Annotated in this window: 50 protein-coding genes, 1 tRNA gene, 4 pseudogenes and 1 riboswitch (1 of these 56 cut by a window edge); of the genes and pseudogenes, 24 read left to right on the forward strand and 31 right to left on the reverse strand. The window is 60.0% G+C overall.

Annotated elements, in window-relative coordinates:
* Positions 1-275 precede the first annotated feature (275 nt).
* Positions 276-2168: a penicillin-binding protein 2 gene (mrdA, locus tag Q7C20_RS18075; protein ID WP_348060118.1), complete on the forward strand. Its 1893-nt coding sequence runs from the start codon at positions 276-278 to the stop codon at positions 2166-2168.
* Between the two features lies 1 nt (position 2169).
* Here the strand turns inward: mrdA and Q7C20_RS18080 are convergent, their stop codons facing one another.
* Positions 2170-2571, reverse strand: a complete 402-nt coding sequence (locus tag Q7C20_RS18080) for a GFA family protein (RefSeq protein WP_375069200.1) — start codon at positions 2569-2571, stop codon at positions 2170-2172.
* 98 nt (positions 2572-2669) lie between these two features.
* On the opposite strand from Q7C20_RS18080, the gene Q7C20_RS18085 reads away from it, so the two are divergent.
* Entirely contained in the window at positions 2670-3137 is a 468-nt protein-coding gene (locus Q7C20_RS18085; protein ID WP_375069201.1) for an SRPBCC family protein, read from the forward strand.
* A 99-nt stretch (positions 3138-3236) separates the two neighbouring features.
* Here Q7C20_RS18085 and Q7C20_RS18090 read toward each other — a convergent pair whose 3' ends face one another.
* Positions 3237-5465: a TonB-dependent receptor gene (locus Q7C20_RS18090; RefSeq protein WP_375069203.1), complete on the reverse strand. Its 2229-nt coding sequence runs from the start codon at positions 5463-5465 to the stop codon at positions 3237-3239.
* Between the two features lie 219 nt (positions 5466-5684).
* On the opposite strand from Q7C20_RS18090, the gene Q7C20_RS18095 reads away from it, so the two are divergent.
* From Q7C20_RS18095 to Q7C20_RS18125, 7 genes are all read left to right on the forward strand, one after another.
* On the forward strand, positions 5685-8042 hold the full coding sequence (locus Q7C20_RS18095; RefSeq protein WP_375069205.1) for a DNA polymerase II: 2358 nt from the start codon (positions 5685-5687) through the stop codon (positions 8040-8042).
* A 68-nt stretch (positions 8043-8110) separates the two neighbouring features.
* On the forward strand, positions 8111-8743 hold the full coding sequence (locus Q7C20_RS18100) for a glutathione S-transferase N-terminal domain-containing protein (protein WP_375069207.1): 633 nt from the start codon (positions 8111-8113) through the stop codon (positions 8741-8743).
* A gap of 165 nt (positions 8744-8908) precedes the next feature.
* Positions 8909-9493 carry a DUF4174 domain-containing protein gene (locus tag Q7C20_RS18105; protein WP_375069208.1) on the forward strand — a complete coding sequence of 195 codons (585 nt, stop codon included), beginning with the start codon at positions 8909-8911 and terminating at the stop codon, positions 9491-9493.
* A 177-nt stretch (positions 9494-9670) separates the two neighbouring features.
* Positions 9671-10753 (forward strand): serine hydrolase domain-containing protein, encoded by a 1083-nt coding sequence (locus tag Q7C20_RS18110; protein ID WP_375069210.1) that lies wholly within the window; start codon positions 9671-9673, stop codon positions 10751-10753.
* On the forward strand, positions 10750-11064 hold the full coding sequence (locus Q7C20_RS18115) for an amidase (RefSeq protein WP_375069212.1): 315 nt from the start codon (positions 10750-10752) through the stop codon (positions 11062-11064). Before Q7C20_RS18110 ends, Q7C20_RS18115 begins: the two co-directional genes overlap by 4 nt.
* A gap of 282 nt (positions 11065-11346) precedes the next feature.
* Positions 11347-11937 carry a YceI family protein gene (locus Q7C20_RS18120; RefSeq protein WP_375069213.1) on the forward strand — a complete coding sequence of 197 codons (591 nt, stop codon included), beginning with the start codon at positions 11347-11349 and terminating at the stop codon, positions 11935-11937.
* A gap of 1 nt (position 11938) precedes the next feature.
* A complete protein-coding gene (locus Q7C20_RS18125) occupies positions 11939-13096 on the forward strand; it encodes a phosphatidylserine/phosphatidylglycerophosphate/cardiolipin synthase family protein (RefSeq protein WP_375069214.1) in 1158 nt (385 codons plus the stop codon).
* A gap of 27 nt (positions 13097-13123) precedes the next feature.
* Here Q7C20_RS18125 and Q7C20_RS18130 read toward each other — a convergent pair whose 3' ends face one another.
* Together Q7C20_RS18130 and bglX are read right to left on the reverse strand one after the other, a co-directional pair.
* Complete coding sequence (locus Q7C20_RS18130) at positions 13124-16060, reverse strand: autotransporter domain-containing protein (protein WP_375069215.1); 2937 nt, start codon at positions 16058-16060, stop codon at positions 13124-13126.
* A 267-nt stretch (positions 16061-16327) separates the two neighbouring features.
* A complete protein-coding gene (bglX, locus tag Q7C20_RS18135; protein WP_348060139.1) occupies positions 16328-18619 on the reverse strand; it encodes a beta-glucosidase BglX in 2292 nt (763 codons plus the stop codon).
* Positions 18620-18858: 239 nt separating this feature from the next.
* On the opposite strand from bglX, the gene Q7C20_RS18140 reads away from it, so the two are divergent.
* The 4 genes from Q7C20_RS18140 (at position 18859) to Q7C20_RS18155 (ending at position 22348) form a co-directional block, all read left to right on the forward strand.
* A complete protein-coding gene (locus Q7C20_RS18140; protein WP_375069216.1) occupies positions 18859-19470 on the forward strand; it encodes a LemA family protein in 612 nt (203 codons plus the stop codon).
* Between the two features lie 18 nt (positions 19471-19488).
* Positions 19489-20220, forward strand: coding sequence for a TPM domain-containing protein (locus tag Q7C20_RS18145; RefSeq protein ID WP_375069218.1), 732 nt, complete (start codon positions 19489-19491; stop codon positions 20218-20220).
* Between the two features lie 31 nt (positions 20221-20251).
* Positions 20252-20869, forward strand: a complete 618-nt coding sequence (locus Q7C20_RS18150; RefSeq protein WP_348060145.1) for a TPM domain-containing protein — start codon at positions 20252-20254, stop codon at positions 20867-20869.
* A 261-nt stretch (positions 20870-21130) separates the two neighbouring features.
* Positions 21131-22348 (forward strand): SAM-dependent methyltransferase, encoded by a 1218-nt coding sequence (locus tag Q7C20_RS18155; RefSeq protein ID WP_375069220.1) that lies wholly within the window; start codon positions 21131-21133, stop codon positions 22346-22348.
* A gap of 83 nt (positions 22349-22431) precedes the next feature.
* Here the strand turns inward: Q7C20_RS18155 and Q7C20_RS18160 are convergent, their stop codons facing one another.
* Entirely contained in the window at positions 22432-23331 is a 900-nt protein-coding gene (locus Q7C20_RS18160) for a DMT family transporter (protein ID WP_375069222.1), read from the reverse strand.
* Between the two features lie 121 nt (positions 23332-23452).
* The gene (locus Q7C20_RS18165) at positions 23453-24469 is read right to left on the reverse strand and encodes a DUF4917 family protein (protein WP_375069224.1); all 1017 of its coding nucleotides are present in this window, start codon (positions 24467-24469) and stop codon (positions 23453-23455) included.
* Between the two features lie 123 nt (positions 24470-24592).
* Here Q7C20_RS18165 and yiaY point away from each other — a divergent pair, with 123 nt between their 5' ends.
* The 5 genes and pseudogenes from yiaY to Q7C20_RS18190 form a co-directional block, all read left to right on the forward strand.
* Complete coding sequence (yiaY, locus tag Q7C20_RS18170; protein WP_375069226.1) at positions 24593-25741, forward strand: L-threonine dehydrogenase; 1149 nt, start codon at positions 24593-24595, stop codon at positions 25739-25741.
* A 92-nt stretch (positions 25742-25833) separates the two neighbouring features.
* Entirely contained in the window at positions 25834-26508 is a 675-nt protein-coding gene (locus Q7C20_RS18175; RefSeq protein ID WP_348057870.1) for an NAD(P)H-binding protein, read from the forward strand.
* Positions 26508-26606 (forward strand): annotated as a pseudogene (locus tag Q7C20_RS18180) (LysR family transcriptional regulator); the annotation flags it as partial. The gene Q7C20_RS18175 and the pseudogene Q7C20_RS18180, both read left to right, overlap by 1 nt.
* Before the next feature lie 125 nt (positions 26607-26731).
* On the forward strand, positions 26732-27670 hold the full coding sequence (locus Q7C20_RS18185) for a hydroxymethylglutaryl-CoA lyase (RefSeq protein ID WP_375069228.1): 939 nt from the start codon (positions 26732-26734) through the stop codon (positions 27668-27670).
* A pseudogene (locus Q7C20_RS18190) lies at positions 27652-27804 on the forward strand (MFS transporter); the annotation flags it as partial. The gene Q7C20_RS18185 and the pseudogene Q7C20_RS18190, both read left to right, overlap by 19 nt.
* On the opposite strand, the gene Q7C20_RS18195 reads toward Q7C20_RS18190, so the two are convergent.
* Entirely contained in the window at positions 27805-28293 is a 489-nt protein-coding gene (locus Q7C20_RS18195; RefSeq protein ID WP_375069229.1) for a DMT family transporter, read from the reverse strand.
* A 77-nt stretch (positions 28294-28370) separates the two neighbouring features.
* Between Q7C20_RS18195 and Q7C20_RS18200 the strand changes: the two genes are divergently transcribed.
* A complete protein-coding gene (locus tag Q7C20_RS18200) occupies positions 28371-29279 on the forward strand; it encodes a LysR family transcriptional regulator (protein WP_375069300.1) in 909 nt (302 codons plus the stop codon).
* Positions 29280-29286: 7 nt separating this feature from the next.
* Here the strand turns inward: Q7C20_RS18200 and Q7C20_RS18205 are convergent, their stop codons facing one another.
* Positions 29287-29571: a type II toxin-antitoxin system RelE/ParE family toxin gene (locus tag Q7C20_RS18205; protein WP_375069302.1), complete on the reverse strand. Its 285-nt coding sequence runs from the start codon at positions 29569-29571 to the stop codon at positions 29287-29289.
* Positions 29561-29800 (reverse strand): ribbon-helix-helix protein, CopG family, encoded by a 240-nt coding sequence (locus tag Q7C20_RS18210; RefSeq protein ID WP_348057878.1) that lies wholly within the window; start codon positions 29798-29800, stop codon positions 29561-29563. Before Q7C20_RS18210 ends, Q7C20_RS18205 begins: the two co-directional genes overlap by 11 nt.
* A 102-nt stretch (positions 29801-29902) precedes the next feature.
* Between Q7C20_RS18210 and fos the strand changes: the two genes are divergently transcribed.
* From fos to Q7C20_RS18225, 3 genes are all read left to right on the forward strand, one after another.
* Positions 29903-30313: a fosfomycin resistance glutathione transferase gene (fos, locus tag Q7C20_RS18215; RefSeq protein ID WP_375069231.1), complete on the forward strand. Its 411-nt coding sequence runs from the start codon at positions 29903-29905 to the stop codon at positions 30311-30313.
* A 55-nt stretch (positions 30314-30368) separates the two neighbouring features.
* Positions 30369-31010, forward strand: a complete 642-nt coding sequence (locus Q7C20_RS18220; RefSeq protein WP_375069233.1) for a LysE family translocator — start codon at positions 30369-30371, stop codon at positions 31008-31010.
* A gap of 119 nt (positions 31011-31129) precedes the next feature.
* Complete coding sequence (locus Q7C20_RS18225; RefSeq protein ID WP_375069234.1) at positions 31130-31657, forward strand: DUF4142 domain-containing protein; 528 nt, start codon at positions 31130-31132, stop codon at positions 31655-31657.
* Positions 31658-31711: 54 nt separating this feature from the next.
* Here the strand turns inward: Q7C20_RS18225 and Q7C20_RS18230 are convergent, their stop codons facing one another.
* The 6 genes from Q7C20_RS18230 to Q7C20_RS18255 all read right to left on the reverse strand — a co-directional run bounded on the left by Q7C20_RS18230 (position 31712) and on the right by Q7C20_RS18255 (position 34698).
* Positions 31712-32137, reverse strand: a complete 426-nt coding sequence (locus Q7C20_RS18230) for a low affinity iron permease family protein (RefSeq protein ID WP_348057886.1) — start codon at positions 32135-32137, stop codon at positions 31712-31714.
* A 114-nt stretch (positions 32138-32251) separates the two neighbouring features.
* Positions 32252-32752, reverse strand: coding sequence for a methylated-DNA--[protein]-cysteine S-methyltransferase (locus tag Q7C20_RS18235; protein WP_348057888.1), 501 nt, complete (start codon positions 32750-32752; stop codon positions 32252-32254).
* Positions 32753-32836: 84 nt separating this feature from the next.
* The gene (locus Q7C20_RS18240) at positions 32837-33247 is read right to left on the reverse strand and encodes a type II toxin-antitoxin system HicB family antitoxin (RefSeq protein WP_375069237.1); all 411 of its coding nucleotides are present in this window, start codon (positions 33245-33247) and stop codon (positions 32837-32839) included.
* A gap of 22 nt (positions 33248-33269) precedes the next feature.
* Positions 33270-33452 (reverse strand): type II toxin-antitoxin system HicA family toxin, encoded by a 183-nt coding sequence (locus Q7C20_RS18245; protein WP_348057892.1) that lies wholly within the window; start codon positions 33450-33452, stop codon positions 33270-33272.
* Between the two features lie 392 nt (positions 33453-33844).
* The gene (locus Q7C20_RS18250) at positions 33845-34150 is read right to left on the reverse strand and encodes a DUF6482 family protein (RefSeq protein WP_348057894.1); all 306 of its coding nucleotides are present in this window, start codon (positions 34148-34150) and stop codon (positions 33845-33847) included.
* 23 nt (positions 34151-34173) lie between these two features.
* Positions 34174-34698, reverse strand: coding sequence for a DUF3833 domain-containing protein (locus tag Q7C20_RS18255; RefSeq protein WP_375069239.1), 525 nt, complete (start codon positions 34696-34698; stop codon positions 34174-34176).
* 224 nt (positions 34699-34922) lie between these two features.
* Here Q7C20_RS18255 and Q7C20_RS18260 point away from each other — a divergent pair, with 224 nt between their 5' ends.
* Positions 34923-35726, forward strand: coding sequence for a DUF1206 domain-containing protein (locus tag Q7C20_RS18260; protein WP_375069241.1), 804 nt, complete (start codon positions 34923-34925; stop codon positions 35724-35726).
* 51 nt (positions 35727-35777) lie between these two features.
* On the opposite strand, the gene Q7C20_RS18265 is transcribed toward Q7C20_RS18260, so the two are convergent.
* Positions 35778-36449, reverse strand: coding sequence for a glutathione S-transferase family protein (locus tag Q7C20_RS18265; protein ID WP_375069242.1), 672 nt, complete (start codon positions 36447-36449; stop codon positions 35778-35780).
* A gap of 294 nt (positions 36450-36743) precedes the next feature.
* Between Q7C20_RS18265 and Q7C20_RS18270 the strand changes: the two genes are divergently transcribed.
* Positions 36744-37766, forward strand: coding sequence for an AraC family transcriptional regulator ligand-binding domain-containing protein (locus Q7C20_RS18270; RefSeq protein ID WP_375069244.1), 1023 nt, complete (start codon positions 36744-36746; stop codon positions 37764-37766).
* 168 nt (positions 37767-37934) lie between these two features.
* On the opposite strand, the gene Q7C20_RS18275 is transcribed toward Q7C20_RS18270, so the two are convergent.
* From Q7C20_RS18275 to Q7C20_RS18345, 15 genes and pseudogenes are all read right to left on the reverse strand, one after another.
* A complete protein-coding gene (locus tag Q7C20_RS18275; RefSeq protein WP_348057904.1) occupies positions 37935-38183 on the reverse strand; it encodes a CsbD family protein in 249 nt (82 codons plus the stop codon).
* Positions 38184-38346: 163 nt separating this feature from the next.
* Positions 38347-40631 (reverse strand): annotated as a pseudogene (locus Q7C20_RS18280) (Orn/Lys/Arg decarboxylase N-terminal domain-containing protein).
* Positions 40628-42052, reverse strand: a complete 1425-nt coding sequence (gene potE, locus Q7C20_RS18285; RefSeq protein ID WP_375069246.1) for a putrescine-ornithine antiporter — start codon at positions 42050-42052, stop codon at positions 40628-40630. The pseudogene Q7C20_RS18280 and the gene potE overlap by 4 nt, the downstream one beginning before the upstream one ends.
* A 248-nt stretch (positions 42053-42300) precedes the next feature.
* Positions 42301-42374: transfer RNA gene (locus tag Q7C20_RS18290), tRNA-Gly, on the reverse strand.
* A 221-nt stretch (positions 42375-42595) separates the two neighbouring features.
* Positions 42596-43453, reverse strand: a pseudogene (locus Q7C20_RS18295) (alpha/beta fold hydrolase); the annotation flags it as partial.
* 305 nt (positions 43454-43758) lie between these two features.
* Positions 43759-44451, reverse strand: a complete 693-nt coding sequence (locus Q7C20_RS18300) for a 16S rRNA pseudouridine(516) synthase (RefSeq protein WP_375069248.1) — start codon at positions 44449-44451, stop codon at positions 43759-43761.
* A complete protein-coding gene (locus Q7C20_RS18305) occupies positions 44451-44663 on the reverse strand; it encodes a cysteine-rich CWC family protein (protein WP_375069250.1) in 213 nt (70 codons plus the stop codon). The genes Q7C20_RS18300 and Q7C20_RS18305 overlap by 1 nt, the downstream gene beginning before the upstream one ends.
* 64 nt (positions 44664-44727) lie before the next feature.
* Positions 44728-46500 (reverse strand): allophanate hydrolase, encoded by a 1773-nt coding sequence (gene atzF / locus Q7C20_RS18310; RefSeq protein WP_375069252.1) that lies wholly within the window; start codon positions 46498-46500, stop codon positions 44728-44730.
* A 28-nt stretch (positions 46501-46528) separates the two neighbouring features.
* Positions 46529-50167: an urea carboxylase gene (uca, locus tag Q7C20_RS18315; protein WP_375069253.1), complete on the reverse strand. Its 3639-nt coding sequence runs from the start codon at positions 50165-50167 to the stop codon at positions 46529-46531.
* A 259-nt stretch (positions 50168-50426) separates the two neighbouring features.
* Positions 50427-51056 carry an urea amidolyase associated protein UAAP2 gene (locus Q7C20_RS18320; RefSeq protein WP_375069255.1) on the reverse strand — a complete coding sequence of 210 codons (630 nt, stop codon included), beginning with the start codon at positions 51054-51056 and terminating at the stop codon, positions 50427-50429.
* 9 nt (positions 51057-51065) lie between these two features.
* Complete coding sequence (locus tag Q7C20_RS18325) at positions 51066-51791, reverse strand: urea amidolyase associated protein UAAP1 (protein ID WP_375069256.1); 726 nt, start codon at positions 51789-51791, stop codon at positions 51066-51068.
* Positions 51788-52552, reverse strand: coding sequence for an ABC transporter ATP-binding protein (locus tag Q7C20_RS18330; protein WP_375069257.1), 765 nt, complete (start codon positions 52550-52552; stop codon positions 51788-51790). The genes Q7C20_RS18325 and Q7C20_RS18330 overlap by 4 nt, the downstream gene beginning before the upstream one ends.
* Positions 52549-53364, reverse strand: coding sequence for an ABC transporter permease (locus Q7C20_RS18335; RefSeq protein WP_348061400.1), 816 nt, complete (start codon positions 53362-53364; stop codon positions 52549-52551). The genes Q7C20_RS18330 and Q7C20_RS18335 overlap by 4 nt, the downstream gene beginning before the upstream one ends.
* A gap of 12 nt (positions 53365-53376) precedes the next feature.
* Positions 53377-54444 (reverse strand): putative urea ABC transporter substrate-binding protein, encoded by a 1068-nt coding sequence (locus tag Q7C20_RS18340; protein ID WP_375069259.1) that lies wholly within the window; start codon positions 54442-54444, stop codon positions 53377-53379.
* 60 nt (positions 54445-54504) lie between these two features.
* A riboswitch (guanidine-I (ykkC/yxkD leader) is annotated at positions 54505-54606 on the reverse strand.
* A 168-nt stretch (positions 54607-54774) separates the two neighbouring features.
* A protein-coding gene (locus tag Q7C20_RS18345) for a methyl-accepting chemotaxis protein (protein WP_348061404.1) crosses the window boundary here: on the reverse strand, positions 54775-55768 show its 3' portion. The gene runs 629 nt beyond the window's last position; only the last 994 of its 1623 coding nucleotides appear in the window; its start codon lies off the right edge, out of view — the gene reads right to left on this strand; the stop codon is at positions 54775-54777.

Here is a 55768-nt window from a genome sequence, read left to right on the forward strand (position 1 = left end):
TAGGTCATCGTCAAGATTAAATTCCGAAACCCCTGTTTGCTAACGCAAACAGGGGTTTTGTTTTGGGCGGTCGGAAAGTACTACGAGGAAAGTTTTGTCACAGTTCCCCTTGCCGCAGTCCGACCATCCATGAAAAATCCCCCGTCCAACATACCGTTGAGGAAATCTATACAAAGTGTTTCTACATTTTTGGTATGGTGCAGCACATTTTCACAGGGATTGATCTTTCATCCGCAGGACGCGGCGTCGACCTTCTTCAACGAGATGCTGTAGAAATGCCTGAACCAATACCTATCAAGGATCACGAAAAAGAAAACCGCCTGGTCAATAAGCGCCTGCTCGCCTGCGCGTTATTGGTGATCGGCATTACCTGCGCCCTAGTGGGCCGTATGTATTTCCTGCAGGTGGTGCAGTACGACTATCACTCCACTATTTCTGAAAACAACCGTGTCCACGTGTTGCCGATTACGCCGACGCGGGGGCTGATCTACGATCGCAACGGTGTGGTGCTGGCCGACAACCGTCCCAGCTACAACTTGACTATTACCCGCGAGCGCACCACCGACCTCAAGGGTGAGCTGGACGCGATCGTTAACCTGCTGCACCTGCCTGCCGAAGACCGCGCGGTGTTCGACAAGGCGCTGAAGCAGGCCCGCCATCCGTTTGTGCCTGTCACGCTGTTCTATGAATTGACCGAAGAACAAATCGCACTGCTGGCCGTCAACGAGTTCCGGCTGCCAGGCGTAGATGTCGAACCACAGTTCGTCCGCCATTACCCGCTTGGCGCGCACTTCGCTCACTCGATTGGCTACGTGGGGCGCATCAACGAAAAAGAGTCCAAGGCCCTCGACTCCGTGGAATATCGCGGTACCCAGTCCATCGGTAAAACCGGTATAGAACGTTTCTACGAATCCGAGTTGCATGGTCACGTCGGGTATGAAGAGGTCGAGACCAATGCCCAGGGCCGCGTATTGCGCGTGCTCAAGCACACCGACCCGATCCCCGGCAAAAACATCGTACTGAGCCTCGACGTGAAGCTTCAGGAAGCGGCAGAGGAAGCTCTGGGCGATCGTCGAGGCTCCGTGGTTGCGCTCGACCCGCAAACCGGTGAAGTACTGGCGATGGTCAGCAAGCCGAGTTTCGATCCGAACCTGTTCGTTACCGGCATCAGCTTCAAGGAATACGCGGCGCTGCATGATTCCATCGACCGGCCGCTGTTCAACCGCGTATTGCGCGGGCTCTACGCGCCCGGTTCGACTATCAAGCCGGAAGTGGCCATTGCTGGCCTCGACAGTGGCGTCGTCACTCCACAAACCCGGGTGTTCGACCCCGGCTATTACCAGTTGCCCGACTTTGATCACAAATACCGCAACTGGAACCACAGCGGTGACGGCTGGGTGGACATGGACGCGGCCATCATGCGTTCTAACGACACCTACTTTTACGACCTGGCCCACAAGCTCGGTATCGACCGCCTGCACGACTACCTCACCGAATTCGGCCTCGGCCAAAAAGTCTCTCTCGACATGTTCGAAGAGTCAGCTGGCCTGATGCCTTCTCAAGCCTGGAAGCGCGCGACGCGGCGCCAACCGTGGTTCCCGGGTGAAACCGTGATCCTCGGCATCGGCCAGGGCTATATGCAGGTCACACCGCTGCAATTGGCCCAGGCCACTGCGTTGATTGCCAATAAGGGCGTGTGGAACCGGCCGCACCTGGCCAAGACCATCAACGGCGTGCCGCCGGTGGATGAAAACCCGATGCCCAACGTGGTCTTGAAGGACCCGCGTGATTGGGAGCAGGTCAACCACGGTATGCAGTTGGTGATGCACGACCCGCGCGGTATTGCCCGGGCGGCGGCGGTCGGCGCGCAGTACCGGATCGCCGGCAAGAGTGGTACGGCGCAAGTGGTCGCGATCAAGCAGGGTGAACGTTACAACCGTAACAAGACCCTGGAGCGCCACCGCGACAACGCCTTGTTTGTTGGCTTCGCGCCCGCCGAACATCCGAAAATCGTGATCTCGGTGATGATTGAAAACGGTGAGGCCGGTGGTCGCGTGGCGGGCCCGGTAGTGCGGCAAATCATGGACGCTTGGTTACTCGACCAGGAAGGCCACTTGAAGCCGCAGTACGCGACGCCGGCCAAAGCGCCCGGCGATCCGCACGTTTAACTCAAGCCTTCCACTCGTCCCACTGCTCAACGCCCTCATGTGCCAGCCATGGCACATCATGGGCGGTCCAGATGTGCGAGTTAGGCCGCACGCCGGGGTCATCATCCAGCGTTGCCACCCGCACAATCACATGGGGTTGATGCTCGCGCTGCGCCATCAGGTGTGAGCCGCAACGCGAGCAGAAATGCCTGAACTTACCCGGCGATGATTCAAATGACGACAACAGCGCCTCGCCTTGCGTCCAGCGAAAGTGTTCGCGCATCACGCCCGCAGTCGCAACGAACGCCGCTGCGTGGACCTTGCGGCAGCTTTCGCAATGGCAATGGCTGATCGGCATGTCCAGGCTGTCCACCTGATAGCGCACGGCTTTACAGAAGCAACTTCCATTCAACGGGTCAGTCATAACGTATTGCCAGTTCAAGGATGGGCTCATCATCATCGCGCACACGCCGAGTTTGCGCATTGATCGATGTCGCCTACTGTCAATGGAGGAGGTGACTTATGCACGTATTAGATCGCATCGAACGGAAAGTCCTGCTCAATGCTTCACGTAAACAAGTCTGGGAAGCACTGACCGACGCCGAGCAATTTGGCAGTTGGTTTGGTATTGCCCTTAAGGGTAAAACCTTCACCGTCGGGGAAAACATCGAAGCGCAGATTACCTACCCCGGCTACGAGCACGTCGTGTGGAAGGCCAAAATCGAGCGGATCCTGCCGCAAACGCTGTTTTCATTCTGGTGGCACCCCTTTGCGGTTGAGAGAGGCGTCGACTACGAAAAGGAAACCCCCACCCTGGTGGAATTCACCCTCGAAGATCGCGCGCCGGGTATCTTGCTGCGGGTGGTTGAGTCCGGCTTTGACGCAATCCCTGTGGCTCGTCGGCAGAAAGCCTTCAAGATGAACTCCCGCGGCTGGGATGAGCAAATGGGCAACATCGAAAGCTATCTGAACCAGCCTCGTCGCGCCTGACCCGAATGGGCATCAGTGCTGATGCCCATCCTCACTGCCTTAAGCCTTTGTGAACCGTGGTGATTTCCACGGGCACCTGGTTTTTCTTCAGTAACGCGGTTAGAAATCCACCGTCGCCGACAACTTCGCCACACGCGGGTCGCCTTGGGTCAGATAACCGCCCAGCGCCGACTCCCAGTACTTGGTATTGCCCACGTTCTCCACGGTCGCGCCCAACGTCACATCACGCTGATCGACCTTGAAGTTGTACCGCGCGCCCACATCGAAACGGTTCCATGTTGGCAGGCTCAGGTTGTTCGCGGCATCGGCGTACTGGCCGCCGGTGCGCAACATACGCCCGTTGACGCTCACGCCTTGCAGGCCGGGTACATCCCAGTCCACACCAGCATTGAGCTGAAACGACGGCACACCAATGGCGCGGTTGCCATCATTGGCGCCATTTTGGGTGCCATTGACCTCGGTATGAATAATCGTCGCGCCGCCCAACAAGCGCAGGCCGCTGATCGGTTCACCGAAGACGTTCAGTTCTACGCCCTTGTTGACTTGCTCACCCTGAAACACAAAGGTCGCGCCACCGTCTGCATTGAGTTGGGAATAGCCTTGGGTCGGTTGCTCGATCCGGTACACGCCCAGCGTCGCTCCGTAGGTGCCCATATCGACCTTGACGCCGGCCTCGGTTTGTTTCGAACGCGCAGGTGCGAAGGTCTGGTTGCCGTTGGTCACTACGGCGCCGCTGAATGTTGTTGGCGCTGTCGGCCCTGAAGCCAGTCCCTCGATATGGTTGGCGTAGAACGACACATGGTCCCACGGCTTGAACACCAGGCCATACACCGGCGTGGTAATGCCCTTGGCGTAGTTGGCGGTGCGCTCACCGGTGCCGTACGCGTAGCCTTGCACCACCAGTTCCTGGCGACGCAGGCCGGCGGTGAACAGCAAACGGTCATCCATAAAGCCGAACGTGTCCGACACCGCTGCGCTGCGGGCGAAGGTTTTGGCAGTGATGCCTGGGTCGTTGAGGTCGCTGCCCGAGGTGAAGCCGCCCTTGGCCGGTGCGCTCACGTCGGCCGGGTTGTAAATATTGGTCGGCTGGGTGCCGGAAGCGAAGTCAAAGGCATTTCGCGTCTGAGCCCAGATTCCGGTCAGCCCGAAATTCAATTTATGGCTGACAGCGCCGGTCTGGAACTTGCCGTTCAAGCCCGCCATCAAGCTGGTGTTGTCTTCCTGGTGAGCGATGTGCGAGCCGCTGACCGTGGCGTTGCCCAGTGCGTCGTTGAGAGTGACCGACGAATACCGCCCGATCTCGTTGGTGTGCTTGGCGCCGCCAGCGACATAGGCGGTCCAGTTATCGTTGAGGTCATACTCGGCACGCAGCATGCCGAAGGTGTCTTCCAGGCTAGTGGTGCCCCAGCTAGGCGCGTAGTTGGTATCGGCTGACGGCGCTTTTGGAATGCTCGTCAGCCCACTGCCCAGCAGCACCGAATTGCGTCCGCCATTAACCTGTTGCTTCTGATAAACAAAGTCACCCGACACGCGCAGCGCATCCCCGCGATAGTCCAAACCGACTGAAAACAGCTTCGCGCGCTGGCTCTCATCGTCCACGCCGGTATCGCCTTCGCGCTGAGAAATATTCACCCGTGCGCCAAAGCGGTTGTCCTCTCCAAAGCGCTGACCGATGTCCAGGTGTTCGCCAACCCGGCCATCGTTGCTGATGTCGGTCGTGAAGCGGCGCAACGGTACGTCATCGGCCCGCTTGAGCTGCAGGTTCACACCGCCGCCGATGCCGGAGCCGCCCGGCGTGACGCCGTTGATAAACGCGTTGGGGCCCTTGAACACTTCCACGCGCTCCAGCGCGTCGGTGGACATGATCTGGCGCGGCAAGATGCCGTACAAACCGTTGAGCGAAATGTCATCACCATTAAGCGGCAAGCCACGAATCACGAAAGCCTGTGCCTGGTTGGCATACCCCGATGCCTGGCGCACCGACGAGTCATTGAGCAACACATCGCCGACGGTCTCGGCCTGCTGGTCGCGAATCAACTTCTCGGTGTAGGAGGCCATGCTGAACGGCGCGTCCATGATGTCCTGGTTGCCCAGCACACCCAATTGACCGCCGCGCGCAACCTGGCCGCCAGCATAGGCCGGGGGCAGGGCATTTGGCGCGGGGGCATAGGCGTTGATGTTGGTGGCGCCCAGTTCCACGGTGTTGCCGCTCTGACCGTTGTTCGCATCCTGCGCGGTGGCGGGGGTTGCAGCATGCGCGGCGACGCTCAGTGAGCAGCAAAGGGCGAGCAGGGTAGGGCGAAAGGGCACGGAGAGTCGGGTGGGCATGATCGATCCTGACGGCGAACCGTCAATGGTGAGGAAAGGGGGCAACAGCGTTGCGCGTCCTCACTGCGCGGATACGACTCCGATGCAAATGATAGTAATTGTTATTAGTGTTTTGCAACAGAATTGTGAGATTGCGGTCTGCGCGCGCGTTAACCTGCCGCGTCTGCGCCGATGCCGAGTAGAATCACGCCCTGAAAGCAATTCCTGAGGTGCGGTACGGTGGATTTACAGCAGGGTTTTGTCCTGACCCGGCATTGGCGTGACACGCCGGCGGGCACGGAGGTCAGTTTCTGGCTGGCCACCGACATGGGCCCCAGGTTTATCCGTCTACCTGTGCAGACCTCGGTGATGTTCATCCCCGAGGCTCATCGCAAGCCACTCGATTGGCTGCTCAAGGGCGAGCGCGATATCGAATTGCGCCCGCTGGAGCTGCTCGACTTCCATCACCGCAAGGTGCTGGGCCTCTACACGCGGCAACACCGTCAGGCGATGGACGTGGAAAAACGCCTGCGCGCAGCCGGTGTCGACGTCTACGAAGGCGATGTGCGCCCGCCTGAGCGCTACATGATGGAGCGCTTCATCACCGCCCCGGTGTTGTTCGGCGGCACGCCGGACGCCAGCGGCGTGCTGTGCGACGCGCAGATGAAACCCGACCCCGACTACCGTCCGCCGCTGAAACTGGTGTCCCTGGACATCGAAACCACCGCCCAAGGCGATCTCTATTCCATCGCTCTCGAGGGCTGCGGCGAGCGCCAGGTGTACATGCTCGGCCCGCCGAACAAACCCGACGCGGTGAACTTCAAGCTCGAGTACTGCGACACCCGCGCGCAACTGCTCGAACGCCTCAATGAATGGCTCGCCACCTTTGATCCCGATGCGATCATCGGCTGGAACGTGGTGCAGTTCGACCTGCGTGTGCTCCATGAACACGCCCAACGCCTCAACGTGCCGCTGATGCTGGGGCGCGGTAACGAGCCCATGGCCTGGCGCGAGCACGGCAGCCGCAATCACTACTTCGCGGCGGCGGCCGGGCGGCTGATCATCGACGGCATCGAGGCCTTGCGTTCAGCCACCTGGAGCTTCGAATCCTTCAGCCTGGAAAACGTTGCGCAAACCCTGCTCGGCGAAGGCAAGGATATCTCCACGCCGTACCAGCGCATGGACGAAATCAACCGCATGTTCGCCGAGGACAAGCCCGCGCTGGCGCGCTACAACCTCAAGGACTGCGAGCTGGTCACGCGGATTTTCGAGAAGACCGAACTGCTCAAGTTCCTGCTGGAACGGGCCAGCGTCACCGGGCTGCCGGCCGACCGCAACGGCGGTTCTGTCGCCGCGTTCACTCACTTGTATATGCCGTTGATGCACCGCCAGGGCTTCGTCGCGCCGAACCTGGGCGACAAGCCGCCCGAGGCCAGCCCCGGCGGATTTGTCATGGACTCCCGCCCCGGTCTCTATGAATCGGTGCTGGTGCTGGATTACAAAAGCCTTTACCCATCAATCATCCGCAGTTTCCTGATCGACCCCGTGGGCCTGATCGAAGGCCTCAAATACCCCGACGACAGCGACTCGGTGGAAGGCTTTCGCGGCGCGCGGTTCTCGCGTACCCGCCACTGCCTGCCGTCCATCGTCACCCGCGTCTCCGAGGGCCGTGAAGCGGCCAAGCGCGAACGCAATGCGCCGCTGTCCCAAGCCCTGAAAATCATCATGAACGCCTTCTACGGCGTACTCGGGTCCAGTGGCTGCCGGTTCTTCGACACCCGGCTGGCGTCCTCCATCACGATGCGCGGCCATCAGATCATGCGCCAGACCCGCGAACTGGTAGAGGCCAAGGGCTACGAAGTGATCTACGGCGACACCGACTCCACGTTCGTCTGGCTCGGCAGCGCCCATTCCGGAGAAGACGCCAGCCGCATCGGCCAGGCGCTGGTGCAACACGTCAACGCGTGGTGGCGCGAGCATTTGCTCAACGAATTCGGCCTGCAAAGCGCCCTCGAACTGCAATACGAAACCCACTTCAGCCGCTTCCTCATGCCGACCATTCGTGGCGCGGAGGAGGGCAGCAAGAAGCGTTATGCCGGGTTGGTGGTGCACAGCGATGGCCGCGAAGACATGGTCTACAAAGGCCTGGAAACCGTGCGCAGCGACTGGTCGCCGCTAGCGCGGCAATTCCAGCAGGAACTCTACCAGCGCATCTTTCACCGCCAGCCCCATCAGGATTACGTCCGCGACTACGTGCGCCGCACCTTGAGTGGCGAACTCGACGACTTGCTGATCTACCGCAAACGCCTGCGTCGCCGGTTGGACGATTACGAACGCAACGTGCCGCCCCATGTGCGCGCCGCGCGTTTGGCCGATGAATACAACGACCGCCTGGGGCGCCCGCGCCAGTACCAGCGCGGCGGCTGGATCAGCTACGTGATCAGCGTCAACGGCCCCGAGCCGCTGGAAGTGCGCCAGGCGCCTATCGACTACGACCACTACGTCACCAAGCAATTACAGCCGGTGGCCGACGCGATCCTGCCGTTCGTCAATGATGATTTCGGCACCCTGGTCGGTGGGCAAATGGGCCTGTTTTAAAACGCTTGCCCAAGGGCCGTGGGAGCCTGCACTCTTTGTCACCGACGACCACTCCAGACGGCGCAACCATGTACACACTCTATGGCATCGACGAATCCGGCGCCTGCATGATCGAAATCGCCCTGCAGCGTTGCGCGGTGCAGTGGCGTCGAATCGACGCAAGCTCCTGGGAAGACAGCGAGGGCAGCGAGGCTCTGGCGCGTATCAACCCGCTCAAGCAAATCCCCACCCTGGTGACGCCCGATGGCCAGGTGCTGACCGAAAGCGCCGCCATCCTGATCCACCTCGGCCTGGAATTTCCCGCCTCCGAGCTACTGGCCGGCAACCGCGCGCAGATCATCCGAGGCCTGGTGTACATCGCCGCCAATTGCTACTCGGCGATCGGCATCATCGACTACCCGCAGCGCTGGCTGGGGGAGGCGGACCAAACCGTGCAGGCACAATTGACCACCGGCACCCGCCGCTACCTGCATCAGGCTTGGGTGGTGTTTGCCGATCAGTTCTCCGACCAACTGTTTGCCCCCGGCGCTGCGCCGAATGCACTGGGCATCATGGCGGCGGCAGTGTCGCGTTGGGATGGCGCGCGCGAGGTGTTAAGCGCTCTGGCTCCAGGGTTTGCCCAGACGCTGGCGCAGGTGGATGCCGACCCGGTCGTGGCGCCCGTGTTTGCGCGGCATTGGCCGCAGTGGAGCGTCTCATGATGTGTCCGCAATCAGCGGAAACAATGACCCATGAACTCCGTTGCGCCCTTGCGTAGCGGGCGTCCTGACCTACCCTTTCTCAAAGCAGTGTAGGAATCATCCTTGAATTTGACTGTCGCAGACATGAAACTCAAGAACCCTGCATGGAATTCAAAGGAGGTGCGCATGCTCATCCGGTCGCTGACCCTGGCTACCTTGATGGCTATTACGGGGCCGCTGTTGGCCGCTGATGATATCAACCCGCTCAAGCAAGACCTGGGAAAGTCCCGCCCACTGGTGGTCGTGGAACTTGATTCCGGCAACTCCACGTTGTCCACGCTCCAGAAGCAGTTGGACGAGCCAGCCATCAGGCAATCCTTTGAAGAACGCAGCATGGTGTTCTACACCGTGAAGTTCGGCAGCATTGGCGCGGAAGGGGAAAAGTTCGCCAAGGACGCCAAAGACAACAAGAAGCTCACGCCACCTGAAACCAATGCGTTGATTCGTGCGCTCAAGCTGGGTGCCGGCAGCGGCACCAAGGTGATTCTGGTGGGCAAGGATGGCGAGAAGAAACTCGAGAAGAATGTGCCGCCGGATACGCTCGACGTGAAAGAGTTTTTCAGTGCCATCGACCAGATGCCCATGGCCGAAAAAGAACTCGCTGCACCTGCTGAACCTGAGCCTGCTGCAGCGGCGCCAGCCAAAGGCAGCAAGCCTGCCAAACCGGCCAAGGCCGGCAGCAAGCCAGCCCCCGCACAGCTCGATGATTGAGCCCGTATAACCTCTGTGGCGCGGGCTTGCCCGCGATGGCCGTTGAAGCTGAAGTCAGGCCAAGTGCCTGTCCGTTAACCCACTAACGGACAAGCACCCCTGACACTTCCCGTAACAAAATCGTCATCCACCTCGTCTAGCCTCGCAATCACGAATGCCACCCTTGAGTTTGCGTCCATGTTCAGAGGCCTGCTGTACATTGCCCTAGTGTTAGTCTCCCTTACCGCCCACGCCGAAACCTGGCCTGACAAGGAATGGTCCGAAGGCAAAGCGCTCGAAGGCCCGGCCGTCGATGCCTTGACCACCTATGCGTTCCCCGCGCGCGACGACAGCACCCGCACAGGTATCCGCACCGATGCCTTGTTGATTATCCGCGACGGCCAAATCATCTACGAACATTACGCCGCCCCGACCACCGCCAACACTGCGCACCTCACCTGGTCCATCAGCAAAAGCTTGATGGCCACCGTGCTCGGCGTGGCCTACGGCGAAAACCGCTTCAAACTCACCGACCCCGCCGCACGCTTCTACCCGCCGATGAAACAACACCCCGCTGTGACCATAGCCGACCTGCTGCACTGGGCCTCAGGCCTCGATTGGCAGGAAGACTACGAATACGCGCCGCTGAAATCCTCGGTGGTGGCGATGCTCTACACCCGTGGCCGCAGCGACATGGCGCAGTTCGCGGCCGACACCGCAACCGCCACCGCACCGGGCCAGGCATTCCGCTACTCCAGCGGCGACAGCAACATCCTGTCCGCCACCCTCAAAGGCATGCTCGGCCACAAGGCCTACATCACCTACCCGTGGGACGCGCTTTTCAAACCGCTGGGCATCCGCAACGCCATCTGGGAAACCGACACCGACGAAACCTTCATCGCCTCGTCCTACGCCTACCTTACCGCCCGCGATTTGGCGCGCGTCGGCCTGTTAATGGCGCGGGATGGGCGCTGGGGCGACCAACAATTGCTGCCCAAAGACTGGGTCGACTTCAATCGCCAACCCTTCGTCCATTACAAAGCCGGCCAGGACGAAGCCGTCCCCGGCGGTCAGTGGTGGCTTAACCGCGAAGTGCAAGGCGCCGCCAAACCCTGGCCCGACGCGCCCGCCGACACCTTTGCCGCCCTCGGCCACTGGGGTCAGGCACTGTTCGTGATGCCCGATGAACACCTGGTCATCGTGCGCTACGCCGACGACCGCGACGACACTTACCACCACAACGAACTACTCAAGCGCGTACTCGCGGCGGTGCAACCATGATCCGGCGTCGTCCATTTACCAGCGTTTTCCTGTTGCTGCTGTTGGCCCTGTTCGCCTGGGTGTGGCACGAACGCGTCAACCTGCAAGCCTTCCCCGACATCATCGCGGCGTACACCGCCAAGGAGTACTGCTCGTGCCGGTATGTGGAGAACAATCCCGCCGAGTATTGCCGCGGGTATGTAAAGCAATACGTGCCGACCAGCGCATTCAGCGACAACCCGGAACGCAGTGAAGTCACCGCCAGCGGGCTCGGCCGAACCCACAGCGCCAGATGGCTCGGCGACCGCCAAGGCTGCCGCCTGAACCCCTGACACAGCGCACGTCCCTTGTAGATAAGGCCGTTGTGGCGAGCGGGCTTGTCGATTCGTCGCACCGCCCGCGTTGGGCTGCGTAGCGGCCCTAGTGAAGAAGCATGCGATGTTTCAGACACACCGTGGAGGCTGGTTTTGGGCTACTTCGCAGCCCACGCGGGCGCTGCGACGATTCGACAAGCCCGCTCGCCACGGGGAGTTTCGGCAGCTCCCACATTGGATTTGCGCCGTTCATCACATTGCGCTTAAGGTTCGTCCAGGTTTTTTGCCCCACGAGTCTTTATGTTCAACGCCTCTCTCTCCAAACCCCTGGCCTTCGCCTTGCTGGCCGCCGCCGCTATGCCTGCCCATGCCGACTGGTACCTGGATAACGAATCCTCGCGCCTCTCGTTTGTCACCACCAAAAACACCGAGATCGCCGAAGTCCAGCGCTTCCTGGTGCTTCACGGCAAAGTCGACAGCAATGGCGCGGCGCAGTTGGAAGTGGAGCTGGAGTCGATCAACAGCGGCATTCCGCTGCGTGATGAGCGCATGCGCAATGACCTGTTCGAGATCAAGACCTTCCCCAACGCGTTGATAAGCGCGCAGATCAATCTGCAACCGATCAACGACCTGGCCCCCGGCGCACAATTGGAATTGCGCCTGCCGTTGTCCGTGACCCTGCACGGCAAAACCCAAACCTACAGCGCTGAACTCCTGGCCACGCGCCTGGATGATCGGCGTTTCCAGGTCGTGACCCTGGAGCCCGTGGTGCTGCACGCCGAGGACTTCGGCCTGGTACCGGGCGTCGCCGGGTTGCGCAAGGCGGCTGGGCTGAAGTCGATCAGCTTGTCGGTGCCGGTGGGTGCGGTACTGATCTTCACGGCGCGCTGACATGGGCGGCGCGGTTTTTCCGTGGCGCAGCGCCAACCGTTTCGAGTTGTTGATCGACGGGCCTCGTTTTTTTCCGCAGATGCTGATGGGCATCGACCGCGCTGAGCGGCACGTCGACCTGGAGTTGTACCTGGTCGAAGCCGGGGCGTGTGCCGAAGCGATGGTGCAGGCATTGGTACTCGCCGCCGAACGCGGCGTGCGGGTGCGTTGCCTGTTCGATGATTACGGCAGCCTCGCGTTTACCCTGAGTTTGCGTAAGCGGCTGACGGATGCGGGCGTGGAGCTGCGCTTCTACAATCGGCTGAGCTGGCGCCGCTGGATGCGCAACCTGTATCGCGACCATCGCAAGCTGTTGGTCATCGATCAGAGCGTCGCAGTGGTGGGTGGCACTGGCGTGACCGATGAATTCTGGACGCCGGGGCAAGACACCGCCGACTGGCATGAAGTGATGGTGCAAATCAGCGGCCCGTTGGTGCTGGATTGGCAGGCGCTATTCGACCGCCAGTGGCACGCCAATGTCGCGCGCCGGGAATGGAAACCCGCCACCCATTTCGGTCTGCCGCGCCTGCCGAAAGTACCCGCGACCGGGCCAGGCCTTGGCCGCGTGGCTTACGCCGACGCCCGTCAGCACCGCGACATCCTGCAATCACTGATCCGCGCCTTGAACAGCAGCCAGCAGCGTATCTGGCTGGCCACGCCGTATTTTTTGCCAACCTGGAGCGTGCGTCGGGCCTTGCGTCGCGCCGCCGGGCGCGGTGTGGATGTGCGCTTGCTACTGACCGGCCCGCGCACCGATCACCCGTCGGTGCGCTACGCCGGGCACCGCTATTACCCGCGCTTGCTGCGCGCTGGCGTGCAGATTTTTGAATACCAGCCGTGCTTCCTGCACTTGAAAATGGTGCTGGTGGACGATTGGGTGAGTATTGGCTCGTGCAATTTCGACCACTGGAATTTGCGCTTCAACTTGGAAGCCAATCTGGAAGCGCTGGACCCGGAATTGACGCTGGCCGTGGCGGGCAGTTTCGAACGCGATTTTGCTCAGAGCCAGGCGGTGAGCCTGGAAGCCTGGAAGGCCCGGCCATTGTGGCGACGGGTGAAGCAGCGGGTGTGGGGCTGGATAGACCGGTTGGTGGTCAACTTGCTGGATCGGCGGGGGTAGGGCCCCCGCCTTTGCAGACAATCGGGCTTAAAACTGCAGCGAATACTGCGCGGTGATGCTTTGGTCTCGCGTGCGTTCGCCGCGCTGTTGGCTGAAACCGAAGTCCAGTGCGCTGTCGCGTGTCAGGCGTGCGGTGGCGCCCAGTTCCAATCGGGCGCTGAGCCGGTCCAGCGGCGCGCCGCTGACACTCGCCACACGCCCGCCGTCCCAAGCCGCCTGGGTGGTGGGTTGCAGATCGCCGCTGGCATGGGTGTAGGCTAGGCCACCACGCAGGCTCAACCACGACGGGCCGATCTGCGCCTGGCCCAGGTCAACGTTGAACCTTACACCACCGGTGGTCAGGTTGACGTTCTCTTTCGAGCGTTTGCCGCGCAGTGCAGCAATACCGCCGCGTTCGTTGAAGCCGTCGCTGCGCTGTTGCACATTGGCCAGTTGCAAGTAGGGCTGCCAATCCCAGAAGTCATGGCTGAACTTATAGTTAGCCTCGGCAAAGGTCTGCACGGTGCGGCTGGCGTACTTGGTGGACAGACGGTTCTCTATACCGGGGAAGCTGACGCGGCGTTTTGTCTCGATCTCATGTTGCGCATACGCAATGCCGCCATACAGGCCGAAAGCGTCCCAGTTGTGGCCAGCGTGCAGGCCCAATTGGAAACTTTCGACACTGGCTTTGCCGCGTGCTCCGGCCTTCACCTCGGTTTGACTGCTGCCGGCAACCACACCCAGTCGCGTGCCTTGTTCCAGTGTGTGATCAAACCCCATTAGCAGGCCTGTGCTGCTGTGGGCAGTGCGCGCGGTGTTGCTGTCGCCGGCGAGTTGGCCGGATTGGCGGGGCAATTGCACCCAGACACCCTGGTTCAGCGCCTTTGGCTGAGCACCGCGATTGCTTTGCGCGCCAAGCTGACGGTCGAATGCTGCCTGACGCAATACGCGGCTGTTCTCGATGACTACCGCTTGGGTGCTGGCATGCAACTCGCTGCTCAATTGGTCCAGCGCCGAAGGTGCCTGCTCGGGAAACAATGCGGCTAGGCGTTGCAGCAGTGGGGAGGGTAAGTTTTCAGCGTCGGCGGCATCGGCGACGGCGCGCTGGTTGGCAGTGCCTGCTGCCGAGGCCAGTGACCGGCCACGGCCGAATTCCACCTGTAACGCGTTACCTTCCTTGACCTGGGAAACACTCAGGAAAGGCGAAAATTCACGGCGATCAATCGAGGTAAACTCGCCGTTCACCCCGCCTTGGGCCTGGAGGATGCTGTAGCGCTGGCCCAGGTAATAGCGATTGGGTTGCGCGCTCAGGTATAGCGAGCCGCCATTGATGGATGCCTGGTTGCTGACCTGCAGTTTTGCCGGATCTGCCTGAGCGACCAAGCCGGTCATCAGGGTTGAACCGGTGGCTTGCGTGTAGTCGCCCTCGACAGCCAACGAGCCGTTCAGGCGCAGCACGCCGCCGTCGACGTTGACGTCGCCCTTGAGGTGGTTGGTGCCGTCCAGCTCGAGAATGCCCTGCGTGAGTGTGGCGCCGGCGAAGCTGTTATTACCGCTCAGGCGCAGCCAACCGATGCCGGTTTTTTCCAGGCGTCCCGGGCCGCTGATATCGTTGCGCCAATCGTCCCAGGCGCCGCCTTGCCAGACAATCGCGCCACCGGCGGGGCGGTCCATGTTCACCGAAGTGTCGACACGCAGTTGGCCAGGGCCGTCGATGGCTTTTTTCAGGTTTAACAGGCCCCAGCCGTAGACGTCGTCCACACCCGGCTCGCCGAGGTCAGTCGCAGTGGTCAGCAGTACGTCGCGGATTTGTGGGTTGTCGAGGTAGGGGAAGCGTTCCATCAGCAGTGCCAGCGCGCCGGTGACGTGGGGGGCGGCGATGGAGGTGCCCGAGGACGTCAGGTAACCAAATTCGGGCTTGTCGCCGGTGACTCTGAAACCATTGACGTCATCATCGCTGTCTAATTGTGTTTCGGTTTGCACTGGGCCTGTGACCCAGGAAGACGTGATATCTGTTCCAGGTGCGGCCAGGCACCAGTCTTTACTTACGCCGCAACGGTAGGAAAAATCGCTCAACGTCAGGCCTTGATTGAGGTTTACCACGGTCAGCCAATAGGGTTCCAGCTCCTTGATTGCTCTGGGTAGGCTGGGATGAAGCCCGGCGATGGGGGCTGCTTGCGGGGAGGCATTGGCAATTTGTGTATTGCCCGCTGACCATATGTGCAGCATGCCGTATTTGAGAGCACCGTCGGCTATGGCCCCGAGTTCACGATATGTTGTGTTGTTTAAGGCGTTATCCAATTCGGCCACGCTCGCGAATGGCTCGATGTACCCCCAGCTGTGATTGATGGCGCGCACTTTTTGTTCTTGTAACTGGGCGTACGTGGCCTGGATTGCTTCCGGGCTTGCGGAAGAGATGCTCAGTGACGGTCCGAACACAAAGGGCGAGTCTCGATAGCTGTTACTGAACCTGCGTACGGCGCTGAGGCTGGCGGCGTAAGCGACGCCTTGGATACCGCTGCCATCGCGGTTGGCGAGTATTTTTCCCGCAACGAAGGTGCCGTGTGGGTCGTAGTGTGTGCCTGCGACCTGAAGGTACTGTTGGAGTTGCTCTTCGGTGAGATTGCCATCGGCGACAGCTTCGGCTAGCGCTTCCACCGCACCGGGCGGCAAATCATAAAAATTCACCACAGAACGGTCTCCTTCGCTGTAGAAGCAGCCACCGGATAATATCGTGTCACTCGCGCAGCCCGGGTCTGCCAAGCGCACGCCATTACGTTCCTTTCCGGAAAAATCGCCATGGCGCAAGTCGGTTCCAGTGTCGTAAATGCCAAGGCGTATACCTTCGCCGCTCAAACCTCTGGCATAGGCGTAATCAGCACGGATTGCGGCCAGGCCCCAATCTTTATTGAATTCCTCACTGCGCCAACTGGCTGCATCGTGCAGACGGCCTTGCTCGACATAGGTCGCTGCTTCAACGGGCATACCCGAGAGGCACCCAAGCACACAGAGTGCGATGGCATTTCGCTTGAACGATGATTGAGCGGGCAGTTTTTTTGCTGCCACTCGGGCTTTTTTTAGGGGCGACATAGTCCACGCACCTGCACTTAAATTCGGGCTGACAGGGTGTGCGAATGGGCTGGGGAGTGCTGTAGGACTTGGCTTGGAGGAGGGTGGGAAGCTTGACTTTCTGCTGGCTGCAACGGGCTGGTGCGCGAGCCCCCTTTTCAACGAAGAGGGGGCTGCGTGGGGTTACAACAACTCGAACGTCTGTTGCTGTACATCCTGGGAATCAAGCCCGATCTGCACGTTGAATTCGCCCGGCTCAGCGGCGTACTTGAGTTGGGTGTTGTAGAACTTCAAGTCTTCTTCGGTGATGGTGAAGTGCAGCGTGCGCACTTCACCGGCCTTGAGCATGACCTTCTGGAAGTTCTTCAACTCCTTGATCGGGCGGATCATCGAGCCGGCCACGTCCTGGATATACAACTGCACCACGGTTTCGCCATCGACCTTGCCGGTGTTTTTAACCGTGATACTGGCGTCGAGCTTGCCGGTCTTGTTCAGTGTGGTGGACGACAGCGCCATGTCCGACAGGCTGAACGTGGTGTAGCTCAAGCCATAGCCAAACGGAAACAGCGGGCCGGTGACGTCATCGAAGTACTGCGAGGTGTAGTTGCCCGGCTTGCCCGGCGTGAACGGCCGGCCGATGGTCAGGTGGTTGTAGTAAGTCGGAATCTGCCCCACCGAGCGTGGGAAAGTGATTGGCAGCTTGCCCGACGGGTTGTAGTCACCAAACAGCACGTCAGCGATGGCGTTGCCACCTTCGGTACCGGCGAACCAGGTTTCCAGGATCGCGTCGGCTTGTTGGTTCTCATCCAGAATCGACAATGGGCGGCCGTTCATCAGCACCAGCACCAGCGGTTTGCCGGTGGCTTTGAGGGCCTTGATCAGGTCGCGCTGACTTTGCGGGATGTTCAGGTCGGTGCGGCTCGATGATTCGTGGGACATGCCACGCGACTCGCCCACAGCGGCGACCACCACGTCGGCATCCTTGGCGGCCTTGACCGCTTCGTCGATCAACACTTGCGGCGAGCGAGTGTCATCCACCACTTCCGGGGCATCGAAGTTGAGGAAGTTGAGGTAGTCCACCACTCGCTTGTCATTGGTGATGTTGGCGCCGCGGGCGTAGATCACTTTGCCTTTTTCACCGATGACAGCGTTCAAACCGTCCAGCAGGGTCACCGATTGCTCGGGTTTGCCGGCGGCGGCCCAGCTGCCCATCATGTCGATCGGCGCTTTGGCCAACGGGCCGACGAGCGCGATGGTCGCAGACTTTTTCAGCGGCAGGGTGTTGTTCTGGTTTTTCAGCAAGACCAGGCTGCGGCGCGCGATATCACGGGCATCGGCACGGTGCAGGCGGCTTTCGGCGTAGGTGTCAGCCGGGTCATCTTCGGCCTTGCCGATGCGCAGGTACGGGTCCTTGAACAGGCCCATGTCGTACTTGGCGCCGAGCACTTCACGCACAGCGTTGTCGATGTCGCTCTGCTCGATGTCGCCGGATTTGAGCAGCCCAGGCAATTCCTTGCCATACAGCGAGTCGTTCATGCTCATGTCGATGCCGGCCTTGATCGCCAGCTTCGCGGCTTCACGCCCGTCCTTTGCGACGCCGTGCTTGATCAGTTCGAAGATCGCACCGTGGTCGCTGACGGCCAGCCCCTTGAAGCCCCAGTCGCGGCGCAGCAGGTCGTTCATCAGCCAGGTGTTGGCGGTGGCGGGTACGCCGTTGATCGAGTTCAAGGCCACCATCACGCTGCCGGAGCCGGCCTTGATCGCCGCGTGGTAGGGCGGCAGGTAATCCTGGTACATCTTGACCGGGCTCATGTCGACCACGTTGTAGTCGCGACCGCCTTCCACCGCACCGTACAGGGCGAAGTGCTTGACGCTGGCCATGATGCTGTCGGCGTTGGCCGGGCTGGTGCCCTGGAAGGCCTTGACCATCACTTCGGCGATGCGCGAGACCAAATACGTGTCTTCGCCGAAACCTTCGGAGGTACGGCCCCAGCGCGGGTCGCGGGAAATGTCGACCATCGGCGCAAAGGTCAGGTCGAGGCTGTCGGCGGCGGCTTCCTGGGCGGCAATGCGCCCGGAGCGGCCGATGGCCTCCATGTCCCAGCTGGAGGCCAGGGCCAGGCTGATCGGGAAGATGGTGCGATGGCCGTGGATCACGTCGTAGGCGAAGAACATCGGGATCTTCAACCGGCTGCGCATCGCCGCGTCCTGCATCGGACGGTTTTCCGGACGGGTGATCGAGTTGAACGTGCCGCCGATGCGGCCGGCGGCGATTTCCTTGCGGATCAGCTCGCGGGGCATCTCGGGGCCGATGCTGATCAGGCGCAATTGGCCTATCTTTTCATCCAGGGTCATCTGCTTGAGCAGGTCGTTGACGAACGCGTCCTTGTCCTTGAGTGGGGCGGGCGCTGTTTCGGCCCAGACGGGATGGCAGGCCAATGTGGCCACTAGGCCGAGCAAACACAGCTTCTTCATGAATTTCCTTTCGTGGCGTACGGCGCGGTGACAAAGGGCACGCTGCTCGGCCAAAGTGTTTGGAACATATGTTGTTGTTTGGGTGTTAAGTCAGACAAATGCAGCACACAGGTGAACTCTGGTGGGCGCCAGGCATCTTTTAGCTGATTGGCTTCATGCATGCCAGTGGTGGCGGATTATGCATCAGGCGCACGTTTTATAGGGTTATCTAATTTCACAGGAAGGTCGCGGAGAAACATATGTCTATAATTCAAGGATATCGCTGGGGTTTCAAGGCGGCGGCATTGCTGCTGTTGGGTACGGTGCTGAGCGGTTGTGGCATCAATACCATCCCGACGCTGGACGAACAGGCCAAGGCGGCCTGGGGCCAGGTACAGAACCAGTACCAACGACGTGCCGACCTGATCCCCAACCTGGTGGAAGTGGTCAAGGGTTATGCCGCCCATGAGCAAGACACGCTGACCGCCGTCATCGAAGCACGGGCCAAGGCCACTTCGATCCAGGTGGATGCCAGCACCCTCGACAACCCCGAGAAGCTCAAGCAGTTTCAACAAGCCCAGGACGGTTTGAGCGGTGCACTCAGTCGTTTGATGGTGGTGTCCGAGCGCTACCCGGACCTCAAGGCCAACCAAAACTTCCTGGCGCTGCAATCGCAACTGGAAGGCACCGAAAACCGTATTGCCGTCGCACGTCGCGACTTTATCCAGGCGGTGCAGGCCTACAACACCGAAATTCGCACGTTCCCGGGCCGTCTGTGGCACAGCGTGATGTACAGCGACTTGCCGATTCGCGCCACGTTTGAGGCCACCAGCGCCGACGCTGATAAAGCGCCGCAAGTGAAGTTCAAATAAGGCTTCATTGAGGTGTCGATGCGTTTATTACGGATAGGCCTGGCGCTGTGGCTCCTGGCATGCGTTGGCGCGGCCCAGGCGGCGCTGACCTTCCCGGCGTTAACCGGCCGGGTGGTAGACACGGCCCAGATGATCGACCCGGCGGTGCGCGAGCAACTTAGCCAGCAATTGCAGGCGCTGGAACAGACCACCGGCAACCAGATCGTGGTGGTCACGGTGCCGGACCTGCAAGGCGTGCCTATTGAAGACTTCGGTTATCAATTAGGCCGCCAATGGGGCATCGGTCAGAAGGGCAAGGACAACGGCGCGCTGTTGATCGTCGTCCGCGATGAGCGAAAATTGCGCATCGAAGTCGGCTACGGCCTGGAAGGCGTGCTGACGGATGCGCAGTCGTGGGTCATCATCAACCAGGTGATTACGCCCAAGTTCAAGGCCGGTCATTACAGCCAGGGCATCAGCGACGGCGTGGCAGCCATGCTGCAAGTGGTGGGCGGTGAGCCGCTGGCGGTGCCGGCCCATGTGGCGGATACGAATTTCGCCCTGGACAACCCCGGGCTTTCCATCGGCCTGTTTGTTCTGCTGATCGGCGTATTGTGGTTATGCAATCGCCTCGGCCTGCCGGTTGGCGCTATTCTGCTGGCGATTCTCAGCAGCAGCGGACGCGGCGGTGGTGGAGGAGGCGGTGGTGGCGGTGGCTTCAGGGGCGGCGGCGGTGGTTTCGGCGGCGGTGGCGCCTCAGGCGGCTGGTAATGACAATAACGAGAAAAGAGCATCTACAACCATGGCATTACTGACTGAACACGAGCAGCGCCAAGTCGCCGAAGCGATTGCCCGCGTCGAGAAAACCACCGATGCCGAATTGGTGACCGTGCTCGCCGCCCGTGCCGATGACTACGCCTACATCCCGCTGTTGTGGGCCAGTTTGATCGCTTTGGTGGTGCCAGGAGTGGTGCATTACGTGTCGGGCTACCTGACCATGTACACCTTGCTGCTGGCGCAATGGGCGACGTTTATTGTGCTGTGCCTGGTGTTTCGTTTGCCCAGGGTCACCACGCGGTTGATCCCCCGCTCGGTGCGGCATTGGCGTGCGTCGAACCTGGCGCGACGCCAATTTCTGGAGCAGAACCTGCACCACACACTGGGCAGTACGGGTGTGCTGATTTTCGTCAGTGAAGCCGAGCGGTATGTGGAGATTCTGGTGGATGACGGAATTTCCACGCGGCTGGATAACGGCAGTTGGGATGTGATCGTCAAGGCGTTCACCCAGCAGGTGAAACAGGGGCAAACGTTGGCGGGGTTTATTGCCTGCATTGAAGCCTGTGGCAAGTTGCTGGAAGTGCACGTGCCGGTGACGCAGACGCGCAATGAGCTGCCCAATCGCCTGGTTGTGCTCGAGTAGCCGAGTTAACACTGGGTTAAAAATGTGGGAGCGGGCTTGCTGTGGCGAGCAAGCTTGCTTGCGCTGGGGTGCGAAGCGCCCCCGAAAAGCCGGCTCCAGCTTCGCTGTCGTACGGGAGCAAGCTCCCTCGCCACAGCAAGCCCGTTCCCACATTTGGTTTTGTGTTAGCCGATACGATTACCGTTGATCAAATAACCCCGTGCCCTAAACTTCCATCCCCCCTAAAATGCCCGGCATTCCCTGCCCGAGGCGTTTTTGTTCATGTCTGTCACCGCTCAACCTGCCCGCCCTGCGCCGGATCATCACGCCCAGTTCATCGAACTGCTCAGCGACAGCCTCGCGCAGAATGCGTTTATCAAGCTGGTGCTGGCCAAGTACGTCGGTGAAGAAGCCGAGTTGCAGCGGCTGATCATCAAGCCGGTAACGGTCAAGGAGCAGGCCTGCCTGTCTTTTGTTTACCGCTATAAAACCCGCGACATCACCAAAAACTTGCCACTGATTGAAGGCGTGGCGGCGATTGCCGCGCTGCTGCCGGCCCAGTTCAAGAACGCGCACTTGCTCTCGCTGACCGACGAAGCCCAGCTGGAATACAGCAAGAAGAACAAAAGCTCACTGTTCAAAAGCAAACCGCAGCAACTGCGTGAGGCACCATCGGCCGAGCATAACCGTGAGAAGAACCGCTTTCTGGACCTGAGCCGGCCGTTCCTCGCCGACCTGGGCGTGACCGACGCCAAGCAGGCGTTGATCCCGTCGATGTCGCGCAAGTGGAAGCAGATCAACAAGTTCATCGAAGTGTTCAGCCATGCGCTGACCACCTCGCCGTTAAAGCTGGACCAACCGGTGCGCGTCGCCGACTTCGGTTCGGGCAAGGGCTACCTGACCTTCGCCATCCACGATTACCTGCGCAATACCCTCAAGGCCGAGGGTGAAGTGACCGGTGTGGAATTGCGCGAAGACATGGTGACCCTCTGCAACGCCGCCGCCGCGCGCCTGGAACACCCGGGGCTGGTGTTCAAGTGCGGTGACGTACGCAGCGTGGCGCCGAGCGAGCTGGACGTGATGATCGCGCTGCATGCCTGCGACATTGCCACGGACTACGCAATCCACACCGGCATCCGCTCTGGTGCATCGATCATCATGTGCTCGCCGTGCTGCCACAAACAGATTCGCCTGCAGATCCAGAGCCCGGTGCTGCTCAAGCCGATGCTGCAATACGGTTTGCACCTGGGCCAGCAGGCAGAGATGGTGACCGACAGCTTGCGTGCACTGTTCCTGGAAGCCTGTGGTTATGAGACCAAGGTGTTTGAGTTTATTTCGCTGGAACACACCAACAAGAACAAGATGATCCTGGCGGTGAAACGCGCAGAGCCGGTGGACAACGCGCAGTTGCTGGAGAAAATCCAAGAATTAAAAGCGTTCTACCACATCACCGAACACTGCCTGGAAACACTGCTGCGCGGGGATGGTTTCTTGAGCTGAACACTGTCCCCTGTGGGAGCTGGCTTGCCTGCGATAGCGGTGGTGCAGCCACCACCGTCATCGCAGACAAGCCAGCTCCCACATTAGACCAAACTCGGCTTGGGGGCTGGCGCTGACTGCACTGCAGTCTTGCGCCCCAGCATCACCGTCACGATCACCCCGCAGGCAAACACCCACGTAATCGGTTCGATATGTTCACCAAAGAACAGCGCCGAAAACGCGATGGTGAAGAAGATTTGCACCAGCTGTATCTGGCTGACCCGCGCAATGCCGCCCATGGCCAACCCGGCGTACCAGGCAAAGAATCCGAGGAACTGCGAGAACAACGACACATACCCAAACGCCCACCAGGCGCGTGTGGAAATTGCCCCTTGATGCTGCGCCGCCAGGTACCACACCGGGCCAATCAAAATCGGCGTCGACAACACCAGCGCCCAACAGATCACCTGCCAGCCGCCCATCTCCTTGGCCAACCGGCCGCCTTCGGCATAGCCCAGACCGCCCACGGCAATTGCGCCCAGCATCAATAAATCGCCCGCTTGAATGCTGCCGTCGCCGGTGATCAACGCATAACTCAATACCAACGCACTGCCCAGCGCGGCACAGGCCCAGAAGGCTTTTGACGGCCGCTCATGGGATAGCCACGCCGCATACAGCGCCACGCACAGCGGCTGCAGGCCGTTGACCAGCGCGCCATGGGACGCCGGCAAGGTTTGCATGGCCCATGCCGACAGCACCGGAAAACCAAGAATCACTCCGGCAATCACCAGGCACAGCCCGCGCACCTGACGCCAGGTCGGCCAGCGTTCACGGCACCACAGCAAAAGTGCCGCAGCCGGAATCGCCGCGAACAATGCGCGGCCCAGGCCGTTGAGCAGCGGGTGGATTTCCTGCACCACAATGCGGGTGAAGGGCAGGGTCAGGCTAAAAATGACAACGCCCAGCAGGCCGAGGGCCATGCCGGTGTTTTCGCGCGAGCTCATGGTGGGGGACCGGGATCAAAAGGGCTTCAGGGGAAGCCCATCTAGCCACAACCCCGGGAAAAGGCGGGCTTACAGCTGATGGCTGATTTATCCGTACAGTTAAACTCACTTGCTCGGAAGATCAGCGTTCCACAGGCACCGACAGCGCCGAATTACCCAACGGATGGGTGCGCGCCGCAAAGAACTTCAGTGCCACGCCAGTACCGTCAAACAGCTGCGAATACCGCCGCTTCTGCTGACGAATAAACCCGTCACTGCGCCCCGACACCGAAATCGCCAACGTGGTCAGCCTGGCCTGCCGGATCGCATCCACCAGGTGCTGATCCTGCGCTCCCAACTCATGGCCAAAGATGCACAGCGTGCCCTCATGGCTGAGCAACTGCTCATAACAAAACGACAGGTAATCCGAACTGCGGATGGTCTTGAGCTTCTCCTCAACCTTGCCCTCGCTGACAAACAGCGGCACATCGTCCAGGGTTTTGATCGTGTTGTTGATCGCAAAACTGCTGAGCAAGGTGCTGTCGGTGGACGGCAATTTACGCGCCGTGCCGTCGAGGTTGCGCACCAGGTGCAGGCCGCCGTGCAGGTAGAGGATGCGCGTGGCGTCGGTTTGAGTAGTGCGCAGATCGAAGCTGGCGTCGGCACTGCGGAACAGGTCGTCGATGCCCGGTGTATGCAGGATCGCCCAGTAGTTGAGCAAGTCGTAATTGCTGGTGAACACTGTGTCGTAGCTGGACAGTTCCGCGTTGATCGCCGTCAGCGTCGACGGCTGCACCAGGCGCCACGGGATGTGCACGCTGTGGATGGTGTTGATCAGCGCTTCCTTGATCGCGTAGTAGCGATTGCGCGGCGCTGCCGAACTGACGGCCAGCGCCTTGTTGACCCGGCTGGTGGTTTTCAGCGCGCCCAGAGCCTGCTCGAAACTGCGGGTTTGCAAGGCGTCGAACACACTCAACTCGGATTGGCTCAAGGGTTTTTCTTCGACGGTGCGCGCGTTTTCAAACAGCGAGTCGTAGGCGAAGTCTTCCCAAATGGTCCGGCTTGCGCCGTTGCCGATCAGAATCCCGCTGAAGTCGCACGCAGCGCGCACGGCGCTCCAGTCTTCAAGGTGGGCGTCAATATCCTGGAAATCCTTCATTGCGGCGGGTCTACTCAAAATCAGCTGGGCGGTGACTTTATCATGAGCCGGCGTTGATCCTGATCAAGATGCGCCGTGCGGCACCGGTTGATGCTGTGGGTATAACGCCTCTGAGGATTCGCCATGAGCAGCACCTTCTTCATTCCCGCCGTCAACATCATGGGCACCGACTGCCTCGACGAAGCCATGATCGCCATCCGCAATTACGGCTTTCGCAAGGCGCTGATCGTCACCGACGCCGGGCTGGCCAAGGCGGGCGTCGCGAGCATGATCGCCGAAAAACTGGCGATGCAGGACATTGACTCGGTGATCTACGACGGCGCCAAGCCCAACCCCAACGTCGAAAACGTCGAGAAAGGCTTGGTGCTGCTTGAGGCCAATGCCTGCGATTTTGTAGTGTCCCTGGGCGGCGGCTCACCCCATGACTGCGCCAAGGGCATCGCCCTGTGCGCCACCAACGGCGGGCATATCAGCGACTACGAAGGCGTCGATCAATCGAGCAAACCGCAGCTGCCGCTGGTCGCCATCAACACCACCGCCGGCACCGCCAGCGAGATGACCCGCTTCTGCATCATCACCGACGAAAGCCGCCACGTGAAAATGGCCATCGTCGACCGCAACGTCACGCCGTTGCTGTCGGTCAATGACCCGGCGCTGATGGTCGGCATGCCCAAAGGGCTCACCGCTGCCACCGGCATGGACGCGCTGACTCACGCCATCGAAGCCTACGTGTCCACCGCCGCCACACCGATCACCGACGCCTGCGCGATCAAGGCTATCGAGCTGATCAGCGCCAACCTGCGCCTGGCCGTGCGCGATGGCAGCGACAAGGCCGCGCGTGAAAACATGGCCTACGCGCAGTTCCTCGCAGGCATGGCGTTCAACAATGCGTCGCTGGGTTTTGTGCACGCCATGGCGCACCAGCTCGGCGGTCTTTACGACCTGCCCCACGGCGTGTGCAACGCGGTGCTGCTGCCCCATGTGCAAAGCTTCAATGCGAGCGTCAGTGCCAATCGCTTGAGCGACGTGGCGCGTGCGTTGGGCGCCGATATCAAAGGGATCACGCCGGAGGAGGGCGCCCAGGCGGCCATTGCGGCCATTCGTACGCTGTCTCAGGACGTGGAGATTCCCGCGGGCTTGCGTGAGTTGGGCGCCAAGTTGCAGGATATTCCACTGCTGGCCACCAATGCGTTGAAGGATGCATGCGGGCTGACCAACCCACGCCGCGCCGATCAGCGCCAGATCGAGGAGATCTTTCGCAGCGCGTTCTAAAGGGGGCGGTCGTCAGCTGCAAGCGTTAAGCTACAAGCCGAACTGCATCCAACTTGAGCTTGAAGCGTGCGGCTTGCCGCTGAGGTCCCCTGATGAGAGTCCTATTATTCGGCGCCACCGGCATGGTCGGCCAAGGCGTGTTGCGCGAGTGTTTGCTGGCCGCCGACGTGCAGGAAGTGGTCGCCGTCGGCCGCACGCCGCTGACCCAGGAACACGGCAAACTGCACCAAGTGCTGCACAGCGACATGCTCGATTTCCAGCCCCTGGAAAACCTGCTGCAAGGCTTTGATGCCTGCTTCTTCTGCCTCGGCGTTTCGTCGGCGGGCATGAATGAAACCAACTACACCCACCTCACTTATGACCTGACCCTGGTCGCAGCCAGTACCCTCGCGCGGCTCAACCCGCAGATGACGTTTATCTACGTGTCCGGCGCTGGCACCGACAGTTCCGAGGCGGGCAAATCAATGTGGGCGCGGGTCAAGGGCAAGACCGAGAACGCCCTGCTGCGCCTGCCGTTCAAGGCGGTTTATGTGTTCCGGCCAGGAGTGATTCAGCCGCTGCATGGCGCGCGCTCGAAGACGCCGTTGTACCAAGCTTTCTACACGGTGCTCGGGCCGCTGCTCTCGCTTGTGCGGCGTGTAAAACCCTCGTGGGTGATCAGCACCGAAACCGTCGGCCAAGCGATGCTGACGGCGGTGCGCCATGGCGCGCCGCAGGCGGTGGTGGAGCATGCCCAGATCAATCGGCTGGCCAGCGAGCGTCGCTGATGCTGCACAAAAGCCTGGTGCGCCGCCTGGACCTGATCACCTTGCAGTTGTTTGTGGCGGTGTTCGAGAAAGGCACGCTGACCCGCGCCGCCGCCCGCGGACCATGCGCTGGCCGCGTGAATTGGCAAGGCCCAACCCTCGGCCAACACACCGATGATATCCTCGGCAGCCTGGGCCTGACCGGTGCCGATATACAACGTCTGAAAACCTCGAGAGTGGTGCAATGATCACTGATTATTCCGACGCGCTGATCGTGCAGGAAGTGTCCCCGCGCGATGGCCTGCAAATCGAGCGGACCTGGGTCGAGACGGCCGACAAAATCGCCCTGATCAACCAGCTGTCCCGCGCCGGTTTTTCGCGAATAGAGGCGGGTTCGTTTGTCTCGCCCAAGGCCATTCCGGCGTTGCGAGATGGCGAGCAGGTGTTCCAGGGCATCGAGCGCCAGCCCGGTGTGATCTATGTGGCGCTGATCCCCAACCTCAAGGGCGCCCAGCGCGCCATCGAGTCCCGCGCCGATGAGTTGAACCTGGTGATGTCCGCCAGCCAGACCCACAACCTCGCCAATATGCGCATGCGGTGTGAGGCGTCGCTGGCAGCGTTCGGCGATATCGTCAGCTTCGCCGCCGACCACCCGGTGCGCCTCAACGGCAGCATCGCCACCACGTTCGGCTGCCCGTTCGAGGGCAACATTGACGAGGACCGCGTGCTGCAAATTGTGGAGGCCTATCAAGCGCTGGGCATCCAGGGCATCAGCCTTGCGGACACCACCGGCATGGCCAATCCACGCCAGGTCGAGCGTCTGGTCAAGCGCGTGTTGCAGCGCGTCTCGGCCAGCGACCTGACCCTGCATTTTCACAACACGCGCGGCTTGGGTTTGTGCAATGTGCTGGCCGCCTACGAAGCCGGTGCCCGTCGTTTTGACGCTGCGCTGGGTGGCTTGGGCGGTTGTCCGTTTGCGCCAGGCGCGTCGGGCAATATCTGCACCGAAGACTTGGTGAACCTGTGCGAGGAGGTCGGTATTCACACCGGTATCGACCTGCTGCACCTGTTGCACATGTCCCGCCGTTTGCCGGCCTTGCTCGGCCATGAACTGCCCGGGCAAGTGGCCAAGGCCGGGCGCAATTGCGACCTGCACCCACCACCGGATTACTCAGCCCGGTGATGGTGGGGCGGATCAAGGACCTTACCGGCAGCACCACGCCAGCGCTTTACGTGATCGGCGTGTGTGCGCTGTTGGCGGCGGCGCTGTTGCTGTGGGGCTTGCCGCAAAAGCTGCGCACGCTGGACAAGGGCTGATCAGCCCGCGGTTGCCATTACGCGAGCGGGGCTGGCACTGAACTGAATCAACGCCACCCCGCCAATCAACAACAACGCCCCCAACACGCGGGGCGTTGTCAGTTGGCGCTCCACCAGGCCGAACAGGCCGAAGTGATCGAGCACCAGCGAGGCAAGAATCTGCCCGGCCATGGCCAGTGCGATAAAACCGGAAGCGCCGAGCTTGGGCAGCAGCATCAAGGCCAGTGAAATAAAGCACACGCCAAACGCGCCACCGGCCCACATCCACAGCGGGGCCTTGCTGATAAACGCCACACTCGGCAGCGGTAAGCGCAGCGCCAGAATCACTGGCAACAACACGATGATACTCACCAGCAAAGACGCCAGCGTGGCCCACAAAGGGTGGCCGAGCCCACGGCCGAGGTTGGCGTTGATCGCACTTTGAAACGGCACCACCGCCCCGGCGATGACTGCCAGTGCCAACAAACCTGTCCAATGCAATGTGGTCATTTCCAATCTCCCAGAGGTTTTGCTGGACTCTAGGCTATTCGTCGCGCAAATTTAAATTCCAATTTCTTATGCTGAGTATGCAGCCGATGAATGATCTGCGCCGCATCGACCTCAACCTGCTGGTGATCCTCGACGCCTTGCTCAGCGAGCGCCACGTCACCCGCGCCGCGCAGCGTTTGCACCTCAGCCAACCGGCGGTCAGCCATGCGCTGGCGCGGTTGCGCGACCTGCTCGGTGACCCGCTGCTGGTGCGTCAGGGCGGTACATTAGTGCCAACGGCGCGTGCGCTGGAGTTGGCGGCGCCGTTGGCCGAAGCCCTGGCTCACGTGCACGCATTGCTGGCGCCAAACCGGTTTGACCCGGCCTCCGCCAAGCGCAGGTTTCGCGTGGCCATGTCGGACTACAGCGCGGCGATCTTCCTGCCGGGTTTGGTTCGCGTCCTGCGCCAGCAAGCGCCGGGTATCGACCTGCAAATTATTCAGGCCAGCCGCGAAGGGATGGTTGACGGCGTGCTCAATGGTGATATCGACCTGGCCGCCGGCGTGTTCCCCGACACGCCCGCCGAACTGCGCACCACGCCGTTATTCGAGGAGCATTACACCTGCCTGGTGGACCGCAACAGCCTGCCGGCAAACGGCGAACTGGATCTGCCCACCTACCTCTCACGCCCGCATGTGCTGCTGGAAATGCGCGGCAGCGGTACGCCGGAAATCGAGCGGGCGCTGACGGCGATTCGTGAACGACGGCATGTAGCAATCAGCCTGCCGCATTGGGGCGTCGCGCCGCAGCTGATTCAGGGCACGGACCTGATCCTGACCGTATCGTCGCGCGGGCTGCTGAACATTGATCATCAGCAACTATTGGCCGTGCCGCCGCCCTTTCATATTCCTTCGTTTGCGTTCGAGCTGGCGTGGCACGCGCGACGGGGCGGGGATTCGGGGTTGCAGTGGTTGATGGGTCAGGTGCAGGGTGTTTTACAGGGCTAAACAGTCCTCACCAGGATGTGGGGGGCTGCCGGCGCGTATGAAAGATCCTCATCACTTGTAATCTACCTTCACGGATACGGTAGGGAACAATGTAAGGCCATCGCGGCACAACCCACTCGCGGGTACCGGGTACGCGACCCTCTTTGCCCATCGCGGGGAACTCGGCGACGTGTTGCAGGCCAGTCAAGATCGCTTGGACAAACTCACGGGCCGCTTTGGGATTTTCTTCTGCGATAAACGCTGCTTCATCATCAAGATTTCTGAGGGCAGCCCTCAGCCACTCAACGCGCATCAGCGCGCCATTTATCAGCGATCGCATTGACCTCCTCAGCCGTTGCGAAGTCACCTGCATCCGCTTCTTTCACAGCTTTTTGAATTTCCTCGATTTGCCACGCTTCACGCGTCAGGTACTCCCGTAATGCATCAACGGCAAGGAAGGATTTACTGCGTCCCGTGGCTTTGGCGAGACTGGCGAGTGTATCGGCGACGTCTTCCGGTATGCGAAGTGACATAACAGACATAGGAGCCTCGATGTAGTGATCTGTAGTGCAACATACTACAGTGTCACCCAATCAACGGTTCGCTCCGTTCGTCAGCGACGAATTCAATTAAAGGAAGTATTTATGCTTTCAGGCTTCAACCACCTGACCCTGGCGGTCACTGATTTGCATCGCAGCGTCGGTTTCTACCATGACCTTCTGCAAGTGAAGCTCGACGCCACCTGGGACAACGGTGCCTACCTGTCACTGCCGGGCTTGTGGTTATGCTTATCGCTGGATTCATCGCGCCACTCAAACCCTGCAGCCGACTACACCCATTACGCGTTCAGCGTCGATGCACCGCATTTCGACGAGTTGGTCGCGCGTCTGCGCGCCGCCGGGGTGCAGGAGTGGCGCGACAACCGCAGTGAAGGTCATTCGTTTTATTTTCTCGACCCTGATGGCCACAAGCTCGAAGCCCATGTCGGGGATATGGCCTCACGCCTGCAAGCCTGTCGCGCCAGGCCTTATGCGGGAATGAAGTTTTACCCGTAGCACCAGAACGTGCAGAATCGAGGCACCTGTTAACCGTCTGTCCAGAGTCGTGCCCATGACCCCATCCTTGCTGCTCGCCGTCCTCGCTTCGGGTTTTATCTACGGTATTACGCCTGGTCCTGGCGTGTTGGCGGTGTTTGGTATTGGGGCGGCTCGCGGCCGTCGCGCCGGCGCAGGTTTTTTGTGCGGGCATTTGCTGGGCGATGTGGTGTGGTGCAGTACCGCGTTGGTCGCGATTGTGGGCGCGCGGGAAGTCGGCAGCAGCGCATTTGACGTGCTGGGCGTGCTCAGCGGCCTGTACCTGTTCTGGCTCGGCTGGCGCGCGATTCGCACCCAGCGTCGCAGCAGTGATGCGCCTCAGGGCGCTGCGCGGCACCCGTTTTGGCACGGCATTCTGTTTGGCCTCACCAATCCCAAGGCCTATCCAGTGGCTGTCGCGACCTTTACCGCGCTGCTGTCCAGCCGTGCCGAGTTGCTGACATGGGCAATGTTGCCGTGGTTGATTGTCCTGAGCTTCATTGGCGGCGTACTGGCCTACGCGATTCTGATCGGTGTGGTGGGCGCTCAACGTGTACGTAGGGTGTATCAGCGCCATGAAATCCTGATCACCAAACTCTGCGGCGTGATGTTTATCGGCTTCGCCATTAACGCCTTGGCTCACGCGTTGCCGGGCCTGTTCGGCAGCAAACCGGCCTGACGCGACGACGACCGTTCGTCGCACTGGCGAGTTTTTTCTAAACCTTTGCCGCCCTGAAAATTCGAATTCAGGGCGGGGTGTATGTTCCCGCACTTATTTTTGCCCTGGAGGAACCCATCATGAGCCGTATGGCTATCCGGTTACGCACCGCCAGTTTCGCGATGCTGCTGGGCCTCGGCGCCAGCAATGCTTTCGCCCAGTCGTCCGCCGAATTCATCGAGCAGGCGTCGGCCAAAGGTATGGCCGATATCGAAACCAGTCGCATGGCCCACGCCAAAACCTCGTCCCAGGAAATCAAGGACTACACCATCGAGGTGATCAACGAGCGCACCCTGGCCAACCAGCATTTGGCCGCCATCGCCAAGAAGCTTGAGCTGCCGGTAGCGCCGCGCGAGAAGATCGTCGATAAAGCCGAAACCTTGATGCCCGAGCTCAAGGACGGTGATTCGTTTGACGCCGCCTACACCGCGCAACAGGTCAAGGAAACTGAAGACGCCATTGCCCTGTTCAAGAAGGAAGGGGCTGCGTCGGATGTGCCGGAAATAAAGGCGCTGGTGGATGAGACGCTGCCCAAGCTGGAAGATCGTCTGCAGAAAGCCCGTGCCTTGGCATCGACCTACGGTAAAGGCCATCAAGGCGACGGTTGAACAGGTGATTTGAAAACAGGAACGGCGGTTGGATGATGTCCAACCGCCGTTTTTTTATGCCTGATTCAGGTTCGTTTTGGTTTGCGCAGCGTCGTCGGCCGCGTCGCCGCAACTGCTGTTCAGGCTCACCGTACCGGTGTTGCCGATGCTGCGATATTGCTGGCGCAGTTTTTCCAGCTCTTTGCGGTCCAGGCCATCCAGGCTCAACACGGCGTTCTGTGCATCCTTGGAGACGCGCAGCAGTTCGTCGATCTTGATGTGCAGGATGTCGTTGTCGCGGTTTTGCGTGTTCTGGATCAGGAAGACCATCAGAAAGGTGATGATGGTGGTGGAGGTGTTGATGATCAGTTGCCAGGTGTCGTTGTAATGGAAATATGGCCCGCTCAGGCTCCACACAAAAATCAGCGCGACGGCGGCGTAGAACGTCCGGGCGCTGCCTGCCCAGCGGGACAGGGATTGTGAGATTGCGGAGAATTTCATGACCGTTTTTCCTTAGTAAGGTGGGTGATGAAAGTATGGACCGCAGCGGTGCTTTGAAATTTCCTTTTACAATTTGGCCTCTGAATGAAGCACTACGGTTTTGTGGCCAGAGCCTTAAAAGGCCAGTTCTACCTGGCCCGTGCCTTCCAGCGCGAGTAAATACTGCTTGGCTTCCAGGCCACCGGCAAACCCGGTCAGGCCGCCCGAAGCACCAATGACTCTATGGCACGGCGCGATGATCGAGATGGGATTACGCCCATTGGCAGCGCCTACCGCGCGTACGGCTTTCGGGTTGCCGATCTGCCGGGCGATCTCGCTGTAGCTGCGGGTTTCGCCAAAGGGAATGGTCAGCAGCGCCTGCCAGACTTGCTTCTGGAATTCGGTGCCGGCGAAGTCCAGTTCCAGTTCGAAACGGTAGCGGGTGCCGGCGAAGTACTCGTTCAACTGGCGTTCGGTTTCCAGCAACACCGGGTTGTCGTTCGCTTCGTACAACTGACCCAAACGCACACGGTTGGCGCGTTCTTTTTCCCACAGGATGGCGCCGAGTTTTCCATTACGCGCCACCAGCGTCAGTTGGCCGACGGGGGAGGGCATCCGTGTGTATTCGCAAGGCATGAACGGCTCCTGATGTGGCGAGTGTCTGTTCAATCTAGAGCGGCTTGCCCAGTTGAAAACTGCGTTTCTTGCGGTTGAATTCGATCACCGGTCCTGTTGCAGCACCTTGAGTGCCGCCGAGGCCAGAAAGCCCGAACGGCTCTTTTCTTCAGGGTGATGCAGTACATATTCATCGATGCGATTGAGCAGATAACCGGGCAGCGTGATATTGAGCTTTTGCGCCTTGCCCAGGTACTTGGTGACATCGATGTCTACCACGGCCCAGGTGCAGCCCGCGTACTGAGGATTGGCCGCGTGTAATGTAACTTTCTGCGCGTTGGGAATCGGCGCGCCGTCTTCGGCGAGAATCTCGAAGTGACCTTCGATGGCTTCACGGGCCATGGCCATGGCGTCGTCGAGGTCGTCGCCGGCCGAGTAACAGCCCGGAATATCCGGGACTTCAACGCCCCAGGCGTGATCGTCATCACCGTTTGAAATTGCGATGGGGTAAAGCATGTCGGTTGTCCTCCACGGACGGTTAGCTCAGCAGAGCTTGTTTCAAGATGCTCTTGGCGGTCTTGTCCAACAGGTCCTTTTTCGGATGGGGAATCGTCACCAACCCCGGTTTCGTCGGGTGCTTGAAGTGGTGATGGCTGCCTCGGGTGCGCGCCAGATACCAGCCGTCTGCAACGATATGACCTATCAAATATCGGCTATCCACATCACCTCCTTGTGGTGTGTGTTAGTGGTGACTATAACCACTGAAAATAAATTATCAACACTCTACCTACCGACGGTCGATGACCGGTCTTTCGGTAAGTTGCGACTGAAGTGTATGAGCCCGCAGGAATGGCGCCTGGAAGAGGTATTGCGAGGTTTTTCGAGGGTGTTACCGGGTGTGTAAAACCTCTGAAATCACGGCGAGGAAGGCGTCAATTAACACACCTCTTGCCTCTGTTGGCGTTAAAGCGCGTCATTGCGCGCAGGCATCGGGCGCGCCGGTTTTCGTGTTGATTTTCCCGGTCTACAAACCTGCGTTCAGCTGCCGGCCATTCAACAAATGATTGAGCCAGGGCTGATGCAGGTAGAAGCGGCGCAAAACCGCGAGGCGTCTTAAAGATGCGACGTCAGCGAAAACGGAATGCGCAACGCACCGATGGGCCCTTCGCGCACACCGCACATTTCGTCGTGCACACTGTGCTGCACCAGCACACAGGGAAACGGCGGGACTCGTTTCAACAGGTCGCGCAAGTGCGTGGTGGAGCCAATTCGCAGCGGCTTGGCATCATCGTCCACAAGCGTTGCTTCGGTATGCTCCAGCCTGACACGCGCGATGTAGAAACCACCCTCCAGCGACAGCAGTTCCAACTCACGTATTTCACCCTTCACGGCCAGTTCGGTCAGCTCTTGCAGATTCATGCTTCACCCTCGCTGTAAGTCGCTCATTGGCGACGAAAAAACAACGTGACCTGGCCCCATTCGACGCCGAATTTGGTCATGCTGGAACGGTTGATCAAGGTGTCTTCGTCCATCAAATACATCCAGTCATCAAAGCTGACTTCGTAGACCGAGCCGTCCACCGGCAGGTTGAGTCGGTAGCGCCAACGCAGCGCGTTACCCGCTACTTCGCCGATCGCCTCGCCGACCACATCACCAGCTCGACCGCGCCAGCGCCCAGGGCCGTCCGGTGTCAGCGTCCACACGCGCTGTTGACGTGTGCCATCGCTGTACAGGAAGCGTTCGTCGAGAATCAAGGCGTCGCCTTCGCGGCGGCTGACGATATTGACCTCGAAGCGCTTGGCCACTTCCCCCGAGCGTTTCTGGAAAATCCCCCACGCCTTCACGGGCTTGCTGAAGAAGCGCACCAGGTCCAATTGCGGTTGCTGGTCGGCGTAGTGGTCCACTCCGACGTTGCCGCAGCTGCTCAGACTCAATACCAGTAACAATGAAACCAGTAGACGTGTCATTGCCCGGCTCCCCTCTCGTGCGCGGCGAAGCGCCAACGCCTTCCTTGATACTTGTACAGAAATATCAATTTGTACAGGTTTTGACGAAGAAAATAGCGATCATTTCAAATCTCGCCAAGTCTTCGCGATTTTGGGCCACGAAATCCTTGAGCCATCGACACGGCAATAGAACCCCATCCTTCAAGAGGGGTCTGCTCCTGTATCAACTCTGGGGAATACAGTGAATGTCCGCGCAACATAGCTTGGTGATACTCGCTCGGGGAGGCTACGCCGCTCGGGGAGTGCTTTATTTGATCATCGGTATCTTCGCACTGCTGGCAGCGCAGGATTCGACAAAACCCAAGGACAGCCACAAGAGCCTGGAAGCATTGCTAAGCCAGCCATTTGGTTATTTTCTGGTTGGTCTTGTGGTGGCGGGTCTGCTGGCATTTGCGGCCTGGCGCGTCTTGCAAGCTACGCGTGATGTCGATCATCACGGCAAAGAACCCAAAGGCTTGGTAATTCGCGCCGGTCTGTTGGCGGGCGGTATGGTCAACGGCGCGCTGGCGCTATTTGCTTTGGGTCTACTGATCAGCGGTATTGAAAGCTCAGGCAACTCCGGAGGGCAGGCCAGGGACTGGCTAGCGCATCTCTTGTCTTGGGATCATTCGAATGTGTTGGTGTACCTGATCGCACTCGTACCGCTTGGTGTGGGCATTGCTCACATCATCAAGGGATGGAAGGCGTCGTTCGAGAAGTATTTTGAAGCCGACGAAGAGGTGATGCGGTATGTCCGCCCAGTGTCGCGGTTCGGTCTGATTGCCCGTGGGGTTGTTTTTATAGAGATTGCGTTGCTGCTGGCAGTCAGCGGTTCCGCGTATCAGGCCATGGATCCACCCGGTATGAAGGAGGCTCTAAACGCGCTCCAGAATCTACCCTTTGGGTGGCTGATATTGATGGTGATGGCTTTGGGGCTGATTGCTTTCGCGGTTTACAGCTTCTCTGAAGCCTGCTGGCGCAAGATCAACATGGATGTGCCGGGCATGTAAGGCAACTTCAAGGATTGAGTCGGGTAAGTAACTTTTCCCGACTCTCACTCACTATTTAAGAGCAGCCAATAATTCGTTGTCCTTCGCTACAGCGCTTATGTAGGCAGGTCTTGCAATCAACTTTTGGGCGTAATCTACAAACGCTTGTCGGCCTGGCAGGGTTTGTAGGCCCAGGCCCCATCCGACGTGGGAACCGACGTATACATCCGCAGCAGTGAAGCGATCACCCGCGATGTATGGTTTGGCCGACACCGCCCACTCAAGCTGATCCACCATACGCTCGTAGCTGCCGTAGCCCAGAAAGAACTCCTGGCTGGTAGTCGGGGTAAACCCCGCACGAAAATTGGTCACGGCTTGTTCTACCGGCCCTGCAGCGAAGAACATCCAGCGATAGTAATCAGCGCGCTCTTCGCTCGTCGGCGAGAGTAACGCCTCAGGAAAGGCCTCCGCCAAATAGGCGCAGATTGCCGCGCTCTCGGAAATGATTCGCCCTTCGTGCTCAATGGCTGGAACCTTGCCAATAGGGTTCACCTCACTGAAGAACGTGCTTCGTTCATCATTTACGTCGGTGGGCCTTTGCAGCGCTGCGCCTCCCCACGGGTCTCCCTCGCTTGAACGCTCGTAATCCAAAACCACCGTTTCATAGGCGCAGCCAATCTCTTCAAGCATCCAGCGCACCATCCGTCCACGCGAATTAGGGTTGGTGTAAAACTTGATCGTCATAGTCTTCTCTCTGAAATTATCGGAACCCGAACTCAGAGGATAAAGATGTCAGCCCATGCTGAAACCAGCAGAGCGCGCCAGAATGCTCGCGGTTTGCGCCATTAGTATTTTCTTGCCATTCATACTGAACGCTCTTATTCAAATGGCCGTGCAAACCGCTGAGTCTGGCATCATGAGACGCCAGGCTTGCCTGGTTTTTCCAGACGGAACCCAGCCATTAGCGTTTGCTCCCACAACCCACGCCAGGTACGGCGCCCCTACCTTCCGTTCAAGAATGGAGGACGCAAAGAAGACATGACGACGAAGAACGCTCTCTCCAGCGGCTGCCAACTCCCCCAATCATTTTGGCAGGCGATTGTTCAACTGAGGCTGGAACCTACGGCGGTGCTACGGCACGCGAACCTCCCAGAAAGCTGGTGCCTGGACGAGACTGTCGTCATGAGCCCATCGCAGCTCTTCGCTATCTGGGATGCGGTTGAAACACTGAGTGGCGATGCTACGTCGGGCATCAGGATGGTCACCGAGACAAGCACCTCTAAACACATGTTGGCATTCCTGGCTGCCACCTATGCTGCCGACTTTCGCGACGGACTCACACGGCTGGCTCGTTTCAAACGAATGTGCAGCCCTGACCGGTTGTGCTTCAAGAAGGAGGGGGAACAGTTGATCGTCACCATCGAGTGGCCTGTCGGCACACCGCCTGAGCCTTATATAGCCGTGGAAGCAAGTTTTGCACTGCTGCTGGAAGTTGGACGTCGGGGCACTGGAAAACGTATTTTACCGGTATCAGTAGACCTTCGGCGGACGCCTCCTGCATCGAGCCAACATGGTGAATTCTTCGGTTGTCCTGTCCGCTTTGGTGCGCAGCGCGACAGACTGGTTTTGAACTCAACGGATCTGGACCTTCCATTCCCCGCGCACAACCCCGAATTGCTTCGGATGTTGACCCCCGCATTAGCAAGCGCAGTGGACGATATAGAAAGCCACGCCAGTTTAAGCGCACGAGTAAAAGCCACGTTAAAGTTGATGATGACGGCTGGGCGGACAGACATTGGGAGCGTAGCCCGTGAATTGGCCCTCAGTCCTCGCACGCTTCAACGCAAGATCGCTGCCGAGGGCAAGACGTTCAGGGTATTGCTGGCAGAGGCAAGAAATGAGCTTAGCCGTGAGCTACTCAATGTCAGGGGTATCGAGGTAAAAGAGGTGGCATACCTGGTGGGTTATCAGGACACGAACTCGTTTTATCGAGCATTCCGGGGCCAGGAAAAGGTCACACCAGGAACCTGGCGACGGGCCCATCGCTCCAAATTAACTTGAGGCTGGGCTGCTGACACTGGTCGTCACGATCAGTGTTTGTTGCAACCTGTGGTGATCTTTTAACAAGCGCAAGACGGGATTTTATGCCCCTCGCACTCTTCTGATAGACGACCCAGGGGAGTGCGAGAGTTGATTTACGGCAGCGGTTGTAAGCCGCTCTTTGCTGACTCAGCGACGGAACAGGCGGTCTAAAACCAGCAACGCTACCGCACCGATTGCAATCGCGGCGACCGGCTTCTCTTTGACGAACGTAGACACGCTGTCCAGTGCATCGCCATAGGTTTGAGTCAACTGGCCGGCAGCTTGGCGCCCAGCACCTTCAGCTTCCAGTTTTGAGTCGCCGAACAGCTTCCCAACGACGCTCTGTGCCTTGCCTGCAACCTTTTCTGCTACGCCTTCAACTTGTTCACTCTTCATAGATCACCAAACCTTTGCGTGTAATTGGGCAACCCAGGGTCAGCCTGGGCCAGATGCTATCTGCACAGCTTTAGGGGGATGACCGTGATGATTAGTTCAAAGTTGTGGCGATCACAATTTTGATTAAGCTGGGTTTATAGAGCGCCGTGCCGCGTGCGGCAATTCACTTCAGAACCAGCAATCGATGGTGCCCCCCGTCGCTTTCGATCCCATGAGTGTCGTGGGTAAAACCAGGGAACGATTTGTCGAAGCTTTCCAGCGCTTTTAAATACGTCAGGAAGGGTCCGTCAGAGGCTCCGGCATTTTCTCCTGGCATCAGCAGTGGAATCCCGGGCGGGTAGGGAACAATACCTGTTGCCACGATACGCCCGGCTGCTTCTTCCAGAGTTACCTGCTCGACCTCATTCCTCACAAGCTTCTCATACGCCTCCACAGGGCTGAATTCGGCGTTCGGCAATATACCGAACGCCTGGGCCATGGCTGCTGTGGTTCGAGTTTCTTTCATGGCGGCGAAAATTTCTTCGGCCAGGTCTTTCAAACCCATTCCCGCATAACGCTGTTGGTTGGCGGCCAGCAGGTCTGGCAAGCAAAGCTCCAGGTCGATGTTGGAATCGTAGTCGCGCTTGAAGTCCAGTAATGCATTGACCAGCGTTCCCCATTTCCCCTTGGTGATACCGATCGAGAACAGGAACAGGATGGTGAAATCGGTGGTTTTCTCGACCACGATTCCTTGCCGCCCCAAGTAGGCACTGAGCACGCAGGCCGGAATACCGAAATCCAGCAGGTTGCCGTCGTCGCCCATGCCGGGGCTGAGTACCGACACCTTGATAGGGTCGAGCATGCAGTAGCCGTCTTCGATATCGCCAAAGCCGTGCCACACTTCGTTTGGATGTAAAACCCAGCAATTGGGGTCGGTCTTGAGTTTTACCGGATCGACTTCATGAAAGGGGATCAAGGTCGCGCCGACCGGCACTGATGGCGGCTGCCAGCAGGAGAAGAACCAGTCATCGTTGCTGAGCATGTCGCTCTGCATGCGAGAAATGACCTGCCGGAAGGCAATAGCCTCCTCAATGGATTCGGTCGTGAGTATCTGCCCGCTGGGGCCTCCATCATCGCCGAGCTGACATCGCACGAGGCCATGATCGCGTAGTTGGGCGAGGTCGATGCGTGCATCATGTACGACTCGTTGAAGCGCCCGTGAGGGATCGGATTGCGCCCATTACGTACGTGGATCATCGAGGCCTGGGACAGCGCCGCCAGCAGCTTGTGAGTCGATTGGGTAGCGAATACCGTTGGCTTGGATTCGTCGTGATCAGCCGGGCTGCCGTGCATCGCAAAGCGATCCTTGTACAGCGGATTGAACCTGGCGTAGCCATACCATGCTTCGTCAAAATGCAGCCGATCAACACTCTGCCCCAGAAGCTCTTCGACGCGGGTGACGTTGTAGGTCAAGCCGTCGTAGGTGGAGTTGGTGACGATTGCGTGCACTGGCGTAGGGTCGATGTGGCTTTTGACCAGTGGGTTATTGGCAATGGCAGCCTTGACACCCTCAGGACTCAGGGTCTGTGGCAGGATCGGGCCGATGATGCCGAAACGGTTGCGAGTGGGCACCAGATACGTCGGAATCGCCCCCGACAGCGTCATCGCATGCTCGGCGGATTTGTGACAGTTGCGGTCGCACAGCGCGATTTGATCGCGGGTCACGCTGGCCATCAAAATCACGCGGTTCGACATCGATGAGCCGTTGGTGACGTAATACGTGCGATGAGCGCCGAACACCTTGGCCGCATACCGCTCGCCTTGGCCGATGGGGCCGCTGTGGTCGAGCAATGAGCCCAGCTCGCCGACAGAGATCGACAGGTCGGAGCGCAGCAGGTTTTCACCAAAAAATTCATAGAACGCGCGGCCCGCAGTGCTCTTCAGGAATGCTGTACCGCCCGCATGACCCGGTGTGTGCCATGAATATTCGTAGCTGCGGGCAAACTTCAGCAGCGCACCGAACATTGGAGGTAACACGGCCTGGCGATAGCGCTCTATGGCGGCCATGATCCGACCACTCAAGAATCGACTGGTGTCCTCTGGCAACCAGATGAAGTCATCGGCGTGCTGCATCACAATCAGCGGCACGTTTGATGCGGTGCTGCGATCACTGATCAGAAACACTGGCACGCGCGTATTGCGTTCGCGCAGGGCAGTCAAAAGATCAATACATGCCTGGTGGTCTTCGCTTTGGTCCATTTCCCAACTGAGCAGCACACACTGGATCGCAGGGTCTGTACTCAGGATCGACTTGGCATCACTCAGGCTTTCAGACGTCAGCACATTGATGGATCGTTCTTCTACGTCGCTGATCAGTTGAATCAGCGCGCGCCCGAACACACTGCGTTTGTCGGGCTGTGTGCTGACCAATAGCGCCAGCATGCCGAGCAATTGTCTATGTTCCGTCATGGTTGAGTCCCCAATGTAGCCTGATTGATGCTTTTAAGAGGCAGGTCATTCACAGCAATGGGTTCCCCAACAATGTGCTGCGCGGCGACCGTCTGGGTCGGAACGCTATTATTCAGGGCTTCCAGTTTGATCAGTCGGGTGTTAACGAAGCCGAATAGCGTATAGCCGGCGATGGTCGCTACACCGCCAAGCATCAGCGCCTGCTCACCTGAGCTGTACAACGCCAAGTAGCTGTACGCCGCAGCGACGTAAGCCACGATGTTGGTGATCAGCGCCTTCTTCGCAGGCATGTTGGAGACCTTCTGCAAGGTCATCAGCGTAGCCATCGATAGGATGTACGGCACCAGATTGGTCACCACCGCAAGGTTCACGAGCGTGTCGAACTGCTTGGCAAGGTCGGGGCTGATGGTTAGAAGCGCCAATGCTGTTTGAATCGCCAACAGGATCAGCATGCTGATAATCGGCACCCCATGTTTGTTGGCCTTGGCGAAGATCGGCAGGAAGTAACCCGTGTCTGCCGAACTCTTGAACACCTGAGCGACAGTGAACTGCCACCCCAGAAGCGAGCCGATGCAGGCCAGCACCATCAGCCCCATGACAACGTTGCCGATCATGGGGTTGAACATCTTGGCGAACACCAGGCCGAAGGGGGCGGTGGACGAAACCAACTCGGCGTTTTCGACGATGCCGGCGATTACGTTGGTCGACACGATGTAAATCACAGCCGCGCCCAATGTCCCGCCGAGCACTGCGATGGGCACATTCTTCTCTGGATTCTCCACGGCATCGCCGTTGGCGCACGCCGATTCGAGACCGAGAAACGCCCATAGCGTAATAGCCACCGAAGCGCCTGCCGCTTCGAACCAGGTTTTGTCGTGGGGGTTCCACCCTGCGGCATACACGCTGCTGTCGAACCAGAACCAGCCTATGGTGGAGACCAACACCACCGGGGCGATAACGCCCCAGACCGTCACGGCACCGATCTTGCCGGTAATGCTTGCCCCGCCGAAGTTAGCGAACGTGGTAATCCACAGCAAAGCAATGGTCGCCAGCCCGACCTGCAAGGAGTCAAGTTTTATACCGAACAGGGTCTGTATATAACCAACGGCGGTAATACTGATGGCTACGTTCGCGATCAAAAGCGACAAGCCATAGGTGTAGTTGGTGATGTAGTTACCAGACTTGCCGAAGGTGTATTCGGCATACCCGCCCATGCCACCGGTCTTACGGCTGAGCATCCCGCAGCGTGCGAAGGCGTAGGCCAGGGCCAATGAACCGGTAGCTGTGATCAACCAGGAGAGGATTGAGATTGCGCCGACTTCGGCGAGTTTGGTGGGCAACAAAACGATCCCGGACCCTAACATGTTGACAGCGGTCAACATGGTCAGCTGCCCCACGCTCATCTTCTTTGCGACTGACATTCCGTTGCCTCGACAGGAGAACGCGAAGCTTTAGCTATAGCAAAGAATCCGCACTCATCAAGTTAAGGCGCGCAAAACAGTCAGTTTTTCTGGGCGTGCAGCCTCAGCCTTTACTCACAAGCAGATTTGATCGATAGCAGGCATTTGCTGGAGATGGGCGATTGGATATTGGAGCAAGGTTGGTGTGACTATTGCGCAGGAGGGACGCTGAAAAGTGCTGTGTTTATTGGGGGGATTGGGCGATTGGATGGAGCGGGTAGAGGGAATCGAACCCTCAACTAAAGCTTGGGAAGCTTTCGTTTTGCCACTAAACTATACCCGCATTCGCACATTTTTCGCTCACAAACGAGTGCCCTGTAAGAACCCTCGTCGCGAGCCTGGGAAGGTACTGTTCTACGATTGAACTATACCCGCTCAGAGCGGCTGACTTTGTACCAGATGTTCGCCGGGATTTGAAGTTTTTCTTCGAAAAATGTGCGGGTTGCATTCATCCATCAGAGCGCAACCTTGTGTGGGAGCTGGCTTGCCTGCGATGGCTTCACTGCCGTGGTGATACCTCAACCGGCTGACCTGGCGCTGCGGTTTCAAAAACTCAACCACAGCGTCTCGACTGTCTCGGCAGGCGGCCTTGTGCTCCATGTCCAGAAAATGCCCGGTGGCCTGGATGGTGCTGAAGCTGCTGTTGGTCAGGTGCTGGGCAAACAACTTCGCGTCCTCGGCGCTGGTGTACTCGTCCCATTCACCGTTCAAGAACAGCACTGGAATGTCGATCTGCCTGGCCGCCTTGATGTAGCACTGCCGATCACTGTGCAACACGTGGCTGATGTGGAAATGCATCTGCCCGTATTCGTGTTCGGCTAGACGGCTCACATGCTTGTAGTTGAACCGCTTGAACAGCGACGGCAAGTGTTTGCCGAGGGTGCTGTTGACCAAGTGCCCGACACGGTCGCGGTCGAGGTTGCCGAGGTAGTCGACGCCGCGTTCAAGGTAGTCGCGCATTGGTGCGTTGATCACCGGTGAGAACGAGCTGATCACTGCCTTTTCCACGCGGCGTGGCCGGTCGGCGAGGGCGACCAGGGTGGCAGCGCCGCCCCAGGAAAACGACAGCACGTGTTCTGCGGCGAAGTGGTTGATGAGTTCCAGGAGAATCTGGCCTTCAACTTCCTTCGTCAGCATCTGCTCATGGCGATTATGGATTTTGGAGCGGCCAGCGTAGGGCTGGTCGTACAAAACCACGTTGAATTGGGGGTACAGGCTTTTGACGGTTTGGGCGAAAGATGCCGTGGTGGCCATCGAGCCGTTGACCAGGATGATGGTCTTTTCAGCTGTGTCCGCGCGGTAGAACTCCGTGTAAACCCGATACTGACCCTGTATATCCAGCACAGCGATTTCTGGCCTCATGTCGTAAGACTCCTGGCAAGCGGGTAGTGCGCGCAGACCACTCTGCACAAGCTTTATGACAGGTAGGCATACGCCTTTAAGATGAGCGCCCATGTCAGTCCGATGAAGGCTGGCCGACGGCTGTTGTTATGGCGGGCTGTTTGCCTGAGAGGCCCGTGAATCAAGCGCGGGCGGGGCAAGGTGTTTCTTGGAGGTTATAGGCGACTCGCCAGTCATGCACCGGCTGGCAAGAAGGATTCAAGCAGCCGATACGCGACCTCGCAAGGCGCCAGGCTGGTTTTTTGCCATCACCGGCTGAACGGTCGTCAAACCTGTCGTATTTCATCGTCGGTCAGCGCCCGATACTCGCCCGGCGCCAGGGCTGTATCCAGCACCAAAGGCCCCATGCGTTCGCGATGCAGGCCGATGACCTTGTTATCAAAATGCCCGAACATGCGCTTCACCTGGTGATAGCGGCCTTCGATGATGCTCAAGCGCGCCGTCGTCGGGCCCAATAGCGCCAACTCGGCGGGCTGGGTCGTGAGGTTCTCGAAGGCGAAATACAGGCCGGTCTTGAAGGTCGCCGCGTATTCCGGGCCGATGTGCTGCTCGGTTTCCACGAGGTAAACCTTTGGCAGTTTGGTCTGCGGTTGTGTGAGGCGTCGCGACCATTGGCCGTCGTTGGTGATCAGCATCAGCCCGGTGGTGTTGAAATCCAGACGGCCAGCAATGTGCAGCTCGCCCTTGTCCGGTTCATCCAGTAAATCGAGCACGGTGGGATGCACCGGGTCAGTCGTGGCGCTCACGCAACCCGCAGGTTTATGCAGCATGAAATAACGCGCCGGTTTGCCCGCCTGTAGCACTTCATCGTCAACGCATACGTGGCTGAATTCGCGCACTTCATGGTGTGGATCGCTGACGGCCACGCCGTCAACACTCACCCGTCGTTCAACCAACAGCACGCGCACTTGCTGGCGATTGAAGCGCGGCAGGTTGCTGAGGAACCGATCCACGCGCATTACGGCTGTTCAGCCTCGCGCAGGTGCGCGTCCACCTGTGCGCATCGCGGGCACAGGCAGGCTTTGTTGCGCAGTTCGTCGGGCAGCGCTTCGAGCACCGCCGGGTCGATGGTGACGCTGTAGCACCAGCAGGCTTGGTCGGCGGTGCGCGGGTCGGCCAGGGCGCAGTCGTTGCGCGCGCCACAGGCGGGGCAGAGGGTTGGCGTGGTCATCGGTCGGTTCAGGCACTGATCGGGCAAGGCCCCGGAATTCCCTGCACGATACAGCGCCGTCCCGCTATTGCAAGCTGTGCAGGTAGCCGCGCCAGCCGCCGAAGTGGCTGATGTCCACGGCGCCGTTCAAGCCGTAGGGCTCGCAGATAAACCCGGTTTCCCAGCGCCCATCCGCCAGTTGCACTTTGCCAAGGCCCAATGGTGCGGGTATGCCGGCCAGAAACGAGCCCAGTTCGCGGCTCGGCAATTCCCACACTTCCACTTCGATGGCCACGCCGCCTTCACTGACGCGCAGCATGCCCGGACGATACGGCGGCCCGCCTGCGAGCGCGAACAGTTGATAATCCGGCGAGCTGTGGGTGCGTTCCAGCAAGCGTGCGCCACGGCGTAGCAACTGGCCGTTAAGCGCCAACCCCTGCAAGTGCGCGCCACACACCACCAGCTTCGTGCCGTCATGGCTGGCGATGCCAGAGGTGGCAACCAGCGTTCCATCCTGCTGACGCTGCAAGGCATCCGCCACGCCGAGCAGGTATTGATCGGTAAACGTGCGGCCGAACAGCGTCACGCCCCACGGCAAGCCGTTGTGCATAAAGCCACTGGGCACCGCGACGGCGGCGTAATCCAGCAGGTTCATGAAGTTGGTGTAGTAGCCCAATTCGGCATTGCGCAGCACCGGTTCGGCGCGCAGTTCTTCCAGCGTCACCGGGCGGCCAATGGTCGGCGTCAGCACGCAATCGAGACCTTCCAACAGAACATCGCATTGCGCTTTCAACGCTTGCAGACGGTACTGCGCCCGGAAGGTGTCGACGCCGGTGACCGCCGGCGCCTTGGCCAACACCGCGCGAATCACCGGCAGCACGGCGTCGGAGTCGCGCTCCATCAATTCACCGGCGACGCTGTAGCGCTCGGCCACCCACGGTCCTTCGTAAAGCAGGCGCGCGGCCTCAAGAAAAGGCGACAGGTCAAACTCGACCGGTTCGCCGCCCAGGGCGATCATGCGGTCGATGGCCTGTTGAAACAGCTCTGGGCCTTGTTCGCAGCCGAAGTATTCCAGATCCTCCTGACGCGGCACGCCAAAGCGAAACGGCCTCGGCGTGCCAAACGCCGACGCGTCATTCCACGCCGGATTCTGGCGGCTGTAGGCGTCCAGCGGGTCAAGTTTGGCGGTCAGCGCGAGTAACTGGCTGGCTTCCCGCGCCGTTCGGGTAAACGTCGTGACGCAATCCTGCGTACGGCACGCCGGCACTACGCCGGCCGTGGAGATCAGCCCTTTGCTCGCTTTGAGCCCCACCAGATTATTCAGCGCCGCCGGCACGCGCCCGGAGCCGGCCGTATCGGTGCCCAAGGCGAAGCTGGCCACGCCGAGCGCGACTGCCAGCGACGACCCTGCACTGGAACCACCGGACGGGTAATCCGACAACACGCTGTTGGGGCACGCGCCATACGGCGAGCGGCTGCCGTTAAGGCCAGTTGCGAACTGGTCGAGATTGGTCTTGCCCAGCGGCACCGCGCCCAGCGCGATCAGCTGCTCGACTATCGTCGCGCTGCGCTCTGGCACATAGGCAAATGCCGGGCAGGCCGCTGTGGTGGGAATACCGGCCAAATCGATGTTGTCCTTGATCGCAAATGGCACGCCGAACAACGGCAATTGCGAAGGATCGCGACCTTCCAGTGCAACCAGATAGGGCTCCAGTTCCGCCACGCTCAGCAAGTGGATAAACAGGTGATAGTCGGGGTTCAACTGCGCGGCTTTTTCACGCAGCTCCAGTAGCAACGTACGTGGCGTGGTGTCGCCGCTGAGGTAGGCATTGCGCAGGGTGTCCAGTTGCAGATTCATGGCTTGTCCGCCTGTCAAAAGAGAAAAGTCAGTCACGTTCCAGCACCATTACCCGTTGCCCGGCGCCAATGCCGCTGCCGGGTTGCACGGGGATTTCGCGCACGGTGCCGGCGAACGGCGCTACAACAGGAATTTCCATTTTCATGGACTCCAGAATCACCAGCACATCACCGGGTTCAACCCGCTGGCCAGCGGCAACCTGCACCTGCCAAAGGTTGCCGGCGATGGGGCTGTCGATGCTGCATTCGTTGGCGCCCAAGGGCGTGTCTTCACTCTGCGGCGCCGCCTGCTCTTCACTGTCGAAGTGCGCCTGACCGCTTGCAATCCAGCGTTCGCGCTCGGCATTGAAAGCCTGCTGCTGATGCTCGCGAAACGCGCCGATGCTTGAGGCTTCCCGAGCCAGAAAATCCTGATAATCCGCCAGGTTCAGCTGGCTGTGTTCGATGCTCAATTCAAAGCGCCCGAGCGGGAAGTCGCGCCGTATTTTTACCAATTCATCGGCGCTCACCGGATAGAACCGGATCTGGTCGAAAAACCGCAGCAACCACGGCTTGCCATCAAACGCCGCGACTTCCCGGTAGCGGTTCCACATCTGCAACGTGCGCCCCACGAACTGGTAGCCGCCGGGGCCTTCCATGCCATACACGCACAGGTAGGCGCCGCCGATGCCCACCGAGTTTTCGGCAGTCCAGGTGCGCGCCGGGTTGTATTTGGTGGTGACCAAACGGTGGCGTGGGTCCAGCGGCGTGGCGACCGGTGCGCCGAGGTACACGTCGCCCAGGCCCATCACCAGGTAGCTGGCGTCGAACACCGTGTGGCGCACTTCGTCGAGGTTTGCCAGGTCGTTGATGCGGCGAATGAATTCCAGGTTGCTCGGGCACCAGGGCGCATCCTTACGCACGGTGGTCATGTATTTTTCGATGGCGAGCTGGCACGCCGGGTCGTCCCACGACAGCGGCAGATGCACGATGCGCGAGGGCACTTGCAGGTTTTGCGTGGCGCACACGGTCGACCATTCCTGAGTGATCAGCGGCAGCAGATCGGCCAGGGGCAACTGTTCAGGCTGGTAGTGGATTTGCAACGAGCGAATGCCTGGCGTCAGGTCGATCACGCCGTGCAAGGCGCGGGCTTCGAGGGCTTGCATCAGGGCGTGGCCGCGAAAGCGCAGCACCAGGTCGAGTTCGGCTGCGCCGATTTCCAGCAACAGGTGGGTGTCGCCGGCGAGGCGGGCGACCAGACGAGTGTCGTCGCGGCCTACATCCAATACCACAGGCGACTCGATCTGAAGTGAATGGAGATCAATGTGGGAGCCGGGCTTGCCCGCGATGGCATCAATGTGGTCTGTCTGAAGGACCGAGTTGCCCGTATCGCAGGCAAGCCAGCTCCCACATTGATCCCATTTCAGGGCAAGGGATCGGGCGGTCGTGAGATCAACCGGTTCAAAACGGATTTTGTCGCCCGCCTTCAGTTGCCCGAGCTGCCAAAGGTCGGCCTCAATCACCGTCACCGGGCACACAAACCCGCCGAGGCTCGGACCGTCCGGCCCGAGGATTACCGGCATGTCACCGGTAAAATCCACGGCCCCGATTGCGTAAGGGTTGTCATGAATATTCGACGGATGCAGCCCCGCCTCACCGCCATCCGTACGCGCCCATAACGGCTTCGGTCCGATCAACCGCACGCCGGTGCGGCTGGAGTTGAAGTGCACTTCCCATTGGGTGGCAAAGAAGGTGTCGATGTACTCGGGCTTGAAGTATTCCGGTGCGCCATGGGGGCCGTAAATCACGCGCAGTGTGCGCACCTGGGCCAGCGGTTGCGGGATCAGTTGCTGCCCGGCGTCGGCGTCCACCAAGGACGTCAGGTGCAACACATCCCCGGCGCGCAAGGCCCGTCCGCCATGCCCGCCAAACTGGCCGAGGGTGAAGGTGCTTTTACTGCCCAAGTAGTCCGGCACTTGCAGCCCGCCGCGTACACACAGGTAGCTGCGCGCGCCGGCCCCGGCGATAGTGCCGAGGCTCAGCACGGCACCCGGCTCAATCAGCAAGGCGGTATTCATCGGCACGGGTTCGTCATTCAGCAGCAACGCAATGTCCGCCCCGGTGACTGTCACAACCGCCGCGCAATTGAAGCGCAGCAGCGGCCCGCTCATGGTGATTTCCAGCGCCGCCGCGCCGTCGTTATTCCCCAGCAGACGATTGCCCAGGCGCAGCGCACGGCTGTCCATCGGCCCTGACGGCGGCACGCCGACGGCCCAGTAGCCGAGACGGCCAGGGTAATCCTGCACACTGGTTTGCGTACCGGCGCTGAGCACCTCAACGGTGTCGACGGTGTAGACCAGATCTTCCAGGCAACGCGTCCAGGGGCGGCCACTGGCGAACGGTGCGGCGAGCAGAATCTGGCGCAGGTAATCGCGGTTGGTTTCTACGCCGTAAAGTTGACTGTCGCTCAGGGCTTGATGCAGGTCCAGCCGCGCTTGTTCGCGGGTGGGCGCCCAGGTGATGAGCTTGGCTATCATCGGGTCGAAGTAGGGCGCAATCTCGCAACCGGCTTCAACCCAGGTGTCGATACGCAAGCCATCGGCTACCGGGAAATCCACGCGGGTCAACAGCCCTGGGCTTGGCTGGAAATCCTTGCCCGGGTCTTCGGCGTAAAGCCGCGCCTGAATGGCATGGCCGTTGGGTTTCAGCGCCAGCGTGTTCAACGGCGGCAATTCACCGGCGGCCAGTTGCACCATCCAGCGCACCAGGTCCACGCCCCAGACTTGTTCGGTGACGCCGTGCTCCACCTGCAAGCGCGTGTTCACTTCGAGGAAATAGAAGCGCCCGTCAGCGCTGTCAAAGATAAATTCCACGGTGCCGGCGCTGCGGTAATTGACGGCTTTGGCGAGGGTGATCGCCGCCGAACACAGCGCTTCGGCCATGCCGTCGGGCAGGTTCGGCGCCGGGGTTTCTTCGAGGACTTTCTGGTTGCGTCGCTGCACCGAGCAGTCACGTACGCCGAGGGCGATCACCTCACCTGCGCCGTCGCCAAACACCTGTACTTCAAGGTGGCGAGCGTGCTGGATGTATTTTTCGATAAACACACCGGCGTCGCTGAAGTTGTTCTGGCCCAGGCGTTTGACCGCTTCGAAGGACTCACTCAACTCCAGCGCACTGCGGCACACGCGCATGCCGATTCCGCCGCCGCCAGCAGTGCTTTTCAGCATCACCGGATAGCCCACGCTGTCAGCGGCCGAAAGCGCTGCATCGAGGCTGTCGAGTAGCTCGGTACCTTCCAGCAGCGGGACCTGATGCTTTTTGGCCAATGCGCGCGCGGTGTGCTTGAGACCGAAGACGCGCAACTGTTGCGGCGTAGGGCCGACGAAGGCAATGCCCGCGTCTTCACAGGCTTGTGCGAACGCTGCGTTTTCCGAGAGAAAACCGTAGCCGGGATGAATTGCTTTGGCGCCACACGCCTTGGCCGTGGCGAGAATTTTTTCCACCGCCAGATAAGTGCCCGCCGCCGCGCCTTCGCCGAGGCTGTAGGCTTCGTCGGCTTGGCGGATATGCAGGCTGGCAGCATCCGCCTCGGCGTACACCGCGACGCCTTTGACCTGCAGTTCGCGCAAGGTGCGCAGGATGCGACAGGCGATAGCGCCACGGTTGGCGATCAAGAGTTTTTCGAACATGGCAAAACCCTGCGGGCCGTCCCGCAAAGTGGGGTAGGCGCTACGGTCGTCCGCAGCGCACATTCCTGAAAGCAATGGAGATCCAAATGTGGGAGCGGGCTTGCTCGCGAATGCGGTGGTTCAGCACGTGCATCTGTCACTGATACACCGCCTTCGCGAGCAAGCCCGCTCCCACATTTGGACCTTCATTGTTTTCGCAGGCACTGCCCGGCGCGGGATTGGCACAGGGTGAAAAGCCAAATGCGCAGGCGCTTGAGCTTCAGTTCCATACCAGTAACTCCGCAGGGGTCGGGTTGTAGGCGTTGCAGGGGTTGTTCAGTTGCGGGCAGTTGGAAATCAGTACGATCACGTCCATCTCCGCGCGCAGGTCGACGTACTTGCCAGGGGCGGAAATACCGTCTTCAAACGTCAGCTCGCCGTCAGCCGTTACCGGCACATTCATGAAGAAATTGATGTTCGGCCCGATGTCGCCTTTACCCAGCCGCCCGTCGTGGGCGCAGGCGCGCAGGTAGTTGTCGCGGCAGCTGTGCATGTAGCGTTTTTCCAGGGCGTAACGCACGGTGTTGCTCTCTTGGGCGCAGGCGCCGCCGAGGGTGTCGTGGCGCCCGCAGGTGTCGGCGACGATGGTCAGCATCGGCTGGCCGAGGTTGGAATACAGCACGCTGCCGGTGCTCAGGTAGACGCTGTTTTGCCGGCGCAAAGTGCGTTGCACGTCATAGCGCTCGCGCGGGTTTTTGAGGCTGTAGAACAGCGTGTCGACGGCCTGGTTACCCTCAAGGTCGAGGATGCGCAGGGTCTGGCCGGCCTTGACCTCCATCAGCCACGGCTCGCCGGCGGGAATGGTCGCGCGGTACACCGCTGCGTCAGGTTGTTTCAGTGCGATGGACATGGCAGCTCCTCAGGCGAACAAACGGTCGGTATTGATAAAGCCGCGCTCGTTTTCCGGGCGCGAGGTGCGGCAGTGTTCGGCGACGCTTTTGTCGGCGTTCATCAGGCTGAGTTTCAGCGGTTGTGGTGCGTAGTCGGGGTTGGGGTCCATCGGGTGTTGCAGGGCGGTGAGCACCACCAGCGTGTCCATCGGCGCATACAGTTCGATGTAGTCACCGGCTTTGGAATTGCCCGGCACAAAGTGCAAGGTGCCGTCTTGGTCGACGCTGACGCGGCTGAACAGGTTGAGGGTCATCAGCAGGTCGGACAGCCCCAGCCCCCACTTGCCCAACTCCACCAACAGGTTGTCGGTGCCGTTGCGATAAAAACCGTTGCGCAGCTCTTGATAGCGCCCCTGGCCGTATTTTTCGGCCACTTCGGTGGCACATAACACGCCGCCGATGCTGTCACTCCAGCCGCAGGTGTCGGCCGTGATCGCAGCGAGCACGCGGCCCATGTCCGAATACAGGCAATGGCCCGTGGTGAGCTTGGCGGTGTGTTGGCATTTGAGGCTGTCGGGTAGGTTCAGGCGCTCGGTTTTTTCGTTGGCGTTGAGCAACGTCAGGCTGACATTGGCACCGCCACGCAGGTCGGTGAGGCGCAGCAATTGGCCGCGCTTGAGCACGAAAGAACGGTGGCCGCCGCCGGGGAGCATTTCCTCGGCGAACGGTGGGAACAGTTGCGTGGAATCGGTCATGTGGAAGTCGCTCCAGGTTCGGCGGCGAGCGCTTTGCGGCGCTCGCTGTTCAAAGGGATGTCGTAGGTGATGCGGGCGCCATACGCGCCGGGCGCGTGGGGGTCGACGCGGACCTTGTCGAACACCAGCAGGCGCGTGCCGAGGCTGAAGCCTTCGCTGAGGTCATGGGTGACCATGAACACGGTCAGCCGGGTTTCGCGCCACAGTTCCAGCAGCAACTGGTGCATGTCTTTGCGAATGCCCGGGTCGAGGGCGCCGAAGGGTTCGTCCAGCAGCAATACGCGGGGTTTCATGATCAGTGCCTGGGCGATGGCCAGCCGTTGTTGCATGCCGCCCGAAAGCTGCGCCGGGTACTTGTCCAGGGCATGGCCGAGGCCGACTTTTTGCAGCAGTGCGGCGGCCTGTTCCCGTGCGTCTTTTTTCGCCTTGCCGAACAGCCGCCCGAGCAGGCGTGAGCGCGGCAGTTCGATGCCCAGGGCGACGTTGTCCAGCACGCTCAAATGCGGGAACACCGAATACCGCTGGAACACCACACCACGGCTGGCATCCGGCTCGGCGGCCAGCGGTTGGCCGTCGAGCAGGATCTGGCCTTTGCTCGCGGTTTCCTGGCCCAGCAGCAGGCGCAGAAACGTGGACTTGCCGCAGCCCGAGGTGCCGACCAGGGTGCAAAACTCACCCTCGGCAACCTGCAGGTTGAGGCCTTCCAGCACCACTTGGTCGCCGTAGCGCTGCCACACATTGTTGACGCTGATAAAGCTCATGCCCGCGCTCCTTCGTACCAGGGAAACGCGCGCCGGGTCAGGGCCTTGAGGCCCCAGTCCATCAGCCAGGCGAGCAGGGTGATCCACACCACGTAGGGCAAAATCACATCCATTGCCAGGTAGCGGCGCACCAGGAAGATCCGGTAGCCCAACCCGTCGGTGGAGGCGATGGCTTCGGCGGCGATCAGAAACAACCACGCCGAGCCGAGCATCAGCCGCAGCGAAATCAGCAGGCGCGGCAACAATTGCGGGAGTACCACGCGCAGCATCAGCGTCCAGGTGGAAGCGCCGAGGGTCTGCGCTTTCACCAGCAACTCCACGGGGATTTCCCGCGCGCGCTGTTCCAGGTCTCGTGCCAGCGCCGGGGTGATGCCGATGACGATCAGCATCACCTTGGACAATTCCCCAAGCCCGAACACGATGAACAGAATCGGCAGGATCGCCAGCGGCGGCACCATCGACAGCACGGTGAGCAACGGCGACAACGGCGCGCCAAACAGCGGCAAAGTTCCGGCGGCGATACCCAGGCACAGACCCGCGAGGGCGCTTATCCCTAAGCCGATTGCGAGGCGGCGCAGGCTCGACGCGCTGTCTTGCCACAGCACGTATTCACCGGTACGTGCATCGGCGCTGAACGCCAGGCGTTTTACCGCGTCGCCCATTTGCACGGCGCTTGGCAGCAGCTTGTCGTTGGGGTTTTGCGCCAAGCGCTCGGCCGAGCCCACGAAGTAGGCGAACAGCAGCAACGCGAACGGCAGCAACACCAACAGCAGGCGGCTGGAGCGCTCCGGGTGACGGTTGATCAGGCGCATGGCGGGGTCCTCTTACAGCGTGCCGTCGGCGGCCATCTGTACGTAGCTGGGGTCGAAATGCAGCTTGAGGTTGGCCGTGTCGCCGCTGGTTACGCCATTGGCGAAGCTCATGCCCACGGCGCTGGTGTCCTTGGCGCCTTCACCAAGCAGGCCATGTTCAAACGAGAACTCGGCGACCTTGCGCATGGTCGCCGGCAACTGCGCGCTGGTGGCGAAGGCCAGGGCTTCCTTCGGCGTGGCGAACAGCTTGGTGGTGTCCAGTTGCGACTGAAACCCCTTGAGGTCGGTGCCGGAGGCTTTTGCCATGTGTTCCAGCGCATCAGTGCTGGCGGCGTTCTTGGCATTCATCAAGGCGACCACTTCAAACCAGGCGCCGGTCAGCGCTTTGCCCAGCTTCGGGTTGTCTTTGAGGGTCTGGGTGTTGACCACCATCATGTCCATGATTTCGCCGGGCACTTTGCTTGAGTCAAACACTTCGCTGACGCCCGGTTTGGCCTTGATCTCGGACAGCATCGGGTTCCAGGTGGTGACGGCTTGCACCTGATCGGTGTTGAAAGCGGCGGCGATATCGGCGTCGGAGGTGTTGACCACTTTCAGGTCTTTTTCGCTGAGGTCGGCGGACTCCAGCGCGCGGGCCAGCAGGTAGTGGGAAACGGAGAGTTCCACCAGGTTGACGTTCATGCCTTTGAGGTCGGCCACGGTTTTGCCGGTGCCTTTAATGACCACGCCGTCGTTGCCGTTGGAAAAGTCGCTGACCACCAGCGCGGTGCTGTCCACGCCACCGGCGGCGGGGATGGTCAGGGCGTCCATATTGGTCATGGTGCAGCCGTCAAACTGGCCGGCGGTGTATTGGTTGATGGATTCGACGTAGTCGTTGAGCTGGACCATGTCGATGGTGATGCCGTACTTCTTGGCCCACTTGTCGAGGATGCCCTGACTGCCGGCGTACTCCCACGGCATCCAGCCGGCGTAGATCGTCCAGCACACGCTAAAGTGATCTTTGGGGGCGGCCTGGGTCTGGAAGCTCAGCAGGGCGGCGAAGGCGGCGGCGAGCAGGGCGGGTAAACGGGGTGATGGCATGGGTTTTCTCCAGTTGAACATGGGCGAGCAGGAGCAACGCGGCACCGTAAACGGTGGCTTGTCTCCCGGGCTTTTATCCCGCCGTGTAACCTCAACTGGAGGTCGCCAACTCTCGGACCAGCCACTCGCGTCAAGCGAGCCGGAACCCTAGTCAGCCATTGCAAATTGTGGTGCCGCGAACCTGTGATGAATCCTGCACGGGGTAGGCAAAGCGAGAGTCGTGCCAACTGAGGAAGATGCCCGGCCAGTCAGCCGGGCAGAGGTGCCGCGAGGGAAGGGGTGAGGTGTATGTGCGTCACGCGGGTGCGCCGACGCACTGCAATGAGGCGCTTACAGCTGAAATTTACTGACCAGTTTGCTGAACGAGGTCGCCAACCGTGACAGTTCCTGGCTGGAGGCGTTGGTCTGGTGGGCGCCGGCGGCCGTCTGAGTCGACAGGTCCTGAATGTTGAGCAGGTTGCGGTCGACTTCGCGTGCCACTTGAGCCTGTTCTTCGGAAGCGGAGGCGATCACCAGGTTACGCTCGTTGATCATCGACACGCTGGCGGTGATTCGCTGCAACGCTGACCCGGCGTTTTGCGCCAGGGTTTGGGTGTTGTTGGCCCAGGTCAGGCTTTTATTCATGGCGGCGACCGCGTCATCGGCGCCGACTTGCACTTCCCCGATCATTTTCTCAATGTCGACGGTGGAGGTCTGTGTGCGATGAGCCAACGCCCGGACTTCATCGGCGACCACAGCAAAACCGCGACCCTGCTCACCGGCACGGGCGGCTTCGATCGCCGCGTTGAGGGCGAGTAAGTTGGTCTGGTCGGCAATGCCGCGGATTACGTCTATCACCTTGCCGATTTCGCGCACTTGATTGGCGAGGTCCGCGACCGATTGCGTCGAATCGTTGATCTCCACCACCATTGAAGTCATGCCTGATACTGCCTGCTCCACCTGCTGGCGGCCGTCTTCGGCTTCAGTAGTGGCCTGCAGCGACGCCTGGGACGTCGACACGGCATTGCTTGCCACTTCGTCGACCGCTGCCGTCATTTGGTTCACGGCAGTGGCGGCTTGTTGAATCTCATCATTCTGACGGGTCAGGCCACGGGTGCTTTCATCGGTGACCGCGCTCAACTCTTCGGCTGCCGAGGCGAGCTGATCGGAGGCATTGGCGATTTCCACCAGGGTGCTCTTCAAGCCTCCCTGCATATCGGCCAGTGCCAGCAACAGTTGCCCGGCTTCGTCGGTGCGTTCAGTCACGATGGCTTGAGTGAGGTCACCCTTGGCAATGCGCTGGGCACTTTCGACTGCTTGCGCGATGGGGCGGGTGATCAGGCGG

The organism is Pseudomonas sp. AMR01 (genome assembly GCF_041946035.1).
Lineage (GTDB): Bacteria > Pseudomonadota > Gammaproteobacteria > Pseudomonadales > Pseudomonadaceae > Aquipseudomonas > Aquipseudomonas antarctica_B.

Excerpts from the sequence above, each read along its gene's own strand:
- mrdA (WP_348060118.1), top strand. The coding sequence starts at position 276 with ATGCCTGAACCAATACCTATCAAGGATCACGAAAAAGAAAACCGCCTG.
- Q7C20_RS18080 (WP_375069200.1), bottom strand. The coding sequence starts at position 2,571 with ATGACTGACCCGTTGAATGGAAGTTGCTTCTGTAAAGCCGTGCGCTAT.
- Q7C20_RS18085 (WP_375069201.1), top strand. The coding sequence starts at position 2,670 with ATGCACGTATTAGATCGCATCGAACGGAAAGTCCTGCTCAATGCTTCA.
- Q7C20_RS18090 (WP_375069203.1), bottom strand. The coding sequence starts at position 5,465 with ATGCCCACCCGACTCTCCGTGCCCTTTCGCCCTACCCTGCTCGCCCTT.
- Q7C20_RS18100 (WP_375069207.1), top strand. The coding sequence starts at position 8,111 with ATGTACACACTCTATGGCATCGACGAATCCGGCGCCTGCATGATCGAA.
- Q7C20_RS18105 (WP_375069208.1), top strand. The coding sequence starts at position 8,909 with ATGCTCATCCGGTCGCTGACCCTGGCTACCTTGATGGCTATTACGGGG.
- Q7C20_RS18110 (WP_375069210.1), top strand. The coding sequence starts at position 9,671 with ATGTTCAGAGGCCTGCTGTACATTGCCCTAGTGTTAGTCTCCCTTACC.
- Q7C20_RS18115 (WP_375069212.1), top strand. The coding sequence starts at position 10,750 with ATGATCCGGCGTCGTCCATTTACCAGCGTTTTCCTGTTGCTGCTGTTG.
- Q7C20_RS18120 (WP_375069213.1), top strand. The coding sequence starts at position 11,347 with ATGTTCAACGCCTCTCTCTCCAAACCCCTGGCCTTCGCCTTGCTGGCC.
- Q7C20_RS18125 (WP_375069214.1), top strand. The coding sequence starts at position 11,939 with ATGGGCGGCGCGGTTTTTCCGTGGCGCAGCGCCAACCGTTTCGAGTTG.
- Q7C20_RS18130 (WP_375069215.1), bottom strand. The coding sequence starts at position 16,060 with ATGCCCGTTGAAGCAGCGACCTATGTCGAGCAAGGCCGTCTGCACGAT.
- bglX (WP_348060139.1), bottom strand. The coding sequence starts at position 18,619 with ATGAAGAAGCTGTGTTTGCTCGGCCTAGTGGCCACATTGGCCTGCCAT.
- Q7C20_RS18140 (WP_375069216.1), top strand. The coding sequence starts at position 18,859 with ATGTCTATAATTCAAGGATATCGCTGGGGTTTCAAGGCGGCGGCATTG.
- Q7C20_RS18145 (WP_375069218.1), top strand. The coding sequence starts at position 19,489 with ATGCGTTTATTACGGATAGGCCTGGCGCTGTGGCTCCTGGCATGCGTT.
- Q7C20_RS18150 (WP_348060145.1), top strand. The coding sequence starts at position 20,252 with ATGGCATTACTGACTGAACACGAGCAGCGCCAAGTCGCCGAAGCGATT.
- Q7C20_RS18155 (WP_375069220.1), top strand. The coding sequence starts at position 21,131 with ATGTCTGTCACCGCTCAACCTGCCCGCCCTGCGCCGGATCATCACGCC.
- Q7C20_RS18160 (WP_375069222.1), bottom strand. The coding sequence starts at position 23,331 with ATGAGCTCGCGCGAAAACACCGGCATGGCCCTCGGCCTGCTGGGCGTT.
- Q7C20_RS18165 (WP_375069224.1), bottom strand. The coding sequence starts at position 24,469 with ATGAAGGATTTCCAGGATATTGACGCCCACCTTGAAGACTGGAGCGCC.
- yiaY (WP_375069226.1), top strand. The coding sequence starts at position 24,593 with ATGAGCAGCACCTTCTTCATTCCCGCCGTCAACATCATGGGCACCGAC.
- Q7C20_RS18175 (WP_348057870.1), top strand. The coding sequence starts at position 25,834 with ATGAGAGTCCTATTATTCGGCGCCACCGGCATGGTCGGCCAAGGCGTG.
- Q7C20_RS18185 (WP_375069228.1), top strand. The coding sequence starts at position 26,732 with ATGATCACTGATTATTCCGACGCGCTGATCGTGCAGGAAGTGTCCCCG.
- Q7C20_RS18195 (WP_375069229.1), bottom strand. The coding sequence starts at position 28,293 with ATGACCACATTGCATTGGACAGGTTTGTTGGCACTGGCAGTCATCGCC.
- Q7C20_RS18200 (WP_375069300.1), top strand. The coding sequence starts at position 28,371 with ATGCAGCCGATGAATGATCTGCGCCGCATCGACCTCAACCTGCTGGTG.
- Q7C20_RS18205 (WP_375069302.1), bottom strand. The coding sequence starts at position 29,571 with ATGCGCGTTGAGTGGCTGAGGGCTGCCCTCAGAAATCTTGATGATGAA.
- Q7C20_RS18210 (WP_348057878.1), bottom strand. The coding sequence starts at position 29,800 with ATGTCTGTTATGTCACTTCGCATACCGGAAGACGTCGCCGATACACTC.
- fos (WP_375069231.1), top strand. The coding sequence starts at position 29,903 with ATGCTTTCAGGCTTCAACCACCTGACCCTGGCGGTCACTGATTTGCAT.
- Q7C20_RS18220 (WP_375069233.1), top strand. The coding sequence starts at position 30,369 with ATGACCCCATCCTTGCTGCTCGCCGTCCTCGCTTCGGGTTTTATCTAC.
- Q7C20_RS18225 (WP_375069234.1), top strand. The coding sequence starts at position 31,130 with ATGAGCCGTATGGCTATCCGGTTACGCACCGCCAGTTTCGCGATGCTG.
- Q7C20_RS18230 (WP_348057886.1), bottom strand. The coding sequence starts at position 32,137 with ATGAAATTCTCCGCAATCTCACAATCCCTGTCCCGCTGGGCAGGCAGC.
- Q7C20_RS18235 (WP_348057888.1), bottom strand. The coding sequence starts at position 32,752 with ATGCCTTGCGAATACACACGGATGCCCTCCCCCGTCGGCCAACTGACG.
- Q7C20_RS18240 (WP_375069237.1), bottom strand. The coding sequence starts at position 33,247 with ATGCTTTACCCCATCGCAATTTCAAACGGTGATGACGATCACGCCTGG.
- Q7C20_RS18250 (WP_348057894.1), bottom strand. The coding sequence starts at position 34,150 with ATGAATCTGCAAGAGCTGACCGAACTGGCCGTGAAGGGTGAAATACGT.
- Q7C20_RS18255 (WP_375069239.1), bottom strand. The coding sequence starts at position 34,698 with ATGACACGTCTACTGGTTTCATTGTTACTGGTATTGAGTCTGAGCAGC.
- Q7C20_RS18260 (WP_375069241.1), top strand. The coding sequence starts at position 34,923 with ATGTCCGCGCAACATAGCTTGGTGATACTCGCTCGGGGAGGCTACGCC.
- Q7C20_RS18265 (WP_375069242.1), bottom strand. The coding sequence starts at position 36,449 with ATGACGATCAAGTTTTACACCAACCCTAATTCGCGTGGACGGATGGTG.
- Q7C20_RS18270 (WP_375069244.1), top strand. The coding sequence starts at position 36,744 with ATGACGACGAAGAACGCTCTCTCCAGCGGCTGCCAACTCCCCCAATCA.
- Q7C20_RS18275 (WP_348057904.1), bottom strand. The coding sequence starts at position 38,183 with ATGAAGAGTGAACAAGTTGAAGGCGTAGCAGAAAAGGTTGCAGGCAAG.
- potE (WP_375069246.1), bottom strand. The coding sequence starts at position 42,052 with ATGTCAGTCGCAAAGAAGATGAGCGTGGGGCAGCTGACCATGTTGACC.
- Q7C20_RS18300 (WP_375069248.1), bottom strand. The coding sequence starts at position 44,451 with ATGCGCGTGGATCGGTTCCTCAGCAACCTGCCGCGCTTCAATCGCCAG.
- Q7C20_RS18305 (WP_375069250.1), bottom strand. The coding sequence starts at position 44,663 with ATGACCACGCCAACCCTCTGCCCCGCCTGTGGCGCGCGCAACGACTGC.
- atzF (WP_375069252.1), bottom strand. The coding sequence starts at position 46,500 with ATGAATCTGCAACTGGACACCCTGCGCAATGCCTACCTCAGCGGCGAC.
- uca (WP_375069253.1), bottom strand. The coding sequence starts at position 50,167 with ATGTTCGAAAAACTCTTGATCGCCAACCGTGGCGCTATCGCCTGTCGC.
- Q7C20_RS18320 (WP_375069255.1), bottom strand. The coding sequence starts at position 51,056 with ATGTCCATCGCACTGAAACAACCTGACGCAGCGGTGTACCGCGCGACC.
- Q7C20_RS18325 (WP_375069256.1), bottom strand. The coding sequence starts at position 51,791 with ATGACCGATTCCACGCAACTGTTCCCACCGTTCGCCGAGGAAATGCTC.
- Q7C20_RS18330 (WP_375069257.1), bottom strand. The coding sequence starts at position 52,552 with ATGAGCTTTATCAGCGTCAACAATGTGTGGCAGCGCTACGGCGACCAA.
- Q7C20_RS18335 (WP_348061400.1), bottom strand. The coding sequence starts at position 53,364 with ATGCGCCTGATCAACCGTCACCCGGAGCGCTCCAGCCGCCTGCTGTTG.
- Q7C20_RS18340 (WP_375069259.1), bottom strand. The coding sequence starts at position 54,444 with ATGCCATCACCCCGTTTACCCGCCCTGCTCGCCGCCGCCTTCGCCGCC.